At 70.5% G+C, this 57,428-nt stretch carries 49 protein-coding genes and 1 riboswitch (1 of these 50 cut by a window edge); of the genes, 33 read left to right on the top strand and 16 right to left on the bottom strand.

Translation table 11 applies throughout. The features are described from left to right. The 6 genes from AB0M35_RS06230 to AB0M35_RS06205 form a co-directional block, all read left to right on the top strand. On the top strand, nt 1–253 hold the 3' portion of the coding sequence (locus AB0M35_RS06230; RefSeq protein ID WP_363742203.1) for an ATP-binding protein. Its footprint begins 167 nt before the window's first position; the window shows 253 of its 420 coding nt (coding positions 168–420); the start codon falls outside the window, past its left edge; the stop codon is at nt 251–253. Next, a complete protein-coding gene (locus AB0M35_RS06225) occupies nt 241–1,260 on the top strand; it encodes a SpoIIE family protein phosphatase (protein ID WP_363742200.1) in 1,020 nt (339 codons plus the stop codon). Before AB0M35_RS06230 ends, AB0M35_RS06225 begins: the two co-directional genes overlap by 13 nt. Before the next feature lie 23 nt (nt 1,261–1,283). After that, nucleotides 1,284–2,609, top strand: a complete 1,326-nt coding sequence (locus AB0M35_RS06220; protein WP_363742999.1) for a sensor histidine kinase — start codon at nt 1,284–1,286, stop codon at nt 2,607–2,609. A gap of 1 nt (nt 2,610) precedes the next feature. Continuing rightward, nucleotides 2,611–4,146: a SpoIIE family protein phosphatase gene (locus AB0M35_RS06215; protein ID WP_363742198.1), complete on the top strand. Its 1,536-nt coding sequence runs from the start codon at nt 2,611–2,613 to the stop codon at nt 4,144–4,146. Nucleotides 4,147–4,331: 185 nt separating this feature from the next. Then, the gene (locus AB0M35_RS06210) at nt 4,332–4,712 is read left to right on the top strand and encodes an STAS domain-containing protein (RefSeq protein ID WP_363742195.1); all 381 of its coding nucleotides are present in this window, start codon (nt 4,332–4,334) and stop codon (nt 4,710–4,712) included. A 260-nt stretch (nt 4,713–4,972) separates the two neighbouring features. Further along, entirely contained in the window at nt 4,973–6,193 is a 1,221-nt protein-coding gene (locus AB0M35_RS06205) for a hypothetical protein (RefSeq protein ID WP_363742192.1), read from the top strand. A gap of 83 nt (nt 6,194–6,276) precedes the next feature. Here the strand turns inward: AB0M35_RS06205 and AB0M35_RS06200 are convergent, their stop codons facing one another. Next, nucleotides 6,277–8,373, bottom strand: a complete 2,097-nt coding sequence (locus AB0M35_RS06200; RefSeq protein ID WP_363742190.1) for a S9 family peptidase — start codon at nt 8,371–8,373, stop codon at nt 6,277–6,279. Nucleotides 8,374–8,454: 81 nt separating this feature from the next. Here AB0M35_RS06200 and AB0M35_RS06195 point away from each other — a divergent pair, with 81 nt between their 5' ends. Next, nucleotides 8,455–9,801: an FAD-binding oxidoreductase gene (locus AB0M35_RS06195; protein WP_363742187.1), complete on the top strand. Its 1,347-nt coding sequence runs from the start codon at nt 8,455–8,457 to the stop codon at nt 9,799–9,801. Between the two features lie 102 nt (nt 9,802–9,903). Here the strand turns inward: AB0M35_RS06195 and AB0M35_RS06190 are convergent, their stop codons facing one another. Continuing rightward, the gene (locus AB0M35_RS06190) at nt 9,904–11,973 is read right to left on the bottom strand and encodes a SpoIIE family protein phosphatase (protein ID WP_363742184.1); all 2,070 of its coding nucleotides are present in this window, start codon (nt 11,971–11,973) and stop codon (nt 9,904–9,906) included. Nucleotides 11,974–12,127: 154 nt separating this feature from the next. On the opposite strand from AB0M35_RS06190, the gene AB0M35_RS06185 reads away from it, so the two are divergent. Further along, a complete protein-coding gene (locus AB0M35_RS06185; RefSeq protein WP_363742181.1) occupies nt 12,128–16,498 on the top strand; it encodes a HAMP domain-containing protein in 4,371 nt (1,456 codons plus the stop codon). Continuing rightward, nucleotides 16,495–17,058, top strand: coding sequence for a response regulator (locus AB0M35_RS06180; RefSeq protein WP_363742178.1), 564 nt, complete (start codon nt 16,495–16,497; stop codon nt 17,056–17,058). The genes AB0M35_RS06185 and AB0M35_RS06180 overlap by 4 nt, the downstream gene beginning before the upstream one ends. Nucleotides 17,059–17,501: 443 nt before the next feature. On the opposite strand, the gene AB0M35_RS06175 is transcribed toward AB0M35_RS06180, so the two are convergent. Beyond that, nucleotides 17,502–17,837, bottom strand: coding sequence for an STAS domain-containing protein (locus AB0M35_RS06175; RefSeq protein ID WP_013730973.1), 336 nt, complete (start codon nt 17,835–17,837; stop codon nt 17,502–17,504). A 208-nt stretch (nt 17,838–18,045) separates the two neighbouring features. Between AB0M35_RS06175 and hemL the strand changes: the two genes are divergently transcribed. Genes hemL through ccsB form a run of 6 tightly spaced genes read left to right on the top strand, consistent with a single transcriptional unit; the run spans nt 18,046 to nt 24,073 of the window. Next, entirely contained in the window at nt 18,046–19,383 is a 1,338-nt protein-coding gene (gene hemL, locus AB0M35_RS06170; protein WP_363742175.1) for a glutamate-1-semialdehyde 2,1-aminomutase, read from the top strand. Further along, nucleotides 19,352–20,035: a histidine phosphatase family protein gene (locus AB0M35_RS06165; protein ID WP_363742173.1), complete on the top strand. Its 684-nt coding sequence runs from the start codon at nt 19,352–19,354 to the stop codon at nt 20,033–20,035. Before hemL ends, AB0M35_RS06165 begins: the two co-directional genes overlap by 32 nt. Beyond that, nucleotides 20,036–20,611: a TlpA disulfide reductase family protein gene (locus tag AB0M35_RS06160; RefSeq protein WP_363742171.1), complete on the top strand. Its 576-nt coding sequence runs from the start codon at nt 20,036–20,038 to the stop codon at nt 20,609–20,611. Next, entirely contained in the window at nt 20,611–21,456 is an 846-nt protein-coding gene (locus tag AB0M35_RS06155; RefSeq protein WP_363742168.1) for a cytochrome c biogenesis protein CcdA, read from the top strand. Before AB0M35_RS06160 ends, AB0M35_RS06155 begins: the two co-directional genes overlap by 1 nt. Further along, nucleotides 21,456–23,099: a cytochrome c biogenesis protein ResB gene (locus AB0M35_RS06150; protein WP_363742166.1), complete on the top strand. Its 1,644-nt coding sequence runs from the start codon at nt 21,456–21,458 to the stop codon at nt 23,097–23,099. The genes AB0M35_RS06155 and AB0M35_RS06150 overlap by 1 nt, the downstream gene beginning before the upstream one ends. After that, nucleotides 23,099–24,073: a c-type cytochrome biogenesis protein CcsB gene (gene ccsB, locus AB0M35_RS06145; RefSeq protein ID WP_363742164.1), complete on the top strand. Its 975-nt coding sequence runs from the start codon at nt 23,099–23,101 to the stop codon at nt 24,071–24,073. Before AB0M35_RS06150 ends, ccsB begins: the two co-directional genes overlap by 1 nt. Before the next feature lie 78 nt (nt 24,074–24,151). Here the strand turns inward: ccsB and AB0M35_RS06140 are convergent, their stop codons facing one another. Beyond that, nucleotides 24,152–25,303 (bottom strand): FUSC family protein, encoded by a 1,152-nt coding sequence (locus AB0M35_RS06140; RefSeq protein WP_363742162.1) that lies wholly within the window; start codon nt 25,301–25,303, stop codon nt 24,152–24,154. A 147-nt stretch (nt 25,304–25,450) separates the two neighbouring features. Between AB0M35_RS06140 and AB0M35_RS06135 the strand changes: the two genes are divergently transcribed. Both AB0M35_RS06135 and mqnP read left to right on the top strand, forming a co-directional pair. Next, on the top strand, nt 25,451–26,911 hold the full coding sequence (locus tag AB0M35_RS06135) for a menaquinone biosynthesis decarboxylase (protein WP_363742161.1): 1,461 nt from the start codon (nt 25,451–25,453) through the stop codon (nt 26,909–26,911). Continuing rightward, entirely contained in the window at nt 26,911–27,933 is a 1,023-nt protein-coding gene (gene mqnP / locus AB0M35_RS06130) for a menaquinone biosynthesis prenyltransferase MqnP (RefSeq protein WP_363742160.1), read from the top strand. The genes AB0M35_RS06135 and mqnP overlap by 1 nt, the downstream gene beginning before the upstream one ends. 52 nt (nt 27,934–27,985) lie before the next feature. On the opposite strand, the gene AB0M35_RS06125 is transcribed toward mqnP, so the two are convergent. Next, nucleotides 27,986–29,017: a terpene synthase gene (locus AB0M35_RS06125; RefSeq protein ID WP_363742159.1), complete on the bottom strand. Its 1,032-nt coding sequence runs from the start codon at nt 29,015–29,017 to the stop codon at nt 27,986–27,988. A gap of 193 nt (nt 29,018–29,210) precedes the next feature. Here AB0M35_RS06125 and AB0M35_RS06120 point away from each other — a divergent pair, with 193 nt between their 5' ends. Continuing rightward, complete coding sequence (locus AB0M35_RS06120; protein WP_363742158.1) at nt 29,211–29,840, top strand: UbiX family flavin prenyltransferase; 630 nt, start codon at nt 29,211–29,213, stop codon at nt 29,838–29,840. A gap of 29 nt (nt 29,841–29,869) precedes the next feature. Here AB0M35_RS06120 and AB0M35_RS06115 read toward each other — a convergent pair whose 3' ends face one another. Beyond that, nucleotides 29,870–30,136 (bottom strand): BldC family transcriptional regulator, encoded by a 267-nt coding sequence (locus tag AB0M35_RS06115; protein ID WP_363742157.1) that lies wholly within the window; start codon nt 30,134–30,136, stop codon nt 29,870–29,872. Between the two features lie 268 nt (nt 30,137–30,404). Between AB0M35_RS06115 and AB0M35_RS06110 the strand changes: the two genes are divergently transcribed. Then, entirely contained in the window at nt 30,405–30,863 is a 459-nt protein-coding gene (locus AB0M35_RS06110; protein ID WP_363742155.1) for an Lrp/AsnC family transcriptional regulator, read from the top strand. A 37-nt stretch (nt 30,864–30,900) separates the two neighbouring features. Then, the gene (locus AB0M35_RS06105; RefSeq protein ID WP_363742153.1) at nt 30,901–31,992 is read left to right on the top strand and encodes a PLP-dependent cysteine synthase family protein; all 1,092 of its coding nucleotides are present in this window, start codon (nt 30,901–30,903) and stop codon (nt 31,990–31,992) included. A 99-nt stretch (nt 31,993–32,091) separates the two neighbouring features. Here the strand turns inward: AB0M35_RS06105 and AB0M35_RS06100 are convergent, their stop codons facing one another. The 3 genes from AB0M35_RS06100 to AB0M35_RS06090 all read right to left on the bottom strand — a co-directional run bounded on the left by AB0M35_RS06100 (nt 32,092) and on the right by AB0M35_RS06090 (nt 35,138). Further along, the gene (locus AB0M35_RS06100; protein WP_363742151.1) at nt 32,092–32,721 is read right to left on the bottom strand and encodes a putative glycolipid-binding domain-containing protein; all 630 of its coding nucleotides are present in this window, start codon (nt 32,719–32,721) and stop codon (nt 32,092–32,094) included. Between the two features lie 275 nt (nt 32,722–32,996). Continuing rightward, nucleotides 32,997–34,769: a DEAD/DEAH box helicase gene (locus AB0M35_RS06095; protein WP_363742149.1), complete on the bottom strand. Its 1,773-nt coding sequence runs from the start codon at nt 34,767–34,769 to the stop codon at nt 32,997–32,999. Between the two features lie 201 nt (nt 34,770–34,970). After that, entirely contained in the window at nt 34,971–35,138 is a 168-nt protein-coding gene (locus AB0M35_RS06090) for a hypothetical protein (RefSeq protein ID WP_363742148.1), read from the bottom strand. Nucleotides 35,139–35,710: 572 nt separating this feature from the next. On the opposite strand from AB0M35_RS06090, the gene AB0M35_RS06085 reads away from it, so the two are divergent. Further along, nucleotides 35,711–36,055, top strand: coding sequence for a hypothetical protein (locus AB0M35_RS06085; protein WP_363742146.1), 345 nt, complete (start codon nt 35,711–35,713; stop codon nt 36,053–36,055). A gap of 527 nt (nt 36,056–36,582) precedes the next feature. Here AB0M35_RS06085 and AB0M35_RS06080 read toward each other — a convergent pair. Then, entirely contained in the window at nt 36,583–38,127 is a 1,545-nt protein-coding gene (locus tag AB0M35_RS06080; protein ID WP_363742997.1) for a C40 family peptidase, read from the bottom strand. Nucleotides 38,128–38,392: 265 nt separating this feature from the next. Here AB0M35_RS06080 and mqnE point away from each other — a divergent pair, with 265 nt between their 5' ends. The 7 genes from mqnE (at nt 38,393) to AB0M35_RS06045 (ending at nt 45,758) form a co-directional block, all read left to right on the top strand. Then, nucleotides 38,393–39,562 carry an aminofutalosine synthase MqnE gene (gene mqnE, locus AB0M35_RS06075; protein ID WP_363742143.1) on the top strand — a complete coding sequence of 390 codons (1,170 nt, stop codon included), beginning with the start codon at nt 38,393–38,395 and terminating at the stop codon, nt 39,560–39,562. 78 nt (nt 39,563–39,640) lie between these two features. Further along, on the top strand, nt 39,641–40,063 hold the full coding sequence (locus tag AB0M35_RS06070) for a hypothetical protein (RefSeq protein WP_363742141.1): 423 nt from the start codon (nt 39,641–39,643) through the stop codon (nt 40,061–40,063). A gap of 83 nt (nt 40,064–40,146) precedes the next feature. Continuing rightward, nucleotides 40,147–40,461 carry a DUF4229 domain-containing protein gene (locus AB0M35_RS06065; protein WP_363742138.1) on the top strand — a complete coding sequence of 105 codons (315 nt, stop codon included), beginning with the start codon at nt 40,147–40,149 and terminating at the stop codon, nt 40,459–40,461. Nucleotides 40,462–40,626: 165 nt separating this feature from the next. Continuing rightward, nucleotides 40,627–42,507 carry a M14 family zinc carboxypeptidase gene (locus AB0M35_RS06060; RefSeq protein WP_363742136.1) on the top strand — a complete coding sequence of 627 codons (1,881 nt, stop codon included), beginning with the start codon at nt 40,627–40,629 and terminating at the stop codon, nt 42,505–42,507. A gap of 148 nt (nt 42,508–42,655) precedes the next feature. Further along, nucleotides 42,656–42,770: riboswitch (cobalamin riboswitch) on the top strand. Between the two features lie 90 nt (nt 42,771–42,860). Further along, nucleotides 42,861–43,796 carry an ABC transporter substrate-binding protein gene (locus AB0M35_RS06055; RefSeq protein WP_363742134.1) on the top strand — a complete coding sequence of 312 codons (936 nt, stop codon included), beginning with the start codon at nt 42,861–42,863 and terminating at the stop codon, nt 43,794–43,796. Nucleotides 43,797–43,827: 31 nt separating this feature from the next. Further along, nucleotides 43,828–44,919, top strand: coding sequence for an iron ABC transporter permease (locus tag AB0M35_RS06050; RefSeq protein WP_363742131.1), 1,092 nt, complete (start codon nt 43,828–43,830; stop codon nt 44,917–44,919). Further along, nucleotides 44,916–45,758, top strand: coding sequence for an ABC transporter ATP-binding protein (locus tag AB0M35_RS06045; protein WP_363742128.1), 843 nt, complete (start codon nt 44,916–44,918; stop codon nt 45,756–45,758). Before AB0M35_RS06050 ends, AB0M35_RS06045 begins: the two co-directional genes overlap by 4 nt. Before the next feature lie 85 nt (nt 45,759–45,843). On the opposite strand, the gene AB0M35_RS06040 is transcribed toward AB0M35_RS06045, so the two are convergent. The 4 genes from AB0M35_RS06040 to AB0M35_RS06025 all read right to left on the bottom strand — a co-directional run bounded on the left by AB0M35_RS06040 (nt 45,844) and on the right by AB0M35_RS06025 (nt 50,488). Beyond that, nucleotides 45,844–46,614: a VOC family protein gene (locus tag AB0M35_RS06040; RefSeq protein ID WP_363742125.1), complete on the bottom strand. Its 771-nt coding sequence runs from the start codon at nt 46,612–46,614 to the stop codon at nt 45,844–45,846. 103 nt (nt 46,615–46,717) lie between these two features. Continuing rightward, the gene (locus AB0M35_RS06035; RefSeq protein WP_363742122.1) at nt 46,718–47,455 is read right to left on the bottom strand and encodes an ABC transporter permease; all 738 of its coding nucleotides are present in this window, start codon (nt 47,453–47,455) and stop codon (nt 46,718–46,720) included. A 12-nt stretch (nt 47,456–47,467) separates the two neighbouring features. Then, on the bottom strand, nt 47,468–48,373 hold the full coding sequence (locus AB0M35_RS06030; RefSeq protein ID WP_363742119.1) for an ABC transporter ATP-binding protein: 906 nt from the start codon (nt 48,371–48,373) through the stop codon (nt 47,468–47,470). Between the two features lie 33 nt (nt 48,374–48,406). After that, nucleotides 48,407–50,488, bottom strand: a complete 2,082-nt coding sequence (locus AB0M35_RS06025; protein WP_363742116.1) for an AAA family ATPase — start codon at nt 50,486–50,488, stop codon at nt 48,407–48,409. 181 nt (nt 50,489–50,669) lie between these two features. On the opposite strand from AB0M35_RS06025, the gene AB0M35_RS06020 reads away from it, so the two are divergent. The 3 genes from AB0M35_RS06020 to AB0M35_RS06010 are packed head-to-tail and all read left to right on the top strand — an operon-like array spanning nt 50,670 to nt 53,514. Beyond that, nucleotides 50,670–51,251 carry a helix-turn-helix domain-containing protein gene (locus AB0M35_RS06020; protein ID WP_363742114.1) on the top strand — a complete coding sequence of 194 codons (582 nt, stop codon included), beginning with the start codon at nt 50,670–50,672 and terminating at the stop codon, nt 51,249–51,251. 52 nt (nt 51,252–51,303) lie between these two features. Beyond that, a complete protein-coding gene (locus AB0M35_RS06015; RefSeq protein WP_363742112.1) occupies nt 51,304–52,629 on the top strand; it encodes an MFS transporter in 1,326 nt (441 codons plus the stop codon). A 33-nt stretch (nt 52,630–52,662) separates the two neighbouring features. Further along, nucleotides 52,663–53,514 (top strand): menaquinone biosynthesis protein, encoded by an 852-nt coding sequence (locus tag AB0M35_RS06010; protein ID WP_363742110.1) that lies wholly within the window; start codon nt 52,663–52,665, stop codon nt 53,512–53,514. Between the two features lie 142 nt (nt 53,515–53,656). On the opposite strand, the gene AB0M35_RS06005 is transcribed toward AB0M35_RS06010, so the two are convergent. Further along, nucleotides 53,657–54,598, bottom strand: a complete 942-nt coding sequence (locus AB0M35_RS06005) for a serine hydrolase (RefSeq protein WP_363742108.1) — start codon at nt 54,596–54,598, stop codon at nt 53,657–53,659. Continuing rightward, nucleotides 54,598–55,575 (bottom strand): hypothetical protein, encoded by a 978-nt coding sequence (locus AB0M35_RS06000; protein ID WP_363742106.1) that lies wholly within the window; start codon nt 55,573–55,575, stop codon nt 54,598–54,600. The genes AB0M35_RS06005 and AB0M35_RS06000 overlap by 1 nt, the downstream gene beginning before the upstream one ends. Before the next feature lie 366 nt (nt 55,576–55,941). Here AB0M35_RS06000 and paaA point away from each other — a divergent pair, with 366 nt between their 5' ends. After that, on the top strand, nt 55,942–56,997 hold the full coding sequence (paaA, locus tag AB0M35_RS05995; RefSeq protein ID WP_363742104.1) for a 1,2-phenylacetyl-CoA epoxidase subunit PaaA: 1,056 nt from the start codon (nt 55,942–55,944) through the stop codon (nt 56,995–56,997). After that, a complete protein-coding gene (gene paaB / locus AB0M35_RS05990) occupies nt 56,994–57,278 on the top strand; it encodes a 1,2-phenylacetyl-CoA epoxidase subunit PaaB (protein WP_363742103.1) in 285 nt (94 codons plus the stop codon). The genes paaA and paaB overlap by 4 nt, the downstream gene beginning before the upstream one ends. The last annotated feature ends 150 nt before the right edge of the window (nt 57,279–57,428 follow it).

Genomic DNA, 57,428 nt, shown 5'->3' with positions numbered 1-57,428 from the left:
CCTGGTCTACGGCGGTGGCGGCACCGTCGAGGTGACCGCCGTGGACAACGGCCGCCGCCCCGGCATCACCATCGTCTTCGCCGACTCCGGGCCCGGCATCGCCGACCTGGAACTCGCGCTGACCGACGGGTACACCACCGGTGGTGGCCTCGGCCTCGGCCTCAGTGGCGCCCGACGGTTGGTGGACGAGTTCGACATCCAGACCGCCCCCGGCGAGGGCACCCGGATCACGATCACCAAGTGGTCCCGGTGACGGCCGAGCCCGTTTCCGACCGGGGCACCTGGTTCCGGGTGGAAACCGGCAGTGCCGGCAGCGCCGTGCGGCGGGCCGCCGAACGGCTGGGTGGCCAGTTGGGACTGCCCGACGGCCGGATCGCCGATCTGGCCATCGTCGCGGCAGAGCTGACCAGCAACCTGATCAAGCACGCCGAGGACGGTTTGCTGCTGGTCCGGCCGGTGCGCCGCGAGCTGGACGCCGGTGTGGAACTGGTCGCGGTCGACGCCGGGCCGGGCATGGCTGATCTCACCGACTCCGCCCGCGACGGTCACTCGACCACCGGCACGCTGGGCATCGGCCTGGGAGCGATCGTCCGGCAGGCGAGCTGGTTCGACGCGTACTCCCGACCGGGCCGGGGAACGGTCATCGCCGTGCAGGTGTTCGCCGGCGGGGAAATCGAACGGCCCTGGGTCGGCGGACTCACCCGGCCGCTGACCGGGGAGACGGTCAGCGGGGACGGGCACGCCTGGCGGATCGTCGGCGAACGCCGTCAGGTGCTGGTCACCGATGGCCTGGGGCACGGGCCGTTGGCCGCCGCCGCCACCGACGCCGCGCTCGCCGCGTTCCGGGCCGCCTCGGCGTCCTCCCCGGCCGAAGTGGTCAGCCACCTGCATCGGGCGTTGTCGCACACCCGCGGTGCGGCGCTCGCCGTGGCCGAGCCGGACCCGGCGGCCGGATTGCTGCGGTACGCCGGGCTGGGCAACATCAGCGGCGTGGTGGCCACTGGGGACGGCCGGCAGCGGGGACTGGTTTCCCTGCCCGGTATCGCCGGGCACCAACGCCCGACGATCCGGCAGTACGACTACCCGTTCGACGCCGGCAGCTTGCTGGTCATGCACAGCGACGGCGTGGTCGACCGTTGGCGGCTTGCCGACTACCCCGGCCTGACCGGACGATCGCCGCTGGTGGTGGCCGCCACGCTGCTGCGGGACGCCGGCGTCCGTCGCGACGACGCTGGCGTGTTGGTGGCGAGGTCCTGGTGACGGGCAACGAACCGCTGTTGCAGATGACGCTGCGGGTGGAGCAGGACATCTTCGTGGTTCGCCAGCGGGGCCGGGAGGTTGCCGCCGCGGTCGGTCTGGAGCACCAGGACCAGGTCCGGATCGCCACCGCCCTGAGCGAGGTGGCCCGGGATCTGCTGCGCGGCGTCGGCGGTGCCGACGTGGTGTTCGCCATCGCCGACACTCCGGACGGGCGACATAACCTGCGAGTCGACCTCATCCCGGTCGGCCCCTTGCCCGAAGGGCGGTACGAGCCGCAGTCGGGCGCGGTGGCGCGTCTGGTGGACACGTTGAGCGTGGTGGCCCCGGCGGGGGATACGGTCGTGAGGATGTCGCGACGTATCCCGGTCACCGCCCAGGCGCTCACCCCACAGCGTCTCGAGCAACTGCGTGCCCAACTCGGGCAGAGCGCACCGGGCACCGTGGAGGAGGAACTAGCCACCCAGAATTCGCAGCTGATCGCCGCCCTCGACGAGGTACGCAGCCAACGCGACGAACTGGCGCGACTCAACGAGGAACTGGAGCAGACCAACCGCGGCGTGCTGGCGCTTTACCATCAGCTCACCGACGAGTTGGAGGAGACCAACCGGGGTGTGGTGGCCCTCTACGCCGAGTTGGACGAGAAGTCGGCGCAGCTGCGCTCGGCGAGTGAGTCGAAGACCCGCTTCCTGGCCAACGTCAGCCACGAACTTCGGGCACCGGTGACCGCGATCATCGGCTTGGCCCGGTTGCTCACCGACTCCGCGTCCGACCCGCTCACCGATGAGCAGGAGCGCCAGATCGATCTGATCCGGTCCTCCGCCTCGGACCTGCTCTCGCTGGTGAACGAGCTGCTCGATCTGGCCAAGGCGGAGTCGGGTCGGCTCGAACCGAACTGGGCCGAGGTGGATCTGCGGGCCGTGTTCGGTCAGCTGCGCGGCACCCTGCGGGCACTGCACACCGCCCCCGAGGTGGAACTGGTGGTGGAGGAACCACCGGCGCCCGCCACCATACGCACCGACGAGATGCTGCTCGCCCAGGTGCTGCGCAACCTGCTGCACAACGGTCTGAAGTTCACCGCCCGGGGCGAGGTACGGCTGCGTGCCGAGCGGCGCGGCGACGGCTGGAAACTTGTCGTCTCCGACACCGGATCAGGCATTCCAGTGGAACTGCACGAGCGGGTTTTCGAGGAGTTCTACCAGGTGCCGGGGCCGTCCCGGGCCGGCGGCACCGGGCTCGGTCTGCCGTACGCCCGGCGGCTGGCGACCCTGCTCGGCGGTACGTTGGAACTGTCCAGTGAGCCGGGTCGGGGCAGCACCCTGACCGTCTCGCTGCCGGCGAACGGGATGTGACGTGGACGCCCCGCCGACCGTGCTGGTGGTCGACGACAGTCGGACCAAGCGCTACCTACTGGTGAACTGGCTGACCCGGGCGGGGTTCACCGTCATCGAGGCCCAGAACGGTAGCGAGGCCCTGCGCCGGGTCGAGGTCGATGCGATCGATCTGGTGGTCCTCGACGTGCGGCTGCCGGACCTGAGCGGGTTCGAGGTCTGCGAACGGATCAAGTCGATCCACCCCGCGCTGCCGGTGATCCACGTGTCGGCGCACGCCATCGACACGGCCGACCGCACCCAGGGCCTCACCCGGGGCGCCGATGCGTATCTGGCGGAGCCGATCGAGCCGGAGGAACTCATCGCCACCGCCCACGCGGTGCTCCGGTACTACCAGGCGCGGCAACGTGCCGAGCTGCTCGCCGAGCGGCTCACCGGGTTGGCGGACACCACCGTCGCGGTGCATGCCGCGCCGAACTTCACCCGGCTCCTGGAACAGGCGGCGTCCGGGGCCGCGGAGATCTTCAAGAGTCCCGCCGCGGTGATCGCCGAAACCTTCGACGGTGACTGCCTGGCCGGGGTCTGCGCCGGGCCCGGCGCGCCGAGCCGCATCGTGTCGTGGACCGTCGACGACAGCGGAACACCGATCGGTGCCACCGTCCGGGTGCAGGATCCGGCCGACTGGGCGTTGGTGGGCTGGCCACCGGACGACACGGTGACGGTTGCCGCCGGCCGGCTGCGGGACGACCGGGCCCCGCTCTACGTCGTGGTGCCCACCGCGACGCAGACCGCCCGTACGCCGGTGCTGCGCCAGTTGGCGCAGGCGGTGGCGTCTGCGGTCGAGGCGCAACGGTCCTTCGACGAGGAGCACCGGATCGCGGTGACCCTCCAACGCAGCCTGCTGCCGCAGAGCATCCCGGAGATCGCCGGGCTCGACCTGGCCGTCCGCTACGAGCCGGCCAGTGCCCGTACCGAGGTGGGTGGCGACTTCTACGAGCTGGTGATGCTCAACGGTCACCTGCTGTTGGCGATCGGCGACGTGGCGGGCCACTCGTTGCACGCCGCGACGGTGATGGCCGAGCTGCGACACGCACTGCGGGCGTACGCGGTCGAGGGGCACCAGCCGGGTGAGATCCTGCACCGGGTCAACGAGCTGATGCGTACGCTGCTGCCCAGCGAGCTGGCCACCATCTGCGTACTGCTGCTCGACCCGGCCTCCGGGCGGGTCCGGCTGGCCAGCGCCGGCCACCTGCCGCCGTTGATCAGCCTGGACGGCAAGACCGAGTACGTGAACCACTCCGCACCGCTGCTCGGGGTGCGGGCGCCGCGCCCCGCCGACCTGGAGTTCGTGCTGCCGCCCGGAGCGACGATCGTCTTCTACACCGACGGCCTCATCGAACGGCGTGACGTCAACATCGACGAGGGACTGAACGCGCTGGCGGCGTGTGCCGTGCGGGTGGACGGCGACCTTGACCGGTTCTGCCAGCGGTTGCTCGACGAACTGGCCCCCGACGAGATCCAGGACGACGTCGCCGTGGTGGCGCTCCGCCGGCACTGAGTCGACCGGACGGACTGAACTGGCAGGAACGGTCGGACGCGGGTAGCGTTGCGTACGCGTCCAAAACGCCACGTCGAGGTCGGCACTGCCGCATACCAGCTCTGTCCTCCCCGGCGCCGGATTGACGGTGGCAACCTCTCCGGCCCTTGACGGCCCTTCGCCAGGGCAAGGACGAGAGTCTTCCAATGGACGAACTGCTGCGATTCGACCACCACGACGTGCGGCCGGGCACCCGGTACGTGACCCTGACCGGCGAGGCCGACCTGTCCACGATCGAGCAACTCCAGCACGACCTCAGACGGCTGTTGGCGCCCCGGTGGGTCACACACCTGAAGCTCAACCTGAAGACGTTGCGGTTCCTCGACTGCGCCGCGTTCTCCGTCCTGTTGGGAGTCAGGGAGACAGCCCTGACGCGCGGGCAGCGGGTGACCGTCACCGCCGCCCGGGGCGGGCCGGCTCGGGTCATCGCGCTCAGCGGCAGCGGGCATCTGTTCAACTACTCCACGACTGTCCAGATCGGCGACACCCGCCGACCTGCCGGCCGCGACCTTGTCGCGCTCGGATGAAGCGGCCGGTGGTCGACGTCCCTATCTGGTCGACACGGTTCGTGAGCCGGCGTACGCGGTGGGGGAGACGCCGGTGACGGCGGTGAAATCACGCACCAGGTGGGCCTGGTCGCGGTAGCCGAGTTCGGCCCGGCCGGCGGCCTTCCGGGTATGCCCAGCCCTACCTCGTCTCTCGGTTGCGCACGGCGCGACGCAGAAAGCGACCGGAGGACCTGAACCACACGTCTGGTTGCCACGTTGGGGACGGCATGTGGGCCCGAATGGACGAGCTGCCCCCCGAAGTGTCCAACGATGGGCTGCGCGAAGCGCAGCGAGCCTTGGACCGGGATCTGCGACTTGCGATGGAGCGCAATCGCGCTGATCGGCGGCCGGGTCGCGGTCTGCCCGGCGACGTGCCATCGCTCAGCAACATCAAGATAAGGAAAGCGCGTGACGACGCTGCTGACCTGGTCAACAAGCGCCTGGGGGCGGGTCGGATCGGGCTGCTACGCATCGCCTGGAATCGGCTCCTGCGCCTGTTTCGTCGCAGAGAGGTCAGTGAGTCGGTACGCAAGCCGCAGCTGACCAGCGCAGACCAGGTCGGCAACAGGCAGGCCTATCACCCGCAGGCTGCGAGCAGTTACGGGCCGGGGCCCAGGCCCGGCGAGCCGACCCGAGAAGGCCCGCAACCCGTCACTGCGGGTCAGGTCGGCAACTGGGGGCAGACGCAGCCCTCAAGCAGTCCCGAGCCGGGAGCCCGGCCCGGTGAGCCGACCAGAAAAGGTCGGCAACCCATCACTGCGGAGCAGATCGACAGTTGGCAACGGACTCTCAAGTCCGAAGGGCTGCAAGAGCACGACCGGCACAACCTTGAGCTGGCCCTCTCCGCCGCCTATTACGTCACCCGTTACCGTGACTTGCAGAAACTCTACGAGGATCCTGGGCAGTTGCCGGACATCGCGGACGCCGTCGCGTCCGCCGACTGGGTCGTCGACCGGTACGACCCCGGCCGCCAAGCCAGGCAGGCTTCGCCGGTGTACACCGACGAGCAGCAGGAGGCCATGCTCCCCTCGGCCTTGGGTGGGCACGAGTCGCCTACGTGGACGGAAGCCGACGAGCAGGAAACCATGTCTCATGCGGCGGGGCCGGCATCACTGGAGCAGCAGGAGTTCATGCTCCCCGCGGCCTGGGACGGGTACGCGACGTCTGCGCCGATGTACGCCGACGAGCAGCAGATGCCCATGACCCCCACAGCCTGGGGTGGGCACACGATGGGTGGGGCGGAGGTCTATGAGCAGCAGCCGCCCACCCCACCCACGCCGCAACCGGCAGTGCGGCACACACCGTCGGAGCGGCCCCTGCACGGGAGTTCGTACGCCGCGCACCTCACGAGCCTGCGTCCCGTCCCGAGGCGGCCGGCCGGAAGCCCGATCCCAGAATCGCCAACTCCCCACACCTCCCGGCCGAACCGGACGGCAGGCCAGGGTAGAGCGCGCGGGTGAACCACCCCGCCCGACCGAGGAGGATGCGGCGCCGGCAGCAGCCAGCCGCCGGCGCCGCAGTGCGGTCAGGTGTGGTCGTGCGGTCAGGCGCGACCGAAGCGGTCCAGAATCCAGGCGTTGATGAAGGCTTCCTCCCGCCAGGAGTCGTAGCGCCCACTGGGCCCGCCGTGACCGGCCTCCATCTCGGTCTTCAGCAGGTAGTCGCCCTGTGGCGCGACAGCCCGTAGCCGGGCGATCCACTTCGCCGGCTCGTGGTAGAAGACCCGGGTGTCGTTGAGGCTGGTCATCGCGAGGATCGCCGGGTAATCCAGCGGAGCGACGTTCTCGTACGGGGTGTACGACTTCATGTACGCGTACACCTCCGGGTCAGCCAGCGGGTTGCCCCACTCCTCCCACTCGGTGACGGTCAGCGGCAGGGACGGGTCGAGGATCGTGTTGAGCGCGTCCACGAACGGCACCTGCGCGACGATGCCGGTGAAGGCGTCCGGGGCGAGGTTGGCGACCGCCCCCATCAGCAGGCCGCCGGCCGAGCCGCCACGCGCGACCAGCCGGTCAGGTGCGGTCCAGCCGGCCTTCGCCAGGTGCCGGGCGCAGGCGACGAAATCGGTGAAGGTGTTTTTCTTGGCCAGCATCTTGCCGTGGTCGTACCAGCGTCGGCCCAGTTCACCGCCGCCCCGGATGTGTGCCACCGCGAAGACCACCCCACGGTCCAGCAGGGACAGCCGGCCGACCGAGAACCAGGGGTCCATGCTGGCCTCGTACGACCCGTAGCCGTAGAGGACGCAGGGTGCCGAGCCGTCGCGGGGCGTACCCCGGCGGTAGACCAGCGAGATCGGCACCCGCGTGCCGTCGTCGGCCAGGGCCCACTCCCGCTGCTGCTCGTAGTCTTCCGGCTGGTAGGGCCGCCCGTCCGGCCCGGGCAGCACGGGCCGGCGCCGAAGCAGCGTCAGCTCGTGGGTCGCCAGGTCGTAGTCGTACACCGAGTCGGGGATGATTAGCGAGGTGTAGCGCAACCGGAGCCGGCTCGTGCGGTACTCGGGATTGCCGTCCAGACCCACGGTGTGCAGCGGTTCCGGGAACTCGATGTCGTGGGCGTCCCCGCCGTCGAGCGGCAGTACCCGCAGACCGGTGAGGCCGTTGCTGCGCAGGGTGATGACCAGGTGGTCGGCGAAGGCGTCCACCGCCTCCAACCGGGTGCCGGGGGAGTGGTCGATCAGTGGCACCCAGTCGCCCGGCGCGTCCGCCGAGGTGTACGCGAGAGCGAAGTCCTCGGCGTCGTCGTTGTGCAGGATCAGGAAGCGGTGCCCGTGGTGCTCCACCGAGTACTCGACGCCCTGCCGGCGCGGTGCGACGACCGCGGGTTCCCCGGTCGGGTTGTCGGCCGGGATGACCCGTACCTCGCTGGTGAGCTTGCTGGCGATGTCGATCAGGATGAACCGCTCCGAGCGGGTCAACTCGACCCCGACCCAGAAGCGTTCGTCTTCCTCGGCGTGCACCACCACGTCGTCGGTGGCGGCTGTGCCGACCACGTGGCGCCAGACCCGGTGCGGCCGCCAGGCCTCGTCCACCGTCACGTAGAACAGCACCGAGGCGTCGGCCGACCAGGCCGTGCCGTAGAAGGTGCCCGGGATCTCGTCGGGCAGCAGCTCGCCGCTGGCGAGATCCTTGAGCCGCAGGGTGAACCGCTCGTCGCCGGAGAAGTCCGTGGAGTAGGCCAGGAAACGCCCGTCGGGGCTGATGTCGAAGGCGCCCAGAGCGAAGAAGTCGTGTCCCTCGGCCAGCAGGTTGCCGTCGAGCAGGATCTCCTCGCCGTCGAGCGGGGCGCCGTCGGCACTGATCGGGGGCGTGGTTTCGCCGTCGCGGACGGCCCGGCGACAGTGCACGCCGTACTGCCGGCCCTCGACGGTACGGGTGTAGTACCAGTACCCGCCCTTGCGGGCCGGCACCGACAGGTCGGTCTCCTGGGTACGCCGACGGATCTCCTCGAACAACTCGGTACGCAGCCCGGACAGGTGGGCTGTTCGTCGCTCGGTCCAGGCGTTCTCGGCGTTGAGATAGGCGATGGTCTCCGGATCGTCCTTGGCGGCCAGCCAGGCGTACTCGTCGACGACGGTGTCGCCGTGGTGGACGCGCTCGGCTGGTACCCGCTTCGCCACGGGTGCGGGGGTCTCGGTGGTCACGGCGTCACGTTACCGGGACTGCTCGGCTCCCGTACGTAGCAAAGACCTTCCGAATCGTTCGAACGCATGTACGATCGCGGCATGGTGCCAGCCCGTTCCACCGGCGCGTCCGGTGCCCTCGACATCACCCGCCGACTGACCGAGATCTGTGGCCCGCGCTTCGCCCGGTTCGCCGGCCCGGCCGACGAGGTGGCCGGCCGTCCGGCCCGCTGGGTGGCGGTCCCCGGCGGAGCCGACGCGGCCGCTCGGGTGCTCCGACTGGCCGCTCGGCACGACCTGACCGTGGTTCCGCGCGGTGCCGGCACCAAGATCGACTGGGGTGCACCGCCCGAGCGGGTCGACATCATGCTCGACACCGGGCGACTGGCCGGCATCGGGCATCAGCCGCCCGGTCAGGGCACGGCCGAGGTCGGCGCCGGCACACCGTTGCGTGCGGTGCAGGCCACCCTGGAGCGCACCAACCAACGGCTCGCGGTGGACGCGCCCTCGCCCGGTGCCACCGTGGGTGGGGTGCTCGCCGCCGACGAGGCGGGCCCGCTGCGGCACCGCCACGGCACCGCCTGCGACCAGCTCGTCGGCCTGCGTTACCTGGCCGCCGACGGGGAGTTGACCGAGGCCGACGGTGGGGCGTCCGGGCTGACCCAGGCCCGGCTGTTGTGCGGCTCGGAGGGGGCGCTCGGCGTGCTGGTCAGCGCGACCCTGCGGGTGCAGACCATGCCGGCCAGTCGGGTCTGGGTCACCCGACCGGTGTGGACACCACTGGAGGTGCACGACCTGATCCGCGCGGTGCTCGCCGCCCGTCTCGATCCGGCCGCGATCGAGCTCGACCTGCCGGTCGGCGCCAAGGATCGATCGCCCTGGGATGCTCGGGCCGCCGCGATGGCGCGCCATCCGTCCATGACCGGGCGGTCACCGACCAGCCCGGCGGGCGCCGGCTCGCTGGTGGTGTTGCTGGAGGGCGGCCCTTCCGACGTGGCGGAGCGTAGTGACCGGCTGGTGTCGCTGCTCGGCGCCCGCGCGACGGTGGCCCGATCGGCCCCGTCCTGGTGGCGCAGCTACCCCTTCGCTCCCGGTGACACCGCCCTGCGGTTGGAGGTGCCCATCACCGATCTGCACGCGGCGGTGTACGCGCTGCGCGACGCGGCGGGGTCGCCGGTTCCGGTCCGTGGCTCAGCCGGTCTCGGTGTGGTGCACGCCGCCCTGCCCGGCGTGCTGCCGCCCGACCGGGTGGCGACGATCCTGGCCGCCGTCCGCAGCGTGCTGCTCGCTCGGCAGGGTCGATGCGTGGTGCTGTCCGCGCCACCCGCCGTCCGGCGGGCCGTCGATCTCTGGGGCGAGTTGGCCGGCCTGGCGCGGCTCCGTGCCGTCAAGCAGCATCTCGACCCGGCCCACCGGCTCGCCCCCGGCCGCCTCCCCGGTGGCCTCTGATCCGAGACGACCCGACAATGCCGCAACGCCTGGATCAGACCGTCGAGCGCTCGATCAGAACGGTCGAGCCGCCGGATCGGACCGTCGAGCCGACAGCGAGGGTCAGCCGGCGGTGTCGTTGCGCAGGACGAGGATGGCGATGTCGTCGCGGGGCTCCTCCACCGAGAAATTGATCGCGGTGGCGCGTAGCCGGGCCGCCACCACGTCGGCAGGGTAGCCGGCGAGCGGGGTGGCGGCGTCGCGCAGCCGGCTGGTGCCGAAAAGCTCCCGGCCTCGGCGGCGCTCGGTCACCCCGTCGGTGTAGAAGACCAGACAGTCTCCCGGGCCGAGGGTGATCTCCGAGGGCGGTGAGCTGATCTTGTCGAGCAGGCCGAGCGCGGTGCCGCCGCCGCCGACGAAGCCGGCCGGGCCACCGCCGGAGCGCAGCAGCAACGGTCGATCGTGCCCGGCCAGGTGCAACCCGACGTCGAGCCGGTCGCCCTCGCCCTGTCCGACCACGGCCAGCGCCAGCGTGCAGTAACGGCCGGCGCCCCGCTCGACCAGCGTCTCGTTGAGCCGGGGCAGCAACTCGGGCAGTGGCTTCCCGTCACCGGCCAGCACCCGGATCACGTCCCGAACCAGCCCGGTGACCGCCGCGGCCTGCACCCCCTTGCCGGAGACGTCGCCGATCACCACCAGCCAGCGCCCGTCCGGCAACGCCACCACGTCGTAGAAGTCACCACCGACGTCGGCGTCCCCGCCGGTCGGGACGTATTCGGCGGCGAAGCCGATGCCCTCCACCACGGGCAGCACCGGCGGTAGCAGCGACTGTTGCAGGGTCTGGGCGATGCGTCGCCGCTCCGCGTGGATCCGGGCGTTCTCGATCGCCAGGGCCGCCCGCCGGGCCACATCCTCCAGCACCGCGATCTCGTCCGGATCGTGCCGGTGCCGCTGGTGTCGGCCCACCGCGAGAGTGCCGAGACGCTGGCCCCGGGCGATCAGCGGTACGGCGAAGCCCTCCATCGGCGCGCCCAGCGGCGTCTGGGTGCCATTGCGGCTGGCCTCCCGCAGCCGGGCCTGGATCGAGTCGGGACCGGCCTCGCGCAGCGTCGCGTGCAACTGCGGCAGCATCGCCTCGTCCGCGTGCGTGGCGGCGGCGAGGCGCAGCCGGCCCCACTCGTCGGTGGTGTGCACCGCGCACCACTGACCGAGCCGGGGCACTACCAACTGCGGGACGAGCGCCATGGTCAGCTCCACGTCCAGCGACTGCGCGAGCAGTTCGCTGGCCTCGGCGAGGAAGGTGAGCCAGGCCTGTCGGCGTACGTCGGCGCGGCGCAGCCGGTCGTTCTCCAGGTGCAGTGAGAGCCGTTCGGCGGTCAGCACCGCCAGCGGGCGGGCGTACGCGGTGGGCGCTGCGTCCAGTTCCAGCTCCCCGGCGTACGGGCGGTGCACCACCAACGGAACCCGGATCAGGTCGTTACCGGACCGGGGCTGCCGGCCGTAACGGGCGAGCACCTGTGTGCCCTGTCCGTCCCCACGATCCAGCCGCACCACACCTCCGGCGGCACCGACCATCTCCGCCACCCGGGTGAGCAGATTGGTGGCGAAGTCGGGCAGCGGATCCTCGGCGTACGGATCCGGAAGGGTCTGCATCAGCGTGCTCATCGCCCCGGCGCTGGGCGCGGTGGTAGCTGCGGTGCCGTCCGGGTCACCGGCCGGCGCCGTGACGGCGTCCCCTCGTCGCCCGTCGGGGCTGCGCCGGTCGAGCCGGAACCACACGCCCTTGCCCGTGGGCAGGTACGTGGTGCCCCAGCGGCTGGCGAAGTGATCGACGAGCAGCAGCCCTCGGCCACGTTCGGCGACCTCGGTGATCTCCGTTGCCGCGTTGCACACCCCGACCGTGAGTTCGTCGACCGGGCCGGAGGCGAAGTCGGAGACGGTCACGGTCAGTCCTGCCGGGTCGGCGCTTACCTCGACGTCCAGTTCGGTGCGGGCGTGCTCGACGGCGTTGGTGGACAGCTCCGTGGTCAGCAGGAGTGCCTCGTTGAGCAGTTCGTCCAGGTTCGCCTCGGCGAGCACGGACCGCACGACGGCCCGCGCGGCTGCCGGGGTACGACGATCAGCCGGCAGCCGGACACGTCGCACGTACTCGTCTGGGCCTCCGGTCGCCGCGGGCCCCGCCTCCGCTGCCACCCTCGTATCCTCCACCGACACCGGTCCGGCGCCAAACCGATCGCGGTTCAGGTCCGTAACCCGGACGGCGATGCGGCGTGGCGGTTTCGAGCTCACGGGGACAATGATGGGGTGGCCGGCGCAAGCCGGTGTACCCCGAGGTGAGCGAGGAATGATGACCACGGCGAAACAGTCGGCGACCGCGGAGATCAGCGTCGCCGACCACGAGGCGGTCCTCACCGAGCTGGCGGAGGCGTTGCGCCGGGTGCGTGGCGGTGACCTCAAGGTCAGGCTTCCCCGGCGTTCCGGCGCGGCCGGGGAGGTGGCCGACGCCTTCAACGACGTGGTGTCGCTCCAGGAGCGGCAGCATCTGGATCTACGGCGGATCAGCCGGATCGTCGGTCGGGACGGCCGGCTGACCGAGCGGCTGGACGAGGAGGGGTTGGACGGCTCGTGGGCGGAGGGGCAGCGGGCCGTCAACTCGTTGATCGACGACCTGGGCCGACCCACCACCGAGATCGCCCGGGTCATCGTGGCCGTCGCCGACGGCGACCTCTCCCAGCACATGGCGCTGGAGATCGACGGCCGTCCGCTGCGGGGTGAGTACCTGCGGATCGGCCGCACGGTCAACACCATGGTCGATCAGCTCTCGTCCTTCTCCAACGAGGTGACCCGGGTGGCCCGTGAGGTGGGCACCGAGGGCAAACTCGGCGGCCAGGCCGACGTACGCGGCGTCGCCGGCACCTGGAAGGACCTCACCGACTCGGTGAACACCATGGCGTCCAACCTCACCGGGCAGGTGCGGTCGATCTCCCAGGTGGCCACGGCGGTGGCGAAGGGTGACCTGAGCCAGAAGATCACGGTGAGCGCTCGGGGTGAGGTCGCCGAGCTGGCCGACACCATGAACTCGCTGACCGACACCCTGCGGCTCTTCGCCGAGCAGGTGACCCGGGTGGCCCGTGAGGTGGGCACCGAGGGCAAGCTCGGCGGTCAGGCCGAGGTGCCCAACGTGGCCGGCACCTGGAAGGACCTGACCGACAGCGTCAACTCGATGGCGTCGAACCTGACCGCCCAGGTGCGCAACATCGCCCAGGTGTCCACCGCGGTGGCCCGCGGTGACCTGTCGCAGAAGATCACCGTGGCCGCGCAGGGGGAGATACTCGAACTCAAGGACACCGTCAACACGATGGTGGACCAGTTGTCGTCGTTCGCCGACGAGGTGACCCGGGTGGCCCGGGAGGTGGGCACCGAGGGCAAGCTCGGCGGCCAGGCCCAGGTACGCGGGGTCTCCGGCACCTGGCGGGACCTGACCGAGAACGTCAACCAGCTCGCCGGCAACCTGACCAGCCAGGTGCGCAACATCTCCCAGGTGTCCACGGCGGTCGCCCGGGGTGACCTGTCGCAGAAGATCACGGTGGACGCTCGTGGCGAGATCCTGGAGCTCAAGGACACCGTCAACACGATGGTGGACCAGTTGTCGTCGTTCGCCGACGAGGTGACCCGGGTGGCCCGGGAGGTGGGCACCGAGGGCAAGTTGGGTGGTCAGGCCCAGGTGAAGGGGGTCTCCGGCACCTGGCGGGACCTCACGGACAACGTGAACTCGATGGCGTCGAACCTGACCAGCCAGGTGCGTAACATCGCCTCGGTCACCACCGCGGTGGCCAAGGGTGACCTGTCGCAGAAGATCACGGTGGACGCCCGGGGTGAGATCCTGGAGTTGAAGAACACCGTCAACACGATGGTGGACCAGCTGTCGTCGTTCGCCGACGAGGTCACGCGGGTGGCCCGTGAGGTGGGCACCGAGGGCAAGCTCGGCGGCCAGGCCCAGGTACGCGGGGTGGCCGGTACCTGGCGGGACCTGACCGACAACGTGAACTCGATGGCGTCGAACCTGACCAGTCAGGTGCGTAACATCGCCCAGGTCTCCACGGCAGTGGCCAAGGGTGACCTGTCGCAGAAGATCACGGTGGATGCACAGGGCGAGATCCTGGAGTTGAAGAACACCGTCAACACGATGGTGGACCAGCTGTCGTCGTTCGCCGACGAGGTCACGCGGGTGGCCCGCGAGGTCGGCACCGAGGGCAAGTTGGGTGGTCAGGCCCAGGTCAAGGGGGTCTCCGGCACCTGGCGGGACCTGACCGACAACGTGAACTCGATGGCGTCGAACCTGACCAGCCAGGTGCGTAACATCGCCTCGGTCACCACCGCCGTCGCCAACGGTGACCTGTCGCAGAAGATCACGGTGGACGCGCAGGGCGAGATCCTGGAGTTGAAGAACACCGTCAACACGATGGTGGACCAGCTGTCGTCGTTCGCCGACGAGGTGACCCGAGTGGCCCGCGAGGTCGGCATCGAGGGCAAGTTGGGTGGTCAGGCCCAGGTGAAGGGGGTTTCCGGCACCTGGCGGGACCTGACCGAGAACGTCAACCAGCTCGCCTCCACCCTGACCACCCAGCTGCGGGCGATCGCCCAGGTCTCGACGTCGGTGACCCGGGGCGATCTGACCCAGCGGATCGCGGTGAAGGCGCAGGGCGAGGTCGCCGAGCTGAAGGACAACATCAACCAGATGATCGTCACGCTGCGGGAGACCACCCACAAGAACGCCGAGCAGGGTTGGCTCGACTCGAACCTGGCCCGCATCGGCGGTCTGTTGCAGGGCCAGCGTGACCTCGGCGAGGTCTGCCGGATGATCATGATGGAGGTGACTCCGCTGGTCGACGCGCAGCTCGGCGCGTTCTTCCTGGCGGACAACTCCGAGGGGGTGATGCGGCTGCGGCTGACCGCCTCGTACGGCTACGTGTCCCGAGGCCACGAGGTCACCTTCGGCCCCGGCGAAGGGCTGGTCGGGCAGACCGCGCTCTCCCGCCGGACGATCCGGGTCGGCGCCGTGCCCGACGCCCGGATCACGCTGCGCTCCGGGCTGGCCGACACACCGCCGGCCGATCTGGTCGTGCTGCCCGTCCTCTTCGAGGGCGAACTGCTCGGGGTGATCGAGTTCGCCAGCGTGACGCCCTTCTCCGAACTGCACCTGTCCTTCCTGGAGCGGCTGGTCGCCACCATCGGCATCGCGGTCAACACCATCCAGGCCAACCGGCGTACGGAGGAACTGCTCGCCCAGTCGCAGCGGCTGGCCCACGAGTTGCAGGAACAGTCGGCGGAGTTGCAGCGCACCAACGCCGAACTGGAGGAGAAGGCGACCCTGCTGTCGGAGCAGAAGGGCAACATCGAGACCAAGAACCGGGAGATCGAACTGGCCCGGCTCGGTCTGGAGGAGAAGGCGCAGCAGCTCACCCGGGCCTCGGCGTACAAGTCGGAGTTCCTGGCGAACATGAGCCACGAGCTGCGTACGCCGCTGAACTCCCTGCTGCTGTTGGCCCGGCTGCTGGCCGAGAACTCGGAGCGCAACCTGACCCCGAAGCAGATCGAGTTCGCCCGCACGATTCACGGCTCCGGGTCGGATCTGCTGCGCCTGATCGACGACATCCTCGACCTGTCCAAGATCGAGGCAGGGCGGATGGACGTGGAGCCGACCGAGGTGCGGTTCGCGGAGATCCGCAGCTATGTCGTGCAGGCGTTCGCCCCGCAAGCCGAGGAGAAGGGCCTGGACTTCCAGGTACGGGTCAGCAAAGATCTGCCGCCCGCAGTGGTCACCGACGCCCAGCGGCTTCAGCAGATCCTGCGGAACCTGCTGTCCAACGCGGTGAAGTTCACCGACAACGGTGCGGTGACGCTGCGCATCTCCCGGGCACCGGAGCACGCGGTCTTCGACGTACCGGCGCTGATCAACGCCCGCCAGGTGATCGCGTTCACGGTGATCGACACCGGCATCGGCATCTCCGACGACAAGCTGTCACTGATCTTCGAAGCGTTCCAGCAGGCGGACGGCACGACCAGCCGCCGCTACGGCGGCACCGGGCTGGGGCTGTCCATCAGCCGGGACCTGGCCCGACTGATCGGCGGCACGATCACCGTCACCTCGGCGCCCGGCCAGGGCTCGACGTTCACCCTCTACCTGCCCGACGTGCTGGCGCCGGACGCCGTGGTGGCGCCGGCACCGCCGTCCCCGCAACGCGCCGGCCTGCCGTCGTCGTTGCTGATGCCGCCGGTGGAGTTGCTGCCCCAGCAGCCCGAGGCACCGAAGACCCGCCAGTTGGACGGTGCCACAGTGCTGATCGTCGACGACGACGTGCGGAACGTGTTCGCCCTGACCAGCGCGCTGGAATTGCACGGCATGACGGTGCTCTACGCCGACAACGGCAGTGACGGCGTACGCCTGCTGGCCGAGCACCCGGAGGTCGATATCGTACTGATGGATGCCATGATGCCCGACCAGGACGGGTATGAGACGACCGGACAGATTCGGCGTAACCGCCGATTCGCGGACCTGCCGATCGTGTTCCTGACCGCCAAGGCGATGCCCGGCGACCGGGAGTCGGCCATCGCGGCGGGGGCGAGTGACTACATCACCAAGCCGGTCGACCTGGACGAGCTGATCGAGTTGATGGGCTCCTGGATCAGTGGCAGCCGTACCGAGGAGGGCTCGTGACGCAGGTGGCGAAGGCGCTACTGGTCGATGACCGCCGGGAGAACCTGATGGCCCTGGAGGCGATCCTCCAGGGGCTGCCGGTGCAGTCGGTGGCGGTGGAGAGCGGGGAGGCGGCCCTCAAGCAGCTGCTGGTCGACGACTTCGCGGTGATCCTGCTCGACGCCCAGATGCCGGACATGGACGGTTTCGAGACGGCCAGCCACATCAAGCGGCGGGAGCGTACCCGGCACGTACCGATCATCTTCCTGACCGCTGCCGATCGGGACGCACAGCTGGCGCTGCGCGGCTATGCGGTCGGCGCGGTGGACTACCTGACCAAGCCGTTCGACCCCTGGGTGCTACGGGCCAAGGTCTCCGTCTTTGTGGAGTTGTGGACCAAGACCCGCCAGTTGGCCGCCCAGTCGGAGATGGTGCGCGAGCGCGACGCCCAGTGGCGCCTGCTCACCGACGCCGTCGACGAGGCCACCGCCCTCCTGCGCGCCGCCGACGACAACCCCGACGCCATCCCCCAAGCCCTCACCACCCTCGAACAAGCCCGCTGGGGCCCCACCCCCGACTAACCCACCCCGGCCCCTCTCCTCTCCTCACCCCACCCTCGCCCTCGCGCGCCGCCCTCGCCCCCGCGCGTCACGCCCTTCCAGCCGCGATCTTGCACTTCCCGTCGGGACTTAGCGGGGCAAGGGCGACATAGGGGCGACCGTAAGTGCAAGATCGCGGGTGCCGCGACGTGAGGGTCGTGGACGTGTTCGTTTCACCCGTCCTCCCTGCGGCGATCTTGCACCTTTCGTCGGGGCATAACGGGGCAAGGGCGGCGTAAGGGTGACCACAAGTGCAAGATCGCGTGGGCGTGCGTGGGCGTGCGTGGGCGTGGGGCGCGGCGCGGGAGTCGTGGCGGTCAGGGCGTGGCCACGACCCTGGGCGCCGGACTCGGTCAGCGGTCATCCGCAGCGGCGGGGCGCGCGGGGGCCGTGAGCGGGTGCCGTGGCCGGGGCGGGGGTGGGGGTTAGGGGGTGGGGGCGTCGTTGCGGATCATCAGGGCGCTGCGGAGGCCGGTGATGTCCAGGACGCGGAGCAGGAACTCGCCGACGTTGGTCAGGATGAGCAGGCTCTGGGCGTGACTGGCCTTGCGGCTGAGGACGACGAGGGTCCCGAGCCCCTGTGAGTCGCAGAAGGTGACACCGCCCAGGTCGAGCACGATCCGAGGCGGCGGCTCGGCGAGGACTTCATTTACGACGGTCGACAGCTGGGCGGCCGTGAGCATGTCGATCTCACCGGCAAGGCGTAGGACTGCTTCGTCGCCCGTTCGGTGTACGGTGATGGACAGTTCGGCACGATCCACCGGGTCAGCCTATCGCGATCTCGCCCCTCCGGCCTGTCGAGGCGAGCCGGTCCGGCCTGTCGAGGCGAGGCGGTCCGGCCTGTCGAGGCGAGGCGGCCTGGCCGGTCGAGGTGAGCCTGCTCGGGGTGGCCTTGCGCAGGTGAGCCTGGTAACCCCGATCCGGGGTGCCTGCCGGTCGCCCGGTCGACGCTGACACAATGGCGGCATCGTGACCGAGGTGACTTCCGCCGGATCCGACCGCTACCCGGTCGACGCGCCGGCCTCAGCGGCCCTGTTCGACCGCGCTTGCGCCATCGTGCCAGGCGGGGTGAATTCTCCCGTGCGTGCCTTCCGGGCCGTCGGCGGAACACCACGCTTCATGGTTCGCGGTGAGGGCCCCTGGTTGTACGACGCCGACGACCGGCGCTACGTCGATCTGGTGTGCTCGTGGGGGCCGCTGATTCTCGGCCACGCCCACCCCGAGGTGATCGCGGCGGTGCAGGCCGCCGCCGCCAACGGCACCAGCTTCGGTACGCCGACGCCCGGCGAGGTGGAGTTGGCCGCCGAGATCGTCGAGCGCACCCCGGTCGAGCAGGTTCGGCTGGTCAACTCGGGCACCGAGGCGACCATGTCGGCGATCCGGCTGGCTCGTGGCTACACCGGTCGCTCGAAGATCATCAAGTTTGCCGGCTGCTACCACGGGCACGTGGACGCGCTGCTCGCCGCCGCCGGCTCCGGCGTGGCCACCCTCGGCCTGCCCGATTCGCCGGGCGTCACCGGTGCGGCGGCCAGCGAGACGATCGTGCTGCCGTACAACGACATCGCTGCCGTCGAGGAGGCGTTCGCCGCCGAGGGTCAGCACATCGCCGCCGTGATCACCGAGGCGGCACCGGGCAACATGGGCGTGATCGCTCCCCGGGACGGCTTCAACGGGCAGTTGGCGCGGATCGCGCACGCGCACGGCGCACTGCTCATCATCGACGAGGTGATGACCGGGTTCCGGGTCTCCCGCTCCGGCTGGCACGGCCTCGACCCGGTCGAGGCGGACCTGTGGACGTACGGCAAGGTCATGGGTGGCGGGCTGCCCGCCGCGGCGTTCGGCGGGCGCGCGGAGATCATGTCGCGACTGGCCCCGGCCGGCCCGGTCTACCAGGCCGGCACGCTCTCCGGTAACCCGCTGGCCTGCGCGGCCGGGCTGACCACCCTGCGGTTGGCCGACGACGCGCTCTACCGCCGGCTGGACGAGACCGCCGCCGTCGTGGGCAAGCTCGCCGCCGATGCGCTGGCCGCCGCCGGTGTCCCGCACCGGCTGTCGTACGCGGGCAGCATGTTCTCGATCTTCTTCACCGACGCCGACGTGGTCGACTACGACAGCGCCCGCACCCAGCAGGTGCCCGCGTTCAAGGCGTTCTTCCACGCGATGCTCGCCGCTGGGGTGTACCTCCCGCCGAGCGCGTTCGAATCCTGGTTCGTGTCGGCGGCGATCGACGACGCCGCTCTGGAACAGATCGCCGCCGCCCTGCCGGTGGCGGCCAATGCGGCGGCAGCGGCAGGTACGGGGGGATAGCACGGTGAGTAAGACGGTGGTCCACGTGCTTCGGCACGGCGAGGTGCACAACCCGGACGGCATTCTCTACGGCCGGCTGCCCGGGTTCCGCCTCAGCGAACTGGGTGTCCAGATGGCCAAGGCCGCCGCGCAGGGGCTCGCCGATCGCGAGGTCGTGCACGTGGTGGCCAGCCCGCTGGAACGCGCCCAGCAGACCGCCGAACCGATCGCCGCCCAGTTCGGGCTGCCCGTCGGGGTGGACGAGCGGCTCATCGAGAGCGCCAACTGGTTCGAGGGCAAGCGGGTCTCGCCCGGCGACGGCTCCTTCCGCGACCCACGTAACTGGTGGGTGCTGCGCGACCCGGTCACCCCGTCCTGGGGCGAGGCGTACCGGGCGATCGCCGAGCGGATGTTCGCCGCGCTGCACGCCGCCCGGGTCGCCGCCGAGGGCCGCGAGGCCGTCCTGGTCTCCCATCAGCTGCCGATCTGGACGCTGCGCCGCTATGTCGAGCGCAAGCGGCTCTGGCACGACCCGCGCCGTCGCCAGTGCGGGCTGGCCTCCCTGACCACCTTCCACTTCGACGGCGCCAAGGTCGTCGGCATCGGCTACTCCGAACCGGCCGCGCATCTGGTGGCGATGTCACCGACCGCGCGGACGGCCAAGGGGGCCTGAATGGCGCTCCGGAGGCTGGCTGCCGGCCTGCTCGCCGCCGTGACCGTCGCAGCGCTGCTGACCGGCTGCGTTTCCGGCAGTGGGAAGCCGGAATGCGACAGCGAGAACGGCATCGTGCAGTGCGCCCCGGACCAGCGCTCCGCCGCTCCCAAGATCAGTGGTGAACTGCTCAAGGGCGGTACGTACGACGTGGCCGACCAGCGCGGCCAGGTCGTCGTGGTCAACTTCTGGGGTTCCTGGTGCGCGCCCTGTCGGGCGGAGGCCGAGGACCTGGAAGACACCTACCAGGCGACGAAGGCGTCCGGGGTCACCTTCCTCGGCATCAACGTGCAGGACAGCCGGGACAAGGCGATCGCCTTCGAGGAGGGCCAGGTCAGCTACCCGAGCATCTTCGACCCGGGTAGTCGGCTGGCCCTCGACATGGACATCCCGCCGAACACCATCCCGGCCACCGTCGTGCTCGACCGGGAGGGTCGGATCGCAGTGGTGATCCGGGCTGCCGTCCGGCAGGACGGCCTGCAACCCATCGTCGAGCGGATCGCCGCGGAGTCTCCCGCGCCGTCCGGCCCACGCTGATGGGCGAGACCTTCGGGCAACTCGCCGTCTCCGGCCCGCTGCTGCTCGCGGTGGGCGCGGCGGCCCTGGCCGGGCTGGTCAGCTTCCTGTCGCCCTGCGTGCTTCCGTTGATGCCGGGCTATCTGTCGTACGTCACCGGGCTGGCCGGCGCCGACCTGGAGGGCCGGAGTGACAGGCCTTCGGTCGACAGCTCCGACGCGGCGGGCGAGCGCGGCGGTGGCGTCGGCACGGTCGTACGCGCAGAACGGGTCCGGGTCGGGGTGAAGGGGCGGGTGCTCGCCGGCACGCTGCTCTTCGTCGTCGGCTTCACCGTCGTCTTCGTCTCCACCGCGATCCTGTTCAGCACCGTCGGCCGGGTCTTCTTCGACTACAAGCGCCCGTTCGAGATCGTCATCGGCGGCCTCGTGGTGCTGCTCGGGCTGGGCTACCTCGGCGTGCTGCCCGGTCTGCAGCGCGAAGTACGGATCAACCGGTTGCCCTCCGCCGGCCTGCTCGGCGCACCCGTGCTCGGCGCGGTGTTCGCGTTGACCTGGGTGCCGTGCACCGGGCCGACCCTGGCCGCGGTGCTCGGCATGGCCGCCACCAGTGGCCAGACCGATCGGGCGGTGGTGCTGGCCGTGGCGTACTGCCTCGGGCTGGGGATCCCGTTCGTCGTCTTCGGGTTGGGCTTCAACCGGCTACTCGGGGTGTTCCGGGCGATCCGGCGTAACAGCCGCTGGGTCACCCGGATCGGCGGCGTACTCCTGATCATGATCGGGCTGGCACTGGTCACCGGCGGCTGGACCAACGTCGTGATCTGGTTGCAGACCACCATCGGCGTGGGCGATTTCCAGGTGAGCATCTGATGACCGCTGTGGACGACCGACCGGCGGGCGCACCGCCCGAGACGCCTCGCCGCCGCCCCAACCCGCTGCTCGCCTTGGCGCGCAACTCGTGGCGGCAGCTGACCAGCATGCGTACCGCACTGGTGTTGCTCTTCCTGCTCGCGGTCGCCGCCATCCCGGGCTCGGTGCTGCCGCAACGCGGCGTCAACCCGGAGGACGTCCGCGACTTCTTCACCGAGCACCCCGACCTGGCGTTGTGGCTGGATCGGATCGGCGCGTTCGAGGCGTTCAGCTCGGTCTGGTTCTCCGCGATCTACCTGCTGCTGTTCACGTCGCTGATCGGGTGCATCACGCCCCGGTTGGTCGACCACGTCCGGGCGCTGCGGGCTCGGCCGCCGGCCGTACCGAAGCGGCTCGGTCGACTGCCGCAGCACACGGTGGTGCCCGCCCCCGAGGGTGGCGTGACGGCGATCGCCGAGACGCTGCGGCGCCGTCGGTGGCGGGTGGTGGTCCGGGGCGACGAGGTCTCCGCCGAGAAGGGCTACCTCAAGGAGACCGGCAACCTGATCTTCCACACCTCGATGGTGCTGGTGCTGCTCGGCGTCGCCCTTGGCTCCTGGTACGGCTGGCAGGGCAACCGCCTGCTCGTCGCCGGCGCCGACCACGTCTTCTGCAACACCCGGCAGCAGTACGCCGAGGTGAAGCTCGGCCCGCGCGTCGGCGACGACCTGCCCCGATTCTGCATGCAGTTGGACGAGTTCGACGCTCGCTTCCTGCCGACCGGTCAGCCGTCGTCCTACAACGCGAAGGTGACCGTGGACGAGGACGGCGGCGCACCTCGCGCGGCGGAGTTCTCGGTCAACTCGCCGCTGCGTCTCGACGGTGCGAACGTCTACCTGCTCGGGCACGGGTACGCCCCGGTGATCCGCTACACCGACCGGTTCGGCCGTAGCCAGACCAGCGCCGTACCGTTCCTCGGCAACGGTGACCTCGGATTGACAAGCGAAGGACTGGCCGCCTTCCCGGATGCCAACGTCAACCCGGACACCGGCGAGCGCAACCCGGACCTTCAGATGGCCTTCGACGGGCTGTACCTGCCGACCGCCCCGCAACAGCCTCCGTTCACCCGCTCCGAGCACCCGACCGAGCAGAACCCGCTGCTGGGCCTGGTGGCCTACCGGGGCAACCTGGGCCTGGACGCCGGTATCCCGGGCTCGGTGTACCAGCTCGACCAGCGCCAGGTGCGCAATGGTCGGCTCACCGAAATCGGTGCGAAGGAGCTGCGGCTCGGGGAGAGTTGGACCCTGGACGACGGCACCAAGGTCGAGTTCCTGGGCTCCGAGCCGTACATCGTGCTCTCCGTGCGGTACGACCCCGGTACGACGCTGCTGCTGGTCAGCTCGGTCGGCCTGGTGCTGGGGCTGATGGGATCGCTGTTCGTCCGGCGTCGGCGGGTCTTCGTTCGGCTGCTGCCGGCAGCCACGGTGGACCCCGCCGACGGATCTCCGACGAGCTGTAGTAGTTTGGTCGAGGTGGGCGGCCTGCCGCGTACCGAGCATCCCGGGTTCGCCGACGAATTTGCCCAGTTGGTGGCTGCTTTGCACGGCGATCGACCGGCCAACGGGGCCGACGGCGTACCGGACGCGCGAGAAGGAGCCGACTGATGTCCGCATTCTCCGACCAGATGGTGTCCATCACCACGATGGTGTACCTGCTGGCGATGATCGGTCACGCGGTGGAGTACGCCCTCGGAAACGCGCGGGCCGTGGCCGCACCCGCCCGCGAACTGGTCGGTGCGGCGGTCGGTGCCGGTGGCGTCGCGGTGGCCGAGCGGGACACGCCGGTCGCCGATTCCGCCGGGCCGACCCAGCGCACGGCACGCCGAGCCGAGCTGGCCGGTCGGATCGCGATCGCACTGACCGCGCTGGGCGCGGTGTTGCACCTGGTCGGGCTGGTCACCCGCGGTATCGCCGCCGAGCGGATGCCCTGGGGCAACATGTACGAGTTCGTGCTCACGGTCTCGTTCATCGGCGTCGCCGCCTGGTTGGTGGTGCTCTGGAAGGTGCCGTCGCTGCGCCGGCTCGGGCTGTTCCTGACCCTGGTCATGGTGCTGCTGGTGGCCACCGCCGAGCTGGTGCTCTACACGCCGATCGTGCCGTTGGTGCCGGCGCTCAACTCGTACTGGTTCGTCGTGCACGTGTCGACGATCGTGTTCGCCTCGGGGCTGTTCCTGCTCGGCGCGGTGCCGGCGGTGGCGTACCTGATGCGGGCGGGCTACGAGCAGGGCAAGCGCAGCTTCCCGTACACCCTGGCGAAGCGGCTGCCGGCGGCGGCCAGCATGGAGCGGCTCACCTTCGTCCTGCACGCCTTCGCGTTCCCGATCTTCACCTTCGCGGTGATCGCCGGGGCGGTCTGGGCCGAGGCGGCGTGGGGTCGGCCGTGGGGCTGGGACCCGAAGGAGACCTGGTCCTTCATCTCCTGGGTGATCTACGCCGGCTACCTGCACGCGCGAGCGACGCCGAGCGTGAAGCGCAACCTGGTCGCCTGGCTGGCCATCCTGGGCTTCGCGACGATGATGATGAACCTCTTCGGCGTCAACATCTTCTTCACGGGCCTGCACTCGTACGCCGACGTGTAGGCCGACGGATCGCGCGCGGTTACGCCGGAACTGCGGTAACCAAGCGCAACTGATGCCGCCGTCCCGGCGCAACCGGTGTCAGTTCTCGTGGTCTGCTCGGCCGCTGGGCAGGTCGAGTGCGGCGTCGATCGCGTCCAGCACCTCCGGCTTGTCCGCCCCGGCGCTGCCTAGCAGGTCGACGACCACCATCCGGATGTGGCCGACGACCGTGCTGACCGGCAGGGGCTGCTCGTGCCGGACCAACGGGGTCATCGCCCGGACGGTGTCGAGCGCCACCGCAACCGCCTGCTCGACGTGCCGGTCGGCCGTGTCGCCCGCGCCGGCGACGACGGCGGCGAGCACCGCGGCGGCGCAGCCGGCCAGGCGGTTCAGCCCGGCCAGCGCGGCGACGAGCTGCGGTGGCGACGGGTGCGGCAGCCGGGCCAGCACCAACGCCGAGCGCGCCAGCGTACGGGTGTTGCGGACGGCGTAGTCGACCTGGCCGGCGGCGCTCCGGGCGGCATCGACACGGGACCGGCTGCGCCGTTCCCAGACTGCCAGGCGCAGGTTCTCGTCGGCGACCGACACTGCCCGGCGCAGCGCTGCGGTACGCGAGTCCAGTTGCTGAGCCCGCCCGAACGCGTTGACGGCCGCCTGCTCGTCGTGCCGCTGCACCGCCTGACAGATGTCGTCCAGCACGCCGGACAGCTCCGCGAACGTCCGCCGCCCTTCGGTTTCCAGCGGCCCGAGCGGCGACTGCGCGCCGACGATCTGGCTGATCAGCAACGCGATCGAGCCGCCGATCAGCGCGTCGTAGAGGCGGGTCGGCTCCAGCTCCCCGCCCGGCGGCACCACGGCGACCAGGAAGAGTGCGGACGTGGTCAACTGGTTGCGGACGACGCCGGGAGAACCGGCGGCGACCGTTATCCCGGCCGAGGCGAGGATGACCACGAAGATGGCGGCGGTGGAGCGGGCGCCGAACATCCAGACGACGACCTCACCGAGGATCACGCCGACGGCGATACCGGCCAGGACCCGCAGGGCCCGGCGCAGCCGTACGCCCCGGGCCTGCGACAGGACGATCAGCGCGGCGGCCGGTGCGTAGAACGCCGAGGGGTCACCGCTACCGTGCGGGCCGCCGAGCAGGCGACTGGCGACGAACCAGGAGGCGGTGGTGGCCAGGGTCACCTCGACCACGAGCAGCCAGCTGTCACGCAGTCGGCTTCCGGCGGTCCGGAACCAGTTCGTCACCCGGGACACGCCGTTCAACGAGGTGACCGGGGGTTCCGTCGCTGTCGCCCGGTTTTGGCGCAGGCTGTGGTGGAACGCACACCATGCCGCCCACACCACCTGACCCGGGCGGCCGGAACGGCAACACGGTGGGGGAGACTTGCTGACATGGCTGCTCGTGGGTTCCCGTACACCGATCTCAAGGATTTCCTGGCGGCGCTGGAGCGCGCCGGTGAACTGCGCCGGGTCGGCGTACCGGTCGATCCGACACTGGAGATCAGCGAGGTGGTGACCCGTACGGTCCGCGCCGATGGGCCGGCGCTGCTGTTCGAGCGGCCGACCCGGGGCGACATGCCGGTGGCGATCAACCTGTTCGGCACCGAGAAGCGGACCGCGATGGCGCTCGGCGTCGAGTCACTCGACGAGATCGGCAACCGGATCGGCGAGATGCTCAAGCCGGAACTGCCGATGGGCTTCTCCGGCATGATGGGTGGCCTGGGCAAGGTGATGCAGCTCAAGTCGATGCCGCCCAAGAAGGTCAAGACCGCGCCCTGCCAGCAGGTGGTCTACCGGGGTGACGACGTCGACCTGAACCGGCTGCCCGGACTTCAGGTGTGGCCCGGTGACGGCGGGATCTTCCACAACTTCGGGCTGACCCACACCAAGCACCCGGAGACCGGCAAGCGCAACCTCGGGTTGTATCGGCTCCAGCAGCACAGCCACAACACCCTCGGCATGCACTGGCAGATCCACAAGAACTCCACCGCCCACCACGCCGTCGCCGAGCGGCTCGGCCAGCGGCTGCCGGTCGCCATCGCGATCGGCTGCGACCCGGTGGTCAGCTACTCGTCGAGCGCGCCGCTCCCCGCCGACATCGACGAATACCTGTTCGCCGGGTTCCTGCGCGGCGAGCGGGTGGAGATGGTGGACTGCTTGACCGTGCCGTTGCAGGTGCCGGCGCACGCCCAGGTGGTGCTGGAGGGCTACCTGGAGCCGGGCGAGCGGCTGCCGGAGGGCCCGTTCGGCGACCACACCGGCTTCTACACCCCGGTCGAGCCGTTCCCGGTGCTGCACGTCGAGGCGATGACCATGCAGCGTGACCCGGTGTACCACTCGATCGTCACCTCGAAGCCGCCGCAGGAGGACCACGGCCTCGGCAAGGCCACCGAGCGGATCTTCGCGCCGCTGCTGCGGTTCCTCATCCCGGACATCGTCGACTACGACCTGCCGGCCGCCGGGGTCTTCCACAACTGTGCGATCGTGTCGATCCGCAAGCGCTACCCGAAGCACGCGCAGAAGGTGATGAACGCGATCTGGGGCGCGCACATGATGTCGCTGACCAAGCTGATCGTGATCGTGGACGAGGACTGCGACGTGCACGACTACCGAGAGGTCGCGTTCCGCGCCTTCGGCAACGTCGACTACGCCCGGGACCTGCTGCTCACCGAGGGTCCGGTGGACCACCTCGACCACTCCTCGTACCAGCAGTTCTGGGGAGGCAAGGCCGGCATCGACGCCACCCGCAAGCTCCCCACCGAGGGCTACACCCGAGGCTGGCCCGAGGAAATGACCATGACCCCCGAGGTGGTCTCGCTGGTCGACAAGCGCTGGAAGGAGTACGGCATCTGATGGCGCCCCCCTCCTCCCCCGCTACCCCCTCCTCCCCCTCCCCCTCCTCCCCCGACGCCGCCGATCCCCGCGATCTTGCACTTTCGGTCGCTGATTCGTCCGCTTCGCCCAGCTCTGTCCCGACGGAAAGTGCAAGATCGCGGGGGCGGGTGAAGGCGTTCCTGCGGCTTGTGGCGATTGAGCACTCGGTGTTCGCGTTGCCGTTCGCTTATCTGTCGGCGTTGACTGCGATGGCGGTCAACGGGGGGCGGGTGCGGTGGGGGGATCTGGCGCTGATCACTGTGGCGATGGTGGGGGCGCGGACGTTCGCGATGGCCGCCAACCGGATCCTGGATCGGCGGATCGACGCGCGGAATCCGCGTACCGCCAATCGGGAGCTGGTGACCGGGGCGGTGAGCCTGCGGACGGCCTGGACCGGCGCGGGCGTGGCGCTGGTGGTCTTCCTGGCCGCCGCCGCCCTGCTCAACCCGCTCTGCCTGGTGCTGGCGCCGCTGGCGGTGGTGCCGCTGATCGTCTACCCGTACGGCAAACGGTTCACCAACTGGCCGCACGCGATCCTGGGCATCGCCCAGATGGTCGGCCCGGTCGGCGCCTGGCTCGCGGTGACCGGCACCTTCGCCGGCTCCGGCCCGGCCTGGCTGCTCGGCGCCGCCGTCGGCCTGTGGATCGGTGGCTTCGACCTGATCTACGCCTGCCAGGACGCCGAAGTGGATCGGGAGATCGGGGTGCACAGCGTGCCGGCCCGGTACGGGCTGCGGTTCGCGCTGCACGCCTCCACCGTGGCGCACGTGGTGACGTTCGTGCTGTTCGGCTGGTTCGGTGCGCTGGTCGGCTTCGGCTGGCTCTGGTGGATCGGGCTGGCGCTGACCGCGATCGCCTTCGGCTACCAGCATCTGGTGGTCAAGCCGACCGACCTCAGCCGGGTCAACCGGGCGTTCTTCACCGCCAACGGTTTCGTCGGCATCGCCCTGTTCGTCTTCGCCCTGCTCGACCTGGTGATCCGCCTGGGCCTGCGCCCCTGACCCCACTCTCGGACACGCCGCCGGTAACGAACGCGGCGCCAGCGCCGCGATGTTAAGAGGGGGCCCCTTTACTACCGGAGGCGTTAAGAAGGGGCCCTTCCTTACCCGCGTAGCGGGTGCTCTCCAGGGTCCAGTCGATGGTGCCGCGTACGGCGCGGGCGACCCCGTCGAGATGGGCGGCAACGGCCACGTCCAGCGCCGGACCGAACGACGGAACCGCCGCGCGTAGGGTGACGAACCGCCGCATCGACTCGTGCCAGCGTCGCATCACCAACTCGACTGCGTCGTCCGTCGACACCCTGCGCTCGGCAGCCATCGCGAGGACGAGGTTGTGCCCTCCCGAACTGCCCGCGTCCCGGGTCAGTGAGGCGAGGTCGTTGTACCAGGAGAGCAGGTCGTTGCCGAGGTCGCGCAGGTCGTGCAGCAGCGGGTGGTGGTAGACGGCGTCGGGCAGCGGTCGCCCGGTGACGAATTCCGCCAGTGGATAGGACACGTCCGCCGCCGAGGTGGCCCGGCGCAGCGCGACATACTCGGCGACGCCGGGCGCGTGGCCGCCGGACTTGTTCGCCGCCTCCTGCCAGGTGCCGTCGAGGTGCCGGGCCACCGCGTCGGCGAAGCGCAGCCGCCAGCGGACCGGCATCCGGCGGCGCGGCTCCTGCCAGGCGCTGACCAGCAGCCGGCGCAGTGGGCCACGCAACCCGGGGTGCTGCTGCCGGGGATGCCCTCGCAGCAGCAGCAGCACCGCGCCGTCCCGCAGCCTGCGGATGTCGGCCACGTCGAGCTGGCCGGGCCGGTCGCAGGCGTCGTCGACCAGGAAGAACCAGGTAAACAACGCCGACAGTACGCGCAAATCGGCCTCGGTTGCGTCCGGGTGGAGCCGGCCTGCGTAGTGGGCGAAGCCGGCACCGGCCAGCCGCTGCCGGGCCGGCTCGTCGAGCGGCAGCCCGGTCTGCGGCAGCCAGCCGATCAGCCACCGCTGCGTGTCGTCGGCGTACGGTGACTGCCGGGGCGGAACCGGACAGGCATCGCGTAGCGCCGGCAGGTACTCATCAGCGCGTAGCGCCGGCAGGGTGTGGTCGGCCATCCCGGATCCTCTCCCGCACGCCCACGCTGTTCGCCTGCTCACGCGTTCGGCCTCGGGCAGCATGCCAGGTCGTGATCGGTCGCCGCGTTCCGGCCGGACATCTCTGCTGCAAGGGGCCGGTCTGCGGCAGATCGGGCGGAGCCGTCTCGGGGTGCCTGCCCGACGGCGGGTGGCGACCAGGCAGGCTTGAGGCATGCGTGAACCATGGGTGGTCGGGGTGTCCGGGGCGTCGGGTACGCCGTACGCGGCTGCGGTCGTACGCGGGCTGCTCGATGCCGGAGAGCCGGTGGACCTGATCGTCTCCCGGGCTGCCCGGCTGACCGTCCTCGACGAGACCGGGCGTCCGTTCCGCGACGCGCACTGGGCCGAGGACTTGTCTGCCTGGCTCGGCCGTGACCTCGACGGCGCGGATGTGCGGCACTGGCCCGCCGGCGACCTGGCGGCGGGTCCCAGCAGCGGTTCCTATCCGGTGCGTGGGATGGCCGTGGTGCCGGCGAGCACGGCGGCCTGTGCCGGCATCGCGATCGGGCTGTCCAAGGATCTGTTGCAGCGGGCCGCCGAGGTCAACCTCAAGGAGCGCCGGCAGGTGGTCGTGGTGCCGCGCGAGACACCGGTGACCCGTAGCCACCTGGAACACCTGATCGCGTTGCACGATGCCGGCGCGGTGGTGCTGCCGGCCAGTCCCGGCTTCTACGGCGCGGGAGCCGCCGCTTCGGCGGCGCAGCTGGTGGATTTCGTGGCGGGCAAGGTGCTCGACGTTCTTGGCGTGCCGCACACCCTGTTTCGCCGGTGGGCCGGAAAGTTGAACGCGGACCGGACCTGACGAGCCGGTCCGCGTTCGATCCGCAACATTCAGTACATGCCGGCGTTGGCCGGGCCCGGTCCGGTCGTGGCGGTCGGGCCCGTATTGCGCGCTCTGCCCATCTCGTCCGCCTCTTCCAGCATGCCCTCCCCTTCAAGCAGGGCCCGCACCTCGGATTCCCGAAACCGGCGATGCCCTCCTGGAGTCCGGATGCTGCCGATCCGGCCCGCCGCCGCCCAGCGCGTCACGGTCTTCGGGTCAACCCGAAACAGCGCGGCGACCTCACCCGGTGTCAGCAGGCGATCTCCAGTGTCCACAGCCCCCTCCTCGCGTCGACGAAGCCCCCGGCTGAACACACTGCCCCCGGCCGGTGCGAGCCCAGAGCCGTCATGAGGGACGTATGGCAATTACAGCACCAGCGACCTGGCGTGTCCGCCAAACGCGAAAAATGCACTGAGTGGGAAGTTAGTAATGGTACCGGCGCCCCGCCCTTTGGACCCTTGGTATGCGAACTGTAACGCTCGGTAATACTCAACGGGTGCCGGCGTCCTGGTGTCACGCGGCGGCGACTAGGGTCTACAGTCCGTGGACGCCATCGACCTCGCCCTCGTGGACCTGCTTCGCGGCAACGCCCGCCTGTCGTACGCCGAACTCGCCCGCCAGGTCGGCCTCTCCGCTCCAGCCGTGCACGAACGTGTCGGCAAGCTGGAGTCCGGCGGGGTGATCCGGGCCTACCGGGCCGAGGTCGAGCCGGAAACCATCGGGCTGGCCGTGACCGCTCTGATCAGCATCGTCGAGGACTCCGGCGCGGACACCGACGACGTGCTGGAGGCGTTTCGCGCCATGCCCGAGATCGAGTCCTGCTACTTCATGGCCGGCGTCGAGTCCTTCCTGCTCAAAGCCCGGGTGAGCACCATCGCCGAACTGGAGCAGTTGATCGTGCGGCTGAACCGTACGCCCGGCGTGGCCTCGACCCGTACCAGCATCGCGCTGTCGACAAAGTGGGAGAACCGCCCGCAGCCGGTCGGGTCGTCCTCATCCTGAACGCCCGGCTCCCAGTTCCGCTTGCTAGGTTCCGACCGTGACTCATCTCGACCGGTGTGACGAGGCGAGCCGGCGGTGGGTGACCGAGGCGATCGCCGCCGTCGAGGCCGACGCGAACCGGTCCGCCGACACCCACCTGCTGCCGTTTCCGCTGCCTCGGCGCTGGGGCATCGACCTCTATCTGAAGGACGAGTCGGTCCACCCGACCGGATCGCTGAAGCACCGCCTGGCCCGCTCGCTGTTCCTCTACGGGCTCTGCAACGGCTGGATCGGGCCGGACACCACCATCGTGGAGGCGTCGTCCGGCTCCACGGCCGTCTCCGAGGCGTACTTCGCCCGGATGCTGGACCTGCCTTTCATCGCGGTGATGCCCGCCTCCACCTCGCCGGAGAAGATCGCGCAGATCGAGTTCCAGGGCGGCCGGTGCCATCTGGTCGAGGATCCGGCGAAGGTGGTCATCGAGGCGCGCTGGCTGGCCGAGGACTCCGGCGGGCACTACATGGACCAGTTCACCTACGCCGAGCGGGCCACCGACTGGCGGGGCAACAACAACATCGCCGAGTCGATCTACGCACAGCTGGCCCTGGAACGTCATCCCGTACCGGCATGGGTGGTGGTCGGTGCCGGCACCGGCGGCACCAGCGCCACCATCGGACGGTACGCCCGCTACCGGCGGCTGCCCACCAAGCTCTGTGTGGTCGACCCGGAGAACTCGGCGTTCTACCCCGCCTGGCAGGCGGCGGACTGGTCGGTGGGCACCGGGCGGGGCTCCCGGATCGAGGGAATCGGCCGCCCCACCGTCGAAGCGTCGTTCCTGCCCTCGGTGGTGGACCGGATGGTGCGGGTACCGGACGCCGCCTCGCTGGCCGCCATGCGCTCCGGTTCGGCGGTGCTGGGCCGACGGGTGGGTGGCTCGACCGGCACCAACCTGTGGGGCGCCTTCGGACTGATCGCCGAACTGCTGGCCGCCGGTCAGACCGGCTCGGTGGTCACCCTGATCTGCGACGCGGGCGACCGGTACGCCGACACGTACTACGCCGACGAGTGGGTGGCGGCGCAGGGCCTGGACCTGGCCCCGCACCTGGCCACGATCAAACGTTTCCTGACCGACGGCAGTTGGCCGGCCTAACTACCGCTCCTAGCTTCCGCTCGGCCTAGCTTTCGCTCGGGCTGGCGAGGGGTCGAGCTTTCGCTCCGGCTGCCCGACGGGGTCGGGCGCGGTAAGTCGTCAGCGGGTCGTGGAGAGCTGCGCCAGGCCCGGGTAATGCCGGACGAAGCCGTCGGCGTCCATCTCGATGTCGGCGCTGAAGCCGCCGCTGGCGTACCGGAATCGGGTCGGGCCCAGCCCGGTGTAGACCTGCTCGGCGGGCAGCACCGTGAGGCTCGGCACCAGCACCCACACGACGCTGATCGGATAGCTGGTGTCGGCAGGCTGGTCAGCGAGCCGGAGCCGGCGTACCGGCAGCGTGTTGAACAGCGGCGAGCCGCCCAGGTCCACGTCGAGAGCGTCGGCCAACCGATCCGGATCCTCGACGCCGGGCAGCCCGGCCGGCGCATGCCCGGCGGCGGCGAGGGCCGCGTCCAGGTCACCCTGCTCGGCGGCGGTCACCCGCCATCGATCAGCGGCCCGTTCCAGGCGTACGCTGCGCCGCCACCCCGCTCCCTCGACCTCGACCTCGACCCGGACGCTCGCCCACTGCGGGTCGGTCAGCAGCTGGTAGCGGCAGGTGTAGGGAATCGGGTCGGCGGCCAGTTGCGTGCCATGTGCCGCCAGTCCGTGACTGTCATCAGCGAGGGCATGTTCGGCACCGGCGGTGTCGATCCGGGTCCACAGCAGCGACTTCGAAATGGTCGGCATGAATCGGACGTTACGCCACCCGGCCCAGGGGCGGCAGCGCCTTTGCTCCGAACACCAGTCACCCGCTCCACACCTGCCTGATCGGGCTGACTTGATCAGGTGTGTCGGCTGGCTTGATCGTGTGTGTCGGGCCGGCTTAATCGTGCTCGGGCTGCTCGATCGCGTGTGTCGGTGGCTTGATCGTGCTCGATCCGGGATCGAGTGGCTTCGGGATGACCGAGAGACCACTCGATCCCAGTTCGAGCGTGATCTTCGTTGCGTCAGCGCAGCGTCGGTCAGTGGGTACGCGCCCGGGGGCGCCCACCCGGCCCGCGCCAGTCCTCCCGCGGCCGGTCCTGCGGGCCTCGACCGTCCGAGCGCGGCCGGTCGCCGTACCGGCGCTCGCCACGTACCGGCTCACCGAACCGGCGCTCGCCCCGTCCGTGACCGCCGTAGCTGCGCTCGCTGCGGCTCGGGTCGCCGTAGCTGCGGTCGCCTCGGCTGTCAGCCCCGTGGCTGCCTCCACCCCGGCTCTCAGCACCGTAGCGGCCCGCACCACGGGAGTCGTCGCCGTAGCTGCGGTCGCCTCGGCTCGGGTCGCCGTAGCTGCGCCCGCTGCGTCCCTGGTCACCGTAGCTGCGCTCGCGTCGACTGTCGGCACCGTAGCGGCCCGCACCTCGGCTGTCGTCGCCGTAGCGGCGGTCGGTGGTGGGCCGGTCGCGGTAGCGGCGGTCGGTGGTGGGCCCGTCGAAGCGGCGAGGGCCGCCCGGCCGGCTGCTCCGCCGTGGCCCCTCCGGCTCGTCGCGTACGGGCACACCACTCGGCTCCCGCGCGCCGGTCAGCTCGTTCAGCGCGGGGTCGCCGACGCGTACCCGCGTCTCTGCCGGCTGCACCCCGGCCTTCTCCAGCATCGCCAGCGTGGTGCGTCGCTGCTTGGGCAGCACCAGGGTCGCCACCGCGCCGGCCTCCCCGGCACGGGCGGTGCGGCCCGCGCGATGCAGGTAGTCCTTCGGGTCCTTCGGCGGGTCGACGTGCAGCACCAGGGAGACCCCGTCGACGTGGATGCCCCGGGCCGCCACGTCGGTGGCGACCAGGACGTTGGTCCGTCCTTCGCGGAACTCGGCCAGGGTGCGGGTACGCATCCGCTGGGTCTTGCCGCCGTGCAGCCCGCCGGCCCGGACGCCGACCGCCGCGAGTTGGTTGACGAGCCGGTCCACACCGAGTTGGGTACGGGCGAAGACGATGGTCCGGCCGGCGCGCGCCGCGATCGACGCGGTCACCGGGAACTTGTCGCTCGGCGGGATGAGCAGCAGGTGGTGATCCATGGTGGACACCGCTGCGGTCGGCGGGGCGGTGGAGTGGGTGACCGGATCGGTCATGAAGCGCTGCACCAGCGCGTCCACATCGGTGTCCAGAGTGGCCGAGAAGAGCAGACGCTGCGCGTGTGCCGGAGTCTTCGACAGCAGTTCGGTGACCTCGGGCAGGAAGCCCATGTCAGCCATCTGGTCGGCCTCGTCGAGCACGGTGATCTCGACATCGTCGAGGTTGCAGACGCCGCGATCGATCAGGTCGGCGAGCCGGCCGGGCGTGGCCACCACGACCTCCACGCCGCGCCGCAGCGCGTCGATCTGGCGGTCGTAGGGCACCCCGCCCACGGCGGTCTTGAGGAACACGCCGACCGCTCGGCCCAGCGGGAGTAGGGCGTCGTTGACCTGCATGGCCAACTCCCGGGTGGGCACCAGGACGAGAGCCCGTGGGCGCGACGGCCGGGCCCGGCCCCCTTCGGCGACCCGGGCCAGCAGTGGCAGCCCGAAGGCGAGAGTCTTGCCGGATCCGGTCTGCCCCCGGCCGAGCACGTCCCGTCCGGCGAGGGCGTCGGGCACGGTGGCGCGCTGGATCTCGAACGGGGTGGTGATGCCCTGCCGGGCGAGTACCCGGACCAGTGGCTCGGGCAGGCCCAGCGCCTCGAAGCTGATCGAATCGTCGGAGGGGGCGGTGCCGGCCGGCTGCGGAGCAGGGGCGACGTCGGGGGCGGACAGGGGCGTGCCGGGGACAGCGGAGGTGGTCAAGAAAAGCCTTTCGAGCGGGGCGCACATTTGCGATGTCCCGCTGCGGCACGACGCCGCCGGATCTTCGGCAAGAACGCCCAGAGGCGCGCACGGTAGCGCGCCGGGTCAGTGATCACCCACAAGTGTACGGCGAGCGGCGTACCACCACCCGCCTCGGCAGGGGGTAGTGGGCGGACTCACCCGCCGATTCACCGATCGTCGTCACTCCATCAGGCTGCCGAGCGCATTGTTCGCGACCAGTACGACCAGCACACTGATCACCACGAGCAGCACCAGGGCGACCGCCATCACGATCACCACTCGGGTGGTGCTGCTGGAGCGTTCGGTGGCGCTGTCCGCCCAGCCCTGAGCCAGAATGTGCCCGGTCAACGACCCCGAGTTCTCCGGCTCCCCGGAGGGGAAGGCGACCGTGGGGGAGCCCGTACCACCGGCGTAGTAGGCGCTCAGATCGGAACCACCGGTACGCGGCGTGGTCTGCTCGGCGCCGGCGGCCGAGGACCCGGCGGCCGGCCCCCCCGCGACCGAGGCCGATCCTGGGACAGAAGCCGAACCTGCGACTGGGGTGGCTCGCCAGTGACCCGGTTCGGCCTTCGGCCCGAATGCGGTCGGGGGCGCCGGTGGGTTCGCACCGGCTCCGGCCGCGATCGACCCTGCAGCCGTAGCGGGAGCCGAGGCCGGAAGCAGACCCGGCCGGGTCGACTGCCGGGGTGCCGCTCCCGACGAGTTGGCGGCAAGCTCGTCCCGGCGTCCAGTGGGACTGACCGGTGGTGGCCAGACCGGCAGCGCAGGAGCCGGTACGACCGGCGCGCCGCCGGGTTCGGCGACTGGTGTCCCGCCGGCCCGGCTCGACGTACCCGGTGTCGGTCCGGCGACCCGCCCGGTTGGCAGCGGGCCTGATCCTGACGGCGGGGCCACGCTGCTTGCGGGTGGGGGCGGGAACGGTGGCGCGGGCATCGGGCCCGGCGGAGGCGGTGGTGCCGGCACGGGTGGGCCCGGCGGTGGTGTCGGCGGCCCCGGCAGCGGCGGCGAGGGCCGGGGCGCGGGAGGCGGCGCGGGCACCGGCCCCGGCGGATACGGCACGGGCGGTCCCGGTGCCGGTACGGGCGGTGCGGGTACGGGTGTGGGCGGTGTCGGTACGGGTGGCACCGGTACGGGCGGTCCCGGTGGAGCCGGTGCTGGCGGGGCCGGTGCCGGCGGTCGTGGCGCGGGCTCCGGCGCGGGCGTCGGTGGCGTCGGCGGCTGGGCCGGTTCCGGTGGTTGGGCCGGTTCCGGTGGCTCGGGGTTGACCGGCGTCGACCGGTACACCCCGGAGGCCCTGCCGCCGCTTCCGGCGGCGTGCGCCTCGTCGACGCTCACCCGGCTCATCCCCGGCACCCGGACGCTGGCCCGCACCGATCCCCCCGCTCCGGTCGCGCCGGCCGGCGCCGCGAGTCCGGTCGCGCCTGGTGCGGCGGTCGCGACAGGTTCCTTACCGGTTAGTCCGGTCACCCGGGGGACACCCGCCCGTCCCACCGCAGGCTGACCGGCCGAGGTGGCCGGCGCGGTTGCGGTGTTCGGCGTGGCAGCGCCCGAGGTCGGCTCGGTGGCGGAGGCGGCGGGAGCCGATCCAGGGTCGGCCGCCGCCGGAACCTCGTGCTCGCTCATCCTTGCCTCCGCGCCACGCTCGCACCCGGATCCGCAACGCGACCGGGAGTGCCTGAGTGACACCGTGCCACATTCCGACGGTACGGCACAGCCGGAGTGCCCACAGTGTTCCGAGTGAGGCCGTACGGTGCCGGCCGGTTGTCGATCGGTGGGGCGGGACTCAGCCGATTCAGTGGTTGCCGACCGCTGAGGGCGTGGCCGACACGCTCTCCTCCGGAGCAAGGCTGCTTGCCGCCGTGGTCGGGCTGGTGTCGCTCTCACCGGCGCCGGTCGTCACCGACGGGCTCGGTGGTGGTGTGGTGCCCGATGGCGTGGTCGAGGGCGACGTGCTGTCCGACGGGGTGGGTGTGGGGGTCGGCGTCGTCGAGGGTGTGGGCGTCGGTGTCGGCCGCGGTGTGGTCGTCGGCGTCGGCGTCGGCGTCGGCGTCGGCCGGGGCGTGGTCGGCGTCGGCTTCGGTGTGGGCTTCGGCGTCGGCGGTTGCGACGGGGTGGGGGTGACCGCCGGAGCCGGCACCGCGCCGACCACCCGCGTCGCGGCGTAGAGCCGGGACCAGCGCACCGTCGAGATCTTCACCACGTCACCGCTGGTCGGCGCATGGATCATCTTGCCGTTGCCGACGTACATCCCCATGTGGTGGATGGTGCGCCAACTGCTGCCCGAGGCGAAGAAGACCAGGTCGCCGGGGAGGAGGGCGGAGCGGGACACGGTGCGCGACCTGGTCGCGTAGTACTGGTCGCGGGCGACCCGGGGCAGCTTGTAGTAGCCCGCCGACCGGTACGCCGACCAGACCAGACCCGAGCAGTCGAACGAGTTCGGACCGGTGGCCCCCCAGACGTACGGGTCGCCGAGTTGCCGGCGTGCGTACGCGAGGGCGGCCAGCGCGGTGGGATGCGCGACCAGCCCGTCCGCCGACTGGTTCGGGTAGTCGGCGCCCAACTGCTGCTCGGCGCGTTCCTGCTGACGGGCCAGCTCGACCAGTTGCGAGGCGTTCTGCTCGCGCAGTCTGACCAGCTTGGCCTCTTCGTCGCGCAGCGCCTTCTGGGTGGCGGTGTGCTGCTCCTGGACGCCGCGCAGTCGGGACTCGGCCGCCGTGTGCGCCTGCGTGGCCACCCGGTCGTCGGCCTGGGCACGGGCCAGTTCGCCGGCCGCCGGTGCGGTGGCGTGCTCGGCCCGCTCGCCGCGATTGGCTCGCCGCAGCAGGTCCAGGTCGCGCAGGTCGGCGGCGAAGTCGGCGGCCGGCAGCGCCGCGTCCACCTTTATCGCCTGGGCGGCGGCCTGGTCGGCTCGCTGCTGCGCCTGCTGGAGTGCGGCCTGAGCGAACTCCAGGTCGCGCGCGGCGCTCGCCAACTGAGTCTCGGCCTCGGTGAGCTGCTGTTGCAGGTCGAGCAGTTGGGTGCCCAGCTCACCGATCCGGGCCTCGGTGGCGTTGATCTGCTGCTCAAGAGCGCTGCCGCCGGGCGAAAAGGTCGGGGGAAGCACGCCGGGCGTGATGTTCGCCGGCGCGCCGCCGGGCAGGTGCAGCGGACCGGTGACCACCGGGCGGGAACCGGTGTCGGGCACGGTGACCGGCACGCCTGGCTCGGCGTACGCCGGTGCGGCGAGGACCGTGCTGGCGACGGCGCTGAGCAGCGCGGACCAGAGCATCGGACGTAGTACCGGTGAGATCACCGGATTTCGTCGCCGCTGCCGTCGCACGTGCCCGCTGTCGACCATTGCGCTCCTCGTCCGGTGGTGCTGCACCGCGTCGTGGTGGGAACGCGGCGGATCGGGGACGGTACCAGGGTGTGTCATCCCCCACCCTGTCTTACCTCACCGGCCCGACAGTGTCGATGTTTGAGCGGGTCACAGAAGCCTGAGAGTCCGGTTTGCCGGGAAGGGTCCGGCGGAGGGCGCTGTGAGCTGCCCCGGTTCCCGACGTAGGCTCTTGGATTGCGACCGGGCTCCGGTCGCGACCGCATTGGGAGGGGACGGGCTTTCGATGGACGCCGGACTCAAGCGTGAGCTCGAAGCGAAGGTGTACGCGGGGGAGCGACTGACCCGGGAGGACGGCATCGCCCTCTACGCCAGCGACGATCTGACCTGGCTGGGTCGGCTCGCCCACCACAAGCGCACCGAACTCAACGGTGACCGGGTCATGTTCAACGTCAACCGGCACCTCAACCTGACCAACGTGTGCAGTGCGAGCTGCGCGTACTGCTCGTTCCAGCGCAAGCCGGGCGAGAAGGACGCGTACACGATGCGCATCGACGAGGCGGTCCGCAAGGCCAAGGAGATGGAGGACGAGCAGCTCACCGAGCTGCACATCGTCAACGGCCTGCACCCGACCCTGCCTTGGCGCTACTACCCGAAGGTGCTGCGTGAGCTGAAGGCGGCGCTGCCGAAGGTCAACCTCAAGGCGTTCACCGCCACCGAGGTGCAGTGGTTCGAGAAGATCAGCGGCCTGAGCGCCGACGAGATCCTGGACGAGCTGATGGACGCCGGCCTGGAGTCGCTGACCGGCGGTGGCGCGGAGATCTTCGACTGGGAGATCCGGCAGCACATCGTCGACCACGCCTGCCACTGGGAGGACTGGTCGCGAATCCACCGGCTGGCCCACAGCAAGGGCATGAAGACGCCGTCCACGATGCTCTACGGCCACATCGAGGAGCCCCGGCACCGGGTCGACCACGTGCTGCGGCTGCGCGAGTTGCAGGACGAGACCGGCGGTTTCCAGGTCTTCATTCCGCTGCGCTACCAGCACGACTTCGTGGACTCGGCGGACGGCAAGATCCGTAACCGGATCCAGGCCCGCACCACGATGGCCTCGCCGGCCGAGTCGCTGAAGACCTTCGCGGTCTCCCGGCTGCTGTTCGACAACGTCCCGCACGTCAAGTGCTTCTGGGTGATGCACGGGCTCTCGGTGGCTCAGTTGTCGCTCAACTTCGGCGTGGACGACCTGGACGGCTCCGTCGTGGAATACAAGATCACCCACGACGCCGACTCGTACGGCACGCCGAACACCATGCACCGCGACGACCTGCTGCACCTGATCTGGGACGCCGGTTTCCGCCCGATGGAGCGCAACACCCGCTACGAGGTGGTCCGCGAGTACGATGCCGCGCCGAGCCTGGCGCAGCGTCGCGCCGAGCCGCAGCAGGTCTGGGCCTGACCTCCGGCGCGTCGGCCGGCGCGCGTGCGCTGGCCAGCGCGAGGGTGTCGACCCGGCTCGCGTACCCTCGTCAGGGAGATGAGTGAGCAGCAGAGCACCTTTCCGCGCCGTGACGCCGAGGGGCGCATCCAGACCCTGGGCGACCTGCTCGGCGTAGCGCTGGCCGGTGCGGTCATCGGGATGCTGGTGCTGGTGCTCTTCGACGTGGCCTTCGCCTGGTTCGGTGCCGGTGACTTCGGCCAGGCCAACGGCTGGCTGGCGGTGATTCTGCCCGCCTGGCTGTTCTGGGAGGACTTCCGGGCCTGGGAGTTCGGTGCTCCCCGGGTGGTGGCCGCGCTGGTGGCCGTCGCGGTGGCGGTGGTGTCCGGGCTGTTGGTGGCCGGGATAGCGACCGGTCTGCCGCCGCTGGCGTCCGGCGGGCTGGCTGCGGCGACCTTCACCGTGGTGTACGCCCTGGTCTGGTTTCCCGGTGTGCGTTGGCTGGTCAACCGGACGAGCTGACCGGGGTAGCGGATCGGGCGCACCGCGCGGGTGGGCGCCGGCCGGAACGCAAATGGCGACGTGAACGAGCGGAGTGGATCAACGTGAGTGCGGCGGTCAAGTACACACTCGGCCGGATCGGGCTGTTCGTGGCCGTGGTGGCGGCCCTCTGGCCGGTCGACATCGACATCTTCCTGAAGCTGATCGTGGCGCTGCTGTTCTCCGCTGCCTTGTCGTTCTTCCTGCTCAAGGGCTGGCGTGACGAGATGGCCGAGGAGATGGCCGCCGCCGCCGAGCGACGTCGCTCGGAGAAGGAGCAGTTGCGCTCCGCCCTGGCCGGCGACGACGCCACCGGCGATACCGCTTCTTCCACCGAGCAGCCGGGAAGCTCCGATCCCGGACGCGGCCCAACGGCCTGAGCTGGCACTCGGCTTCGTCTGGTCCCCGTCGGCGGAAACATGCTGCCGGCGTGAGGATCAGGTTGGGATGGAGTGAACAGCGATCGATATTGATATGACCATGTGACCGGTGGTGGGCTGGCCGCTACCGAGCGGGGAAACCCCCGCGCCTCCAGGAGGTTGTCCATGGCCTTCCGTACCATCCCTGTCCGCCGTTCACTGGCGCTGATCATGGCCGCCGGGCTCGGCCTGCTCGCCCTCTCGGCACCACCGGCCTCCGCCCGACCCGCACCGGACCGGGACGAGCAGCCGGCTGCCGCGTCCTACCGGGTGCTCGGTCCGAAGACGCTCGCCGACCGCAACGCGGTCGCCCGTACGGGTGCCGCGATCGACTACTCCGAGCACGGAGTGCTGCACGTCTCGGCCACCGGTGCCGAGGCCGCCGCCATCACCCGACTCGGGTTCCGGCTGGAGGCGGTCGCCGCACCGCCCAACGACCGGGGTCACGCCCACTCCGATGTCGGCATCGCGGCCTTCCCCCCGGCCGACTCCAACTACCACGACTACGCCGAGATGACCGCCGTGGTCAACCAGGTCGTCGCGGACCATCCGTCGATCGCTCGCAAGATCAGCATCGGTACCTCGTACGAGGGCCGGGACCTGATGGCGGTGAAGATCTCCGACAATGTCGCCACCGACGAGAACGAGCCGGAGATCCTGTTCAACTCCCAGCAGCACGCCCGTGAGCACCTGACCGTCGAGATGGCGATCTACCTGCTCAACCTCTTCACCGACAGCTACGGCTCCGACTCCCGGATCACCAACCTGGTCAACAACCGGGAAATCTGGATCGTGCCGTCGGTCAACCCGGACGGCAGCGAGTACGACATCGCCACCGGCTCCTACCGGTCCTGGCGCAAGAACCGCCAGCCCAACAGCGGATCGTCGGCCGTCGGCACCGACCTGAACCGGAACTGGAGCTACAACTGGGGTTGCTGCGGCGGCTCGTCCGGCTCGACCTCCTCGGACACCTACCGGGGTCCGTCGGCCTTCTCCGCGCCGGAGACGCAGGCGCTGCGCAACTTCGTCAACAGCCGGGTCGTCGGCGGGGTGCAGCAGATCAAGGCCAACATCGACTTCCACACCTACTCCCAGCTGGTGCTCTGGCCGTACGGCTACACGACCAGCAACACCGCCACGGGAATGAACGCCGACCAGTACAACACCTTCGCCACCATCGGCCAGCAGATGGCCGCGACCAACGGGTTCACCCCGCAGCAGTCCAGTGACCTGTACATCACCGATGGCAGCAGCATCGACTGGATGTGGGCGACGCACGGCATCTGGGCGTACACCTTCGAGCTCTACCCGGGCTCGGCCTCCGGCGGCGGCTTCTACCCGCCCGACGAGGTGATCCCGGCGCAGACCTCGCGCAACCGCGAGGCGGTGCTGCTGCTCACCGAGTACGCCGACTGCCCGTACCGGGCGATCGGCAAGCAGGCGCAGTACTGCGGCACCGGCGGCGGTGGAACCACGGTCTGGTCGGACACCTTCGAGACCGCGACCGGCTGGACGATCAACCCCAACGGCACCGACACCGCGACCTCGGGCCAGTTCGAGCGGGGTGCCGCCCAGGCGACCAACTCCAGCGGTGCCAAGCAGCTCACCCCGTTCGCCGGCAGCAACGACCTGGTCACCGGCCGGCTCGCCGGCTCCGCAGCAGGTGACTACGACATCGACGGCGGTGTGACCAGCGCCCGGTCGCCGGCCGTCACGTTGCCGTCCAGCGGCACCCTGACCCTGTCACTGGCCTACTACCTGGCGCACGGCTCGAACTCGTCCTCAGCGGACTACCTCCGGGTCAGCGTGGTGCACAACGGCGGCACCACGGCGCTGCTCACCCAGACCGGGGCGGCCAGCAACCGCAACGGCGCCTGGACGCAGGCGAACCTCAACCTCACCCCGTACGCCGGACAGTCGATCCGGATCCTGGTGGAGGCTGCGGACGCCTCGACGGCCAGCCTGGTCGAGGCGGCTGTGGACAACGTCACCATCACCGCCTCCTGAATCGGCGGGGCTCCGCCACACCCCCTCGCGCGGGGCCCCGCCACAGGAGACCTATCGGCACAACAGCAGTGACTGGCCCGGCGCGTGAACTTCGGCGCCGGGCCAGTCAACGTCATCATCCCCCCGGCCCCTGGGGCAGACACCGGGCGTGCGCTACGGTCATAGCGATCCGCCACAGCGAAGCCGGTGCGAAACCGGTGCTGTCCCGCAACTGTGATGCCCCCACCCGGGGGACGAGCCAGGTCGCCTGTGGCGCGCTCGCGATCCGCGCCTTCGAGGAAGGGCGCCTCGCGGACGGGCGCCTCGGCTCCCTGTCGGCGAAGCACCGCACTCCTCGACCGACAGGAGGACCGATGTTCAGACGTACCCCCCGACTTCTCGCCGCCACCCTCGCGCTGGCCGCGCTCACGCTCGGTGCCTGCGCCGAGAAGACCACCGAGACTCCTGCGGCCGGCGGCAGCCCGACCAGCGCCGCCTTTCCCGTCACCGTCGGGTCGCTGACGCTGGAACAACGCCCCGAGAAGATCATCTCGATGGCTCCGACCGCCACCGAGATGCTTTTCGCGATCGGCGCCGGCCCGCAGGTCGTGGCCGTCGACGACCAGTCCAACTACCCCGCCGACGCGCCGAAGACGGACCTTTCCGGCTACCAGCCCAACGCCGAGGCGATCGTCGCGAAGAACCCCGATCTGGTGGTGCTCAGCGACGACCGGAACAAGATCGTCGACCAGTTGGCCGCGCTGAAGATCCCGGTCTACCTGACGCCGGCGGCGCAGACGCTCGACGACACGTACCGGCAGATCACCGATCTTGGCGTGCTCACCGGCAACGCCACTGCCGGGGCGGACCTCGTGCAACGGATGAAGGACGACATCGCGAAGCTCGTCGCCGAGGTGCCGCAGCGGGTCCAGGCGCCCACCTACTTCCACGAGCTCGGCCCGGAGTTGTACACCGCCACCAGCAAGACCTTCATCGGCTCGATCTACGCCCTCGCCGGACTGGAGAACATCGCCGACGCGGCCGACGCCGACGGTAGGAGCGGCGGCTACCCGCAGCTTTCGCAAGAGATCATCGTCGCGGCCAACCCGGATTTCGTGTTCCTCTCCGACGTCAAGTGCTGCCAGCAGAGCCCGGCAACGGTCAAGGCGCGCAGCGGTTGGGCCGGCATCAACGCGGTGCGCGACGACCAGATCGTGGAACTCGACGACGACATCGCGTCCCGCTGGGGGCCGCGAGTGGTGGACCTGCTGCGCACCATCGTGGACGCCACCAACAAGGCCGCCGAGTGAAGAACGGCAGGCGTTAACAGGGGCCCTTCCTATGCGCCAGACGTTGAAAAGGGGCCCTTCCTTCACAGCAACATCCCGGCCGGCGGGCCTGCGAAAGCGCTGGCTCGCCGGCGGCGTCCTCGCCGTACTGGTCGCGGTCGTGGCCGGTGTCTCGCTCGGCCCGGTCAGCCTGCCCCCGGGCAGTGTCGCGCTCGAACTGCTCAACCTGCTGCCGGGCGTACGCCTCGACAGTGGACTGAGCGAGCGGGAAATCGCCATCGTCACCGAACTCCGGCTGCCCCGGGTGGTGCTGGGCCTGCTGGTGGGCGGGCTGCTCGCCCTGGCCGGCGGCGCCTACCAGGGGGTGTTCCGCAATCCACTGGCCGACCCGTACCTGCTCGGAGTGGCTGCGGGAGCCGGGTTGGCGGTCACCGTCGTACTGACCCTCGGTGGCGTCGGTGCAGGCGGTGCGCTCAGCGGGCTGCCGATCACCATTCCGCTGGCCGCTTTCGTCGGCTCGCTCGGCGCGGTGATCATGACGTACCTGCTCGGCGCCGCCGGTGGGCGCAGTCGATCGCCGGCCGCCCTGATCCTGGCCGGGGTGGCCGTCTCCGCGTTCCTCTCCGCCGGGCAGACGTACCTGCTGCAACGAAATGCGGAAAGCATCCAGGCGGTCTACTCCTGGCTGCTCGGCCGGTTGGCCACGGCCGGCTGGCAGGACGTCCGGCTGGTCCTGCCGTACTTCCTGATCACCACTGTGATCGTGCTGCTGCATCGGCGGGAACTGGACGTGCTCTCGGTCGGTGACGACGAGGCGGCCGGCCTCGGCCTGCACCCGCAGCGGTCGCGGTACCTGCTGATCGGCGCCGCTTCGCTGGGCACCGCCGCCGCGGTCTCCGCCTCCGGTCTGATCGGCTTCGTCGGCATCATCGTGCCGCACACCGTACGGATGCTCGCCGGGTCGAGCTACCGGGTCATCCTTCCGCTGTCGCTGCTGTTCGGCGGTGCCTTCCTGGCCCTGACCGACGTGGTGGCCCGGACCGCCGCAGCGCCGCAGGAGATCCCGATCGGGGTGGTCACCGCACTGCTCGGCGGCCCGTTCTTCGTCCTGGTGCTGCGTACCGCCCGAAGGGTGCTGACATGACCCGGACCGACCCGCCCGGCAACGCTGTCAGGCCGTCAGGCAACGCCGCCGAACCCCCCGAGGTGCCTGCCGTCGAGGTGCGTGACCTTCAGGTCAGGCTGGGCGGCGCGCTCATCCTCGCCGGCATCGATCTGACCGTACGCGCGGGTGAATGGGTCACCGTGATCGGCCCGAACGGTGCCGGTAAGTCCACCCTGCTGCGCGCCGTCGGCGGCCTGCTGCCCGCACCGGACACGGTCCGCCTCTTCGGTACGCCCCTGGGCGCCCTGCGCCGCCGGGAGCGGGCTCGGGTGGTGGCCACGGTGGCCCAGTCCCCGGTCGTGCCGCCCGGGATGGCGGTACTCGACTACGTGCTGCTCGGCCGCAATCCGTACATCCCACCATTGGGTCGGGAGTCCGCCGCCGACCTGGCGGTCGTGCACGAGGTGCTGGACCGGCTGGACCTCGCCGGATTCCGTGGCCGGGAACTGGCCACCCTCTCCGGCGGGGAACGCCAGCGCGTCTTCCTCGCTCGGGCGTTGGCCCAGGGCGCCACCCTGCTGCTGCTCGACGAGCCGACCAGCGCGCTGGACATCGGTCACCAGCAGGAGGTCCTGGAACTCGTCGACCAGTTGCGTCGTACCGAGGGGCTGACCGTGCTGGCCACCATGCACGACCTCTCGATCGCCGGCGAGTACGCCGACCGCATGGTGCTGCTCGCCGACGGTCGGATCGTCGCCACCGGCACCCCCCACCAGGTCCTCACAGAGGACCTCCTGTCCCGCCACTACCGCGCCCACGTGAAAGTCATCCCCGGCCCCCACGGCCCCCTGGTCCTCCCCACCCGCCCCCACCCCTGACCACCTTCGCGATCTTGCACTTACTGTCTCCGCATAAGGTGCAAACCGTGCATAAGGGCGACCGAAAGTGCAAGATCGACGGGGTCTAGGGGGAGCGGGTCAGGGCGATCAGGGAGAAGAGGGCGCCGTCGGGGTCACGGAGGGCGGCGATGCGGCCGGCGGGGATGTCGCGGGGCGGAACCAGGATGGTGCCGCCCAGTTCGGCGGCGCGTGCCGCGGTGGCGTCGGTGTCGGCCACCGAGAAGTAGAGGGTCCAGTAGGCGGGGGAGTCGGTGGGGAACTCGTCGCCGAGCGGGGGCATCATGCCGGCCACCATCCGGTCGCCGAGGCGCCAGCCGGTGTAGGCGACCTGCCCCATCGGCTCCTCCTCGGGCTGCCACCCGAAGACCAACTCGTAGAAGACCCGCGCGCCGTCAGGGTCGGGCGTGACCAGTTCGGTCCAGCTCATCGCGCCGGGTACGTCGAAGACCTCGGCGCCGGAGAACGCCATCGGTTCCCAGACACTGAACGCCGCCCCGGCCGGGTCGGTGAAGACCGCCATCCGGCCCCGGTCGAAGACCTCGAACGGCGGTACGACCACCTGCCCGCCCGCTCGCTCCACCCGGCCGGTAACCAGGTCGGCGTCGTCCGTGGAGACGTACGTCGACCAGATCGGCACCTGGTCGGGTACGGCCGGCGGCCCCACACCGGCGACGGCCCGGCCGCCGAGCTGGAAGATCGTGTAGCCGCCCGCCTCGGGCTCGGGGGCCACCTGGCCGGTCCAACCGAACAGCTCCGGGTAGAACCGCCGTGCCCGGTCGAGGCCTGGCGTGGCCAGGTCGGCCCAGCACGGTGTGCCCGACGGGACGCTGGCCACGGTTACCCCTCTCGAACCCTCGCAGTGTGGCCGCCGCCCGACCACCCTCACCGGGCATCGTGGCACCGCCGGAGGACGATCCGGGTCGGAAACCGAGAGAACGTCAGCTGAACCGGCGACCCTCGTCCCGGCGGTAGGCCCAGCCGGCCAGCATGGCCAGCACCACCACCCAGACCCCGAGCATGACCAGCGAGAGCAGGTTGACCGAGTAGTCGCCGACCGCCGCCCACATCAGCTCCACCGCACCCCGGGTGGGCAGGTACGGCGCGATCGCCTCGATGAAACCGGGTGCCTGATCCGGGGCGGAGAGCAGGCCACCGCCGAAGGCGAGCGGGAAGAAGACGAGCTGCGCCACCACGATCGCCGCCTTGCTGGGCAGCGAGTACCCGATGGTCAGCCCCATCAGGGTGAACGGCACGGAGATGACGGTGACGGTGACCAGGGCCAGCAGGAACGACGCCGGGTCGATCCGGGCCTCGGTCAGGGTCGCGGCGATCACCACCACGGGGACCAGCGAGAGGTAGGTGAGGACCAGCCCGGCCATGACCCGGCCGGCGAAACGCGGGGCCGACCCGGCCGGCAACGTCCGGGTGTACGGGTTCCAGGGCTGGTCACGGTCCTCGGCGACACCCACGCCGTACTGGAAGATGTTGGCGCTCATCACCGAGAAGGTGACCATCGCGGCGGTGGCGTAGGTGGCACCGACCGGGTCCTTGCCGGCGAAGGGCACCACGAAGAAGAGCATCGCTGCGGCGGGGAAGAACGCGCTACCGAAGATCGCGACCGGGATGCGGACGGTCTCCAGCAGTTGGTAACGCGCGTGTACCAGGGCGAGTTGCACGTCGAGATCCCCTCAGGCGGCGGCGGGCGCGGCGTCGGTGGCGGTGATGGCCAGGAACGCCTCCTCCAGCGAGGTCGGGCGCACCTCCAGGTCGCGGAACTCGACCCCGCTGGTGACCAGGTCCCGCACCAGTTGGTCGGCGTCGGCGGTGAGCAGGTGGGTACGGCCGTCGACGTGCTCGGTGCGTACCACCCCCGGCAGCGGTGGGAGCGGGTCAGCGGTCAGGCTCACCCGGCGTACGCCGACCACGGCCCGGACCGCGTCCACGGTGTCGTCGGCAAGCACCCGTCCCTGGCCGATCACCACCACCCGACGGGCCAGCGCCTCCACCTCTTCCAGGTAGTGGCTGCTCAGCAGCACCGTGCCGCCGTCGGCGTGGAACGTCCGGATGGCTTCCCACAGGGTGTGGCGGGCCTCCACGTCCAACCCGGTGGTGGGCTCGTCGAGCACCACCAACCGGGGGCGACCGACGAAGGCCAGCGCCACCGCGAGCCGACGCTTCTGCCCACCGGAGAGCCCGCCGCACTGCCGCCGGGTCAGCTCCGCCAGGCCGAACCGGTCGAGCAACTCGCCCCGGGGAACCGGGTCCGGGTAGTGGGCCGAGACGAAGTCGACCACCTCGCCGACCCGCAGCGTGCCGGGCAGCCCGGTCTCCTGCGGGGTGACGCCGATCTGCCGCCGACTCGCCGGGTCACGCGGGTCACCGCCGTTGAGTTCCACCCGGCCGGAGGTGGGCTTACGCAGCCCGACCAGCAGGCTGATCAGCGTGCTCTTGCCGGCACCGTTGGGCCCCAGCAGGCCGACCAGCTCACCCGCCCGTACCTCAAGGTCGACCTGGTCTAGGGCGAGGACGTCGCCGTACCGGCGGCTGACCCGCTCGGCACGGGCGAGGATGTCTCTTTCCACAAGCTTGATCATTCTCGGTTCCCCAGGTGGTGGCAATACCGTCGGTCAGCCCAACGGTGCGGGTAGTGCCGCGCTGTGCAGCACCGACATCCGGGAAACCGCCCGGGTGAGCACCACGTAGAGCCGGTGCAGCCCGCGCGGCTCGGCCGCCACGATGTCAGCCGGTTCGACCACGATGACGTGGTCGTACTCCAGGCCCTTGACGGCGGTGGCGGGCACGACCGTGACGCGCGGGCCGCCGCCCGCATCGGCGGCGGTCGCGGTCTCGATCCCGGCCGCCGCCAGCGCCGTGCCCAACCGGTCCACCGCGTCGTCGGCGGCGATCACCGCGATCGACCCCTCGTGGGCGAGCGCCGCGCCCACCTCGGCCACCGCCGCCCCGAAAAGATCGGTCACGGTACGCACCGTGAGCACCCCGTCGCGGCGCAACGACTCGGCCGGCGGTACGTCCACGGCGAGCGACGGCAGCAACCGGTTGGCGAAGGCGAGCACGTCCGCCGGTACCCGGAAACCGACGGTCAACGGCACCACAGTCGCGTCCGGCTTACCGAGATGACGCAGGGTCACCCGCCAGTCGGTGGCGGCCCAGGGCGCGGTCGCCTGGGCGAGGTCGCCGAGGAGGGTGAGCGAGCCGTGCTCGCTGCGTCGGGCGATCACCCGGCACTGCATCGCAGAGAGGTCCTGCGCCTCGTCCACCACCACGTGCCCGTAGCCGCCCGGCCGCTCGATCAGCCCGGCCGCCTCGTCGATCAGGACGGCGTCGGCGGCGCTCCACCGGGTGGCCTTCGGCGTACGCCCCAGCTTCGTACCGGACCGAGTCAGCAGGGCCTGCTCGGCGGAGGTGAGCAGTCCGTCGGCCGCCGCGGCGAGCCGGGCGGGCTCGGCGAGCAGCGCGTGCACCAGCCCGTCCGGGGTCAGCGCCGGCCAGACCGTGTCCAGGAAAGCAGTGACCGGCTTCGCCCGGCCCATCCGGCGCAGCCACGCCTCGCTCGGCGACTCCGCCCGCCGCGCCTCGGCCTGCCGTTGCAGCAGCCCGACCACCCGGGCGCGAACCCGCTCCCGGCCGAGGGCGTACGGCAGCCGCTCGGCCCGGGTCTCCTGGACCAGCCGGTGCAGCGGCTCCAGCCCGATCCGCCACCGGAACGAGCCGTCGGAGACGACGATCGGCTCGGTCGGCTCACCGACGTACGCGTCGACCGCCCGGCGCAGCACCTCGGCCATCCGGGCGTCGTGCTTGATCACGGCCACGGCCGGCGGGTCCACCGCCCGCACCGCCACCCGGTCGACCAGGTCCTCGACGGTCGCCTGCTCGACCTCCACCTCGCCGAGGGCCGGCAGCACCGCCGCGATGTACGCCAGGAAGGCCCGGTTCGGGCCCACGACCAGCACCTTCGACCGGCGCAGCCGCTCCCGGTGCAGATAGAGCAGGTACGCGGCCCGGTGCAGCCCGACTGCGGTCTTCCCGGTCCCCGGAGCACCCTGCACGCAGATCGACTCGGCCAGGTCGGCGCGGACCAACTCGTCCTGTTCGGGCTGGATGGTGGCGACGATGTCGCGCATCGGTCCCACTCGGGGACGTTCGATCTCGGCGGTGAGGATCCGGCTGGCCGCGCCGAGTTCCTCACCCCGGTCGAGGTGCTCGTCCTCGAAACTGGTCAGCATCCCGCTGTCGAAGCCGAACCGACGCCGTACGGCCAGCCCCTGCGGGTCGCTTGCGCTGGCCCGGTAGAACGACCGGGACACCGGTGCCCGCCAGTCCAGCACCAGCGGCTCGCCCTGCTCGTCGGTGACGTGCCGGCGACCGACGTGGTAGCGCCGTCCGGCATGCTCGGCGGGGTTGTGCTCAGCTTGATGGGTGTGCCCGGTGGGGGCGGCTTGGTCGGCGGGGGCGGCGCCGAAGTCGAGTCGGCCGAAGAACAGCGGCGTTCGTGGGTCGTCGGCCAGTTCGGCCACCCGCCGGGCGAGGTGCCGGCCGAGCTGTTCCGCGGTGTACGAGTCCCCGGCGACCTTGTCGCCGGTGGCGAAGAGCGCCTCGGCGCGTTCCCGCATCCGGCGTAACGCCGTGCGGGAGATGTCCAGGTGTTCGCGTTCGGCCTTGAGATCGGCGTCGAGGTCGGATGCAGGCACGATGCGATTCCTCACGGAGATTCCGGTTGCTCGCTCGCGTGTCCGGGGCGGATGGCCGGCGCCCGGCGCGGGGACGTCCGCTGCGGTGCGTGCTCACCGCGGCCGTCAGGCGAACGGAAATCCTACTCCGGCCAGCAGCGCCGGCAACCGAATTCGCATCATGGTCGGGGATCATGAGGGCATGACGGAGGCCCACCCCGAGCCGCCCCGGGTGACGATCAGCGACCCGCAGACGCTGCGTGCGCTCGCCCACCCGGCCCGGCTCGCGATCATGGAACATCTCGCGACGACCGAGGGCGTGGTGACCGCCACCGAGTGTGCCGAGGTGGCGGGGCTGTCCCCGAGCGCGACCAGCTACCACCTCCGGGCGCTGGCCCGGTTCGGTCTGGTGGAGGCGGCGCCGAGCCGGGGGGATGCCCGGGAACGGTTGTGGCGCAGCACGGTCCACTCCTGGACGATCGACGCCGGTCGGGCTGCCGACCCGTCTACGCGCGAGGCCGAGCAGAGTCTTGTCGAGGCCTTCCTGGCTCGGGAACTGGAGCGCAGCCGCGACTGGTTGCGCCGGGCGCCCGACGAGTCGGAGGAGTGGTATCGAAACTCCATGCTCAGCGAGTCGTTGCTGCTGCTCACGGCCGAGGAGTTGGCCGAGGTGAACCGTGCGGTGGCGGAGGTGCTGCGGCCGTACCGCAAGCGGGGCCGGACCGATCCGCCGCCCGGCGCCCGCCGGGTGGCCATCCAGTACAAGGCGCTGCCGCTGGACTGAGGGGCGTAGATGGGGCTTGCGTACGCCAGATGTGAAGCATTACTTTCGAAGTATGTCTTTCGCATCTGGTAGCTCCCGCTGGCCGGACGTGGGCCTCGCCACCGCCGCGCGGGGCATCGCCACCTGCGGTGACTTCCTCGCCGCCACGACGCTGACGCTGACCCTCCAGTCGACTGGGGCAGGTGGCGCGGCCGTGGCCGGAGTGCTGCTGGCGGCCACCTTGCCGCTGGTGCTGCTCGCCCCGTTGACCGGGCGGCTCGCCGACCGGGTGGACAGCCGGACCCTGCTGATCGGTGCCGGCCTGGCGCAGTCGGTGATCTGCCTCAACCTGGCGTACGCCCGACACCCGCTGCTGGTCATCTGCCTGATCGCACTGCTCGCCACCGGTTTGGCAGTCACCCAGCCGGTGCTCTCCGCCCTGATCCCCGCGATGGTGCGTCCAGCCGACCTGCCCCGGGCGACCGCGCTCAACCAGACCGCCGGCATTCTGGGCATACTCGCCGGTCCGGCGCTGGCCGGCTTCATGGTCGGGTGGTTCGGCAGTCGGGTGCCGCTGCTGGTGGGCGCGGCGAGCTACCTCGCGCTCGTCGTTGCCGGGCTGCTCATCCGCACCCGTCGAGGCGGCGCCCGGCCTTCGACGCCGTCGGCTGCCGGTGCCGCCGGGACGCCGGACGGTGCCATGGTGGACTGGCGACTGCGCCGGGACCCGTTGCTGGTGGCGATGGTGGCCACCCTGGCCGGGGTGATCGCGGCAGTCGGGGCGATCAATGTGATCGAGGTCTTCTACGTACGGGAAACCCTGGGTGCCTCCGCCGCTACCTATGGCCTGGTGACCGGGGCGTGGACCCTCGGCGTGCTCTGCGGTGCCTGGATCTTCGCCCGGCTGGCCCGGCGGTTCGCCGACGACGCCGCTCTGGTCCAGGCCGGTCTGTTCCTGCTGGGCGGCTGCTGCCTCATGGTGCTGGTCTCGGTGACGGTGCCGGTGGCGCTGCTGCTGGTGCCGATCTGGCTGATCGGTGGCGTGTGCAACGGCGGCAACAGCGTGTTCAACAACCTGCTCTTGGCTCGGCGGGTGCCGGAGGCCGTCCGTGGGCGGGCCTTCGCTGCCATGGGCGCGGCGGTGCAGGGCGCGGCGATGGTCGGTTACCTCATCGGCGGACTGTTGCTTGAGGTGAGCGAGCCCCGGCCGCTGATCGTCGGCTGCGGGGTGGCCGGGTTGCTGGTGCTGCTCGGCTTCATCCGGCCGGTCCGGCGTGCGATCCGGGCCGAGCGGTCCCGCGTCGCTGCGATGGCCCCGCCCGCAGGGCCGACGGATGAGGGGCCGACGGGTGAGGGGCCGGCGGGTGCGGGGTTGGCCACTTCGGTGCCGGTCCGCTGAGCAGGTCAGCGGCGGCGGGGATACGGTCGGGGCATGGTCGAGCGCGTCGCCCGCCCCCGGGTCGGGCACATCCAGTTCCTGAACTGTCTACCGATCTACTGGGGCCTGATGCGCTCCGGTGCCCTGCTCGACGTCGACCTGCACAAGGACACGCCGGACCGGCTCAACGCCGCCCTCGTCGCCGGTGACCTGGACATCGGGCCGATCTCCCTGGTCGAGTACCTGCGCCACGCCGACGAACTGCTGCTCCTGCCCGACCTGGCGGTCGGCAGCGACGGCCCGGTGCTGTCGGTCAACCTGGTCAGCACCCGTCCGCTGACCGAGCTCGACGGGGCCCGGGTGGCGCTCGGCTCCACCTCGCGGACCGGCGTCCTGCTCGCGCAACTGCTGCTGCGCGAACGGTACGGCGTGCAGCCCGAATACTTCCGGTGCCCGCCCGATCTGACCCAGATGCTGCTGGAGGCGGACGCGGCGGTGCTGATCGGCGATGTGGCCCTGCGTGCCCTCTACGAGGCACCCGGTCGCGGCCTGACGGTCACCGACCTGGGGCAGGCCTGGCGGGAGTGGACCGGCCTGCCCATGGTCTTCGCTGTCTGGGCGGCCCGCCGCGACTTCGCCGCCGCCCACCCTGGCCTGGTCAAGGAGGTGCATGACGCCTTCCTGCGCTCGCGTGACCTGTGCCTGGCCGAACTCGACCAGGTCGTCGAGTCGGCAGCTCGCTGGGAGCCCTTCGACGCGGCCACCCTGGCCTCCTACTACCAGGCGCTGGACTTCTCACTGGGCGACCGTCAGGTGGCCGGCCTACGCGAGTTCGCCCGCCACGCCGCCGCCCTGAACGAAACCCCCGCTCTCCCCCCAACCGGCCCCACCTTCTTCACCCGCTAACACCCACCCCACCCCTGAACTCCGCGATCTTGCACTTCTGGTCGCCATACTTCGGGCATAAGCGGCATTTTGGCGACCGAAAGTGCAAGATCGCGGAGTTAAGGGGGTGGGGGTGGGGCGGGCGGCACGTGGGGGGTGGTGGTTAGGGGGTGGGGGGTTGGAGGGCTGCGGTGATTTTTTGGCAGTTGGTCATGCCGTACTCGTAGCCCTTGTCGATGGGGTAGCGGAGCATGACGCCCATCGTCCAGGTGTCACCGATCGCCAGGCAGTTGACGTGAACCTCCCGCTCCTGCTGGCGGTCGACCCAACCGTTCTTGATGGCGATCTTCTTGGCCTCGGCGGCCGGGAACGCCTTGCGAATGCCGAAGTCACCGGCGCCGCGTACCAGTCGCATCTCATCGAGCAGCCACTTGGTCCACTCAGGGCCGGCGGCCCGGCCGTCGGCGATGCAGTTGCCCAGCCGGGCCACGTCCCGGGGCGAGAGTTCGGTGCGACTCCACCCACGGTCGCTGGAGACCTTGCTGTCGGTCAGGTCGCAGGTGGACAACAGCCGCTTGATCGAGGCGGATTCGCCGATCTGGGTGTAGAGCTCCTGGGTGCGTTCGTTGTCGCTGTCCCTGATGATTTTCGTCAGGTCGGCCAGCTTCGCGTCGCTCGGGGTCTGCCCGGCGTCGGCGGTGCGGCGCAGGTAGTCGGCGACGATCCAGGATTTGATCAGGGACGCCGTGGTGCTGGTCTCGTCCATGTTGTCCGAGCCGATGATCTCGCCTGATCGGCGGTCCAGCACGCTCCAGGCGTACCAGCCGTCGATGTCCAGGTCGAGGTCTTTCGCCTCGAACGGTAGTGGCTCAGGCTCCGGCGACGGGCTGGGAGAGGCCGGCGTCGGCCTGGTGCTGCGGTCGGTCAGATTGCTGCCACGGCCCCCCGAGGAGCCTGTTCCCCACTGGGCGGCGGCGGTGGATTCGAGGGGCGAGCCGGGTATCAGGCGTAGGGACACCAGGAGCAGCCCGATCAGGACGGAGGCGATGGCGGCGAGGCGTAATCGCGATGTCTCACGGCTGCGGCGGCGGTTGCGGGCGGCCATCAGAGCTTGCCGATCGGCTTCTGGGGCACCTTGAGGGCACCGCCTGGCTGGGCGGTGACCAGCTGCGCCGTCACGCTCGCGCAGACGTCGGAGCCGTAGTCGAGCCCTTGATTCTGTGGGTAGCGAAGCATGATCGCGAGACTCCACTTCTCGGTTACCGCGAGGCAGTTGACGTGCCAGTTGCCGTCATAACTGAGCGGTGTCCAGCCGTTCTTGATGCTCACCGGGCCCTGGCTGAGGATCGATTCGGGCAGGCCGTCGATGATCCCCCATCGGCCGCCGCCCGATCGGGCCTGCTGATCCTTGGCGGCGGTGCTGCCGCGTACCTTGCTCATCTCGGCGAGCAGCCACTCGGTCCACTTGGGGCCGGCGGCCGTGCCGTCGGCGATGCAGTCGCCGAGCCGGACGGCGTCCCGGGGCGACATCCGGGTGAAGCTCCACCAGCCCTCGTAGCCGGGGACGTTGCCCCGCTTGGTGTCGGTCAGGCCGCAGATGCTGATCGCTCGTTTGACCACCGGCCCGGGCTGCCCACCGGCCGGCACCGCGTACGAGCCGCCGGCAGCCCGGTACACGGCGTTGGTCGCGTCGTCGTCGCTGTCCCGGATGGCCCGGCTGGCGGCCTTCTTCAGCGCCGCCGTCGGCTCCTTGTCACCGAGTTGTCGCAGGTAGTCGGCGACGATCCAGGCCTTGAGCATCGACTCGGTGGAACTGGTCGCGCCGAGGTTCTTCGAGCCGGAGATCTTGCCCGATTCACGATCCATCAGTGCCCAGGAGAAGAACTCACCTTTGAAGTTCACCGAGACCTTGGCCGGCGCGAGGGTCGGTGGCGGCGGGGGTTCCGGGGTGGGCGCGGCGACGCTGGCCAGGGCATCGTCGCCCGTCCCGGCGGAAAGCCGGGCGTACGCGGCTGGTACCAACATGACGCCGCCGAGCAGCGCCGCCGTGACGGCGAGCACCATGGTCACGCGAGATCGCATGAGCGGGTGAAACTCCAGATGTCAGGCCGGGGGACCGGCTTGTTGCCAGGACTGATCGTCGTGGACCGCCTCCGGGCCGGGGGGGATGTTGGCCCTGTTCTGGTTGGCGATCGCCGCTAGCCGATCGGTGTGACGTGCGAAGTCTACTTCCGGATCGTAGTGATGCCAGGTTTTGACACTGAGCAACTCGCCGTGAAGGCCGGATAACCAACCGTTGTGTGGTGGTTGCGAGGATTTATCCATTAATTATGAGCCAAATCACGTTCTCTGAGTATCACCATTCGTGTTCGCCTCGTAACGAGCGGCTGTTTCGTATTTCTGTGACACCCTCTGGTTTCCTAAGCCGACAGCTGTAACACTTAGTGCATGTATGGCAATGACTTCTCGGGCGAGGACGCGCCCGGCGGCCTGCTCGGCGAGGTCGAGGCGGCGGAGGCGGCGCTGCGCGTCGCCGCGGAGCGAGACCGGGGTGCCCCTGGTCAGGATGTCGACCTGGCCGCCTACTTCGCGGAGGTCATCGACGCCGACCAGAAGATCGAACCCCGCGACTGGATGCCTGAGGCGTACCGGCGGACGCTGATCCGCCAGATCGCCCAGCACGCGCACTCCGAGATCATCGGGATGCAGCCCGAGGGGAACTGGATCAGCCGCGCCCCGTCGCTCAAGCGCAAGGCGATCCTGCTGGCCAAGGTGCAGGACGAGGCCGGCCACGGCCTGTACCTCTACGCTGCGGCGGAGACCCTCGGGATCAGCCGGGACGAACTGGTCGAACTGCTGCTCGACGGTCGGCAGAAGTACAGCTCGATCTTCAACTACCCCACCCTCACCTGGGCCGACGTCGGTGCCATCGGTTGGCTGGTGGACGGTGCGGCGATCGTCAACCAGGTCCCGCTCTGCCGCTGCTCCTACGGCCCGTACGCCCGAGCGATGATCCGGGTCTGCAAGGAGGAGTCGTTCCACCAGCGGCAGGGTTACGAGATCCTGCACACCCTGGCGCACGGCACCCCGGCACAGAAGGCGATGGCCCAGGACTCGCTGGACCGGTGGTGGTACCCGTCGTTGGCCATGTTCGGCCCGCCGGACGGCGACTCCACCCACTCCACCCAGTCGATGGCCTGGAAGATCAAGCGCTTCTCCAACGACGAGTTGCGGCAGCGCTTCGTGGACATGTGCGTCGGCCAGGCCGAGGTGCTCGGGCTGACCATCCCCGACCCCGATCTGCGCTGGAACGACGAGCGTCAGGCGTACGACTTCACCCAGCCCGACTACGCCGAGCTGATGCGGGTCATCTCCGGTGACGGGCCGTGCAACCGGCAGCGGATGGAGCACCGTCGTCGCGCCCATGCCGAGGGCGCCTGGGTACGCGAGGCCGCCGCGGCGTACGCGGCCAAGCAGGCAAGCAAGGAGAAGGTCGCGGCATGAACCAGCAAAGCCCCCTCTGGGAGGTCTTCGTCCGGGCTCGGCGCGGGCTGGCGCACACCCACGTAGGCAGTCTGCACGCGCCCGACGCCGAGCTGGCCCTGCGTAACGCCCGCGATCTCTACACCCGCCGTCAGGAGGGGGTGTCGATCTGGGTGGTGCCGGCGAGCGCGATCACCGCGTCCAGCCCCGACGAGAAGGACGCCTTCTTCGACCCCGCCGCCGACAAGGTGTACCGCCACCCCACCTTCTACGAGGTGCCAGAAGGGGTGGCCCACCTGTGAGCGCGAGGAGTGAGCCGGGTTTGCGAGCCCCGCAGTCGCGAACGGAGACGAGCCCTGTGAGCGCGAGGAGTGAGCCGGGTTTGCGAGCCCCGCAGTCGCGAACGGAGACGAGCCCTGTGAGCGCGAGGAGTGAGCCGGGTTTGCGAGCCC

Origin of the sequence: Micromonospora sp. NPDC051196 (assembly GCF_040682415.1) — a bacterium.
Taxonomy (GTDB): Bacteria; Actinomycetota; Actinomycetes; order Mycobacteriales; family Micromonosporaceae; genus Micromonospora.
The sequence above is the reverse complement of the archived record's forward strand: the minus strand, read 5'-3'. Positions and strand labels throughout refer to the sequence as shown.

What these genes read in the sequence shown, in the direction of transcription:
- AB0M35_RS06015 (WP_363742112.1), top strand. Translation starts at nt 51,304, where the DNA reads ATGTCTTTCGCATCTGGTAGCTCCCGCTGGCCGGACGTGGGCCTCGCC.
- AB0M35_RS06010 (WP_363742110.1), top strand. Translation starts at nt 52,663, where the DNA reads ATGGTCGAGCGCGTCGCCCGCCCCCGGGTCGGGCACATCCAGTTCCTG.
- AB0M35_RS06070 (WP_363742141.1), top strand. Translation starts at nt 39,641, where the DNA reads ATGAGTGAGCAGCAGAGCACCTTTCCGCGCCGTGACGCCGAGGGGCGC.
- ccsB (WP_363742164.1), top strand. Translation starts at nt 23,099, where the DNA reads ATGTCCGCATTCTCCGACCAGATGGTGTCCATCACCACGATGGTGTAC.
- AB0M35_RS06055 (WP_363742134.1), top strand. Translation starts at nt 42,861, where the DNA reads ATGTTCAGACGTACCCCCCGACTTCTCGCCGCCACCCTCGCGCTGGCC.
- paaB (WP_363742103.1), top strand. Translation starts at nt 56,994, where the DNA reads ATGAACCAGCAAAGCCCCCTCTGGGAGGTCTTCGTCCGGGCTCGGCGC.
- AB0M35_RS06120 (WP_363742158.1), top strand. Translation starts at nt 29,211, where the DNA reads ATGCGTGAACCATGGGTGGTCGGGGTGTCCGGGGCGTCGGGTACGCCG.
- AB0M35_RS06195 (WP_363742187.1), top strand. Translation starts at nt 8,455, where the DNA reads ATGGTGCCAGCCCGTTCCACCGGCGCGTCCGGTGCCCTCGACATCACC.
- AB0M35_RS06000 (WP_363742106.1), bottom strand. Translation starts at nt 55,575, where the DNA reads ATGCGATCTCGCGTGACCATGGTGCTCGCCGTCACGGCGGCGCTGCTC.
- AB0M35_RS06205 (WP_363742192.1), top strand. Translation starts at nt 4,973, where the DNA reads ATGGACGAGCTGCCCCCCGAAGTGTCCAACGATGGGCTGCGCGAAGCG.
- AB0M35_RS06220 (WP_363742999.1), top strand. Translation starts at nt 1,284, where the DNA reads ATGACGCTGCGGGTGGAGCAGGACATCTTCGTGGTTCGCCAGCGGGGC.
- AB0M35_RS06060 (WP_363742136.1), top strand. Translation starts at nt 40,627, where the DNA reads ATGGCCTTCCGTACCATCCCTGTCCGCCGTTCACTGGCGCTGATCATG.
- AB0M35_RS06210 (WP_363742195.1), top strand. Translation starts at nt 4,332, where the DNA reads ATGGACGAACTGCTGCGATTCGACCACCACGACGTGCGGCCGGGCACC.
- AB0M35_RS06135 (WP_363742161.1), top strand. Translation starts at nt 25,451, where the DNA reads ATGGCTGCTCGTGGGTTCCCGTACACCGATCTCAAGGATTTCCTGGCG.
- AB0M35_RS06150 (WP_363742166.1), top strand. Translation starts at nt 21,456, where the DNA reads ATGACCGCTGTGGACGACCGACCGGCGGGCGCACCGCCCGAGACGCCT.
- AB0M35_RS06165 (WP_363742173.1), top strand. Translation starts at nt 19,352, where the DNA reads ATGCGGCGGCAGCGGCAGGTACGGGGGGATAGCACGGTGAGTAAGACG.
- AB0M35_RS06045 (WP_363742128.1), top strand. Translation starts at nt 44,916, where the DNA reads ATGACCCGGACCGACCCGCCCGGCAACGCTGTCAGGCCGTCAGGCAAC.
- AB0M35_RS06020 (WP_363742114.1), top strand. Translation starts at nt 50,670, where the DNA reads ATGACGGAGGCCCACCCCGAGCCGCCCCGGGTGACGATCAGCGACCCG.
- AB0M35_RS06080 (WP_363742997.1), bottom strand. Translation starts at nt 38,127, where the DNA reads ATGGTCGACAGCGGGCACGTGCGACGGCAGCGGCGACGAAATCCGGTG.
- mqnP (WP_363742160.1), top strand. Translation starts at nt 26,911, where the DNA reads ATGGCGCCCCCCTCCTCCCCCGCTACCCCCTCCTCCCCCTCCCCCTCC.
- AB0M35_RS06005 (WP_363742108.1), bottom strand. Translation starts at nt 54,598, where the DNA reads ATGGCCGCCCGCAACCGCCGCCGCAGCCGTGAGACATCGCGATTACGC.
- AB0M35_RS06100 (WP_363742151.1), bottom strand. Translation starts at nt 32,721, where the DNA reads ATGCCGACCATTTCGAAGTCGCTGCTGTGGACCCGGATCGACACCGCC.
- mqnE (WP_363742143.1), top strand. Translation starts at nt 38,393, where the DNA reads ATGGACGCCGGACTCAAGCGTGAGCTCGAAGCGAAGGTGTACGCGGGG.
- AB0M35_RS06125 (WP_363742159.1), bottom strand. Translation starts at nt 29,017, where the DNA reads ATGGCCGACCACACCCTGCCGGCGCTACGCGCTGATGAGTACCTGCCG.
- AB0M35_RS06030 (WP_363742119.1), bottom strand. Translation starts at nt 48,373, where the DNA reads ATGATCAAGCTTGTGGAAAGAGACATCCTCGCCCGTGCCGAGCGGGTC.
- paaA (WP_363742104.1), top strand. Translation starts at nt 55,942, where the DNA reads ATGTATGGCAATGACTTCTCGGGCGAGGACGCGCCCGGCGGCCTGCTC.
- AB0M35_RS06050 (WP_363742131.1), top strand. Translation starts at nt 43,828, where the DNA reads ATGCGCCAGACGTTGAAAAGGGGCCCTTCCTTCACAGCAACATCCCGG.
- AB0M35_RS06155 (WP_363742168.1), top strand. Translation starts at nt 20,611, where the DNA reads ATGGGCGAGACCTTCGGGCAACTCGCCGTCTCCGGCCCGCTGCTGCTC.
- AB0M35_RS06160 (WP_363742171.1), top strand. Translation starts at nt 20,036, where the DNA reads ATGGCGCTCCGGAGGCTGGCTGCCGGCCTGCTCGCCGCCGTGACCGTC.
- AB0M35_RS06185 (WP_363742181.1), top strand. Translation starts at nt 12,128, where the DNA reads ATGACCACGGCGAAACAGTCGGCGACCGCGGAGATCAGCGTCGCCGAC.